We start from the raw sequence: 57,081 nt of genomic DNA, 5'->3' as shown, positions 1-57,081 counted from the left end.
CGCACGGCCGGCCAGGACCTCGCGCAGCAGGTGGCCGACGGCGCGGTGGAAACGATGCTGCAGCAGGCGGCGGAGACGGGGCTGTCGATCATGTGCTTTGTCGCCAATCGCGGCATCGTGCAGATCCACACCGGCCCGGTGCAGAAGCTGGTCCGGACCGGCCCGTGGTTCAACGTGCTGGATCCGGCCTTCAACCTGCACCTGAACACCACGGCGGTGACGTCGAGCTGGGTGGTCAACAAGCCCACGGTCGATGGCTGGGTCACGTCGCTCGAGCTGTACAGCGCGGAGGGCGAGCTGATCGTCCAGTTCTTCGGCGAGCGCAAGCCCGGCAAGCCGGAGTTGCCGGCGTGGCGCGCCCTGCTGGAGTCCTTGTGCCCGACGGCGCTGGCGGCGTAAGCCGTCTTTTCAGGAAGGAGTTTTCATCATGACTTTGCTGCGCCTGGCGCTGCTTTCGCTGCTGTGCGCAGCCGGCATGACCCACGCGGCGCCGCCGGCCCGCGTGGTCGGGCTGGGCGGCGCCATCACCGAGATTGTCTATGCGCTCGACGCCGGCGGCACGCTGGTCGGCGCCGATTCGTCGAGCATCTACCCGCCCGAGGCGCTCAAGCTGCCCAAGGTGGGCTACTACCGCACGTTCTCTGTGGAGGGCGTTGCCAGCCTGAAGCCGAACCTCGTGCTGGCGTCCGACCAGAGCGGCCCGCCGCAGGCCTTCGAGCAACTGCAGCGCCTGGGCAGCAAGGTGGTGGTGCTGCCCTCCGCGCCCACGCTGGCGGCGCTGGACCAGCGCATCCTCGGCGTGGCCGCCGCGCTGGATATGCAGGCCCGGGGCACCGCCATGGTGGAACGCCTCCATGCCGAACTGCGCGAGATCAAGCCGCCGGCGCAGCGTCCGCGCGTGCTGCTGGTGAGCAGCCATACCGGCAAGATGCAGGCCGCCGGCGAGGACACCGCCGCCGACGCGATGCTGGCGCTGGCCGGCGCGACCAACGTGCTGGCCGGCCAGACCGGCTACAAGCCGTTCTCGGCCGAGGCCGCCGCCGCGCTCAAACCCGATGTCATCGTCACCACGACGATGTCCGTCAGTGCCAGCGGCAGCGTGGACAAGTTCCTGGCGCAGCCCGGCCTGAACGCCACGCCGGCCGCGCGACAGAAACGCGTGGTTGTCATGGATGACCTGCTGCTGCTCGGCTTCGGCCCGCGCCTGCCGGACGCGCTGCGCCAGCTGCAGGCCGGCTTTGCGGCCCGCCCGGTGGCCGCCGCACGCTGATGCCGCGTCCGCCGCTTGCCGTATTCACGGTCCTGTGCGCCGTGCTGGTGGTCTCCGCGCTTTGGGCATCCGCCAKCGGCGCGCTGTCGATCCCGCACGCCAAGCTGCTGCCGCTGCTGTGGTCCGGCGCCACCGACGGTGACGATGTGATCTGGCGCAATGTCCTGATCGAAGTGCGCCTCCCGCGCATTGTGCTGGCCGTGACCGTGGGCGCCGCACTGGCGCTCTCGGGCGCGGTGATGCAGGCGCTGTTCCGCAACCCGCTGGCGGAGCCGGGCCTGATCGGCATCTCGCTGGGCGGTGCCGCCGGTGCGGTAGCGGCCATCGTGCTGGGCGCCGAGGGGCTGTTCGGCATCGCGCCGGCAGCGTTCGGCGGCAGCCTGATCGCCACCGCACTGGCCTATCGCCTCGGCTCGCAGCGGCCCGGCGTGGCCAACCTGTTGCTGGCCGGCGTGGCCATCAACGCCATCTGCGCCAGCATCGTCGGCTTCTTTACCTATCAGGCCAGCGATGTGCAGCTGCGCAACCTCACTTTCTGGAACATGGGCAGTCTGGCCGGGGCCACCTGGAGCATGCTGGCCTGGCTGGTACCGCTCGTGGTGGTGATCTGCGCGCTGATGCTGCGCGACTGGCGCGCCATGAACGCGCTGCTGCTGGGCGAGCGGGAAGCGCAGCACCTCGGCTTCGACCTCGCGCGCCTGCGCCGGCGCCTGATCGTGCTGACGGCGCTGCTGGTGGGACCGATCGTCGCCGTGACCGGCACCATCACCTTTGTCGGGCTGGTGGTACCGCATCTGATCCGCCTGCCGCTGGGGGCCGATCACCGCTGGCTGCTGCCGAATACGCTGGCTGGTGGCGCGATTGCCTTGACGCTGGCCGACTGGCTGGCGCGCACGGTGGTGATTCCCGCCGAGCTGCCGATCGGCATCGTCACGAGCCTCGTGGGCGGCCCTTTCCTGTTGTGGATGCTGACGCGCCGGAGCGCCTGACATGCTGACTGCACGCAACCTGCAATGCAGCCGTGGCCGCCGCCGCGTGCTGGACGCCATCGATATCGACCTGCCCGCCGGCGAAGTGCTTGGCGTGCTGGGCGCCAACGGCGCCGGCAAGAGCACGCTGCTCGGCACGCTGGCCGGCGAACTGAAGCCGGAACTGAGCCCGGAGCCGGGCCTGTTGCTCAACGGGCGCGAGATGGCGGCGTGGTCGGTGGCGTCGCTGGCGCGCTGCCGCGCCGTGCTGCCGCAATCGCCGGGGCTCGGCTTCGACCTGCCCGCGCACGAGGTGGTGGCGATGGGTGCCTACCCGTTTCCCGAACTGACGCCGCGTGCGCTCGCGACGCTGATCGACCGCGCCTTGGAGATTGCCGACGTGAGCGCCCTGGCGCCGCGCGCCTACCAGAGCCTGTCCGGCGGCGAGCAGCAGCGCGTACAGTTCGCCCGCACGCTGGTGCAGGTGCTGGCCTGCCGGGCGGCAGAGGAGTACCGCGTGCTGTTTCTCGACGAACCCACTTCCAGCCTGGACCCGCGCCACCAGTTGCTGCTGCTCCAGGCCGTGCGGACGCTGAGCCGCACCGATGGCCTCGCGGTGCTGGTCGTGCTCCACGACGTCAATCTCGCCGCCCGCTGGTGTGACCGCCTGCTGTTGCTGGCCGACGGGCGCACCGTCGCGCTCGGCACGCCAGCGAACGTGCTGTCCCCGGCCCATCTGGCTACGGTCTACGGCATGGACGCCGCCGTCATCGACTCCCCGGTGCATCCGGGTACGCCGATGGTGGTGTTCGGCTGAGCGCTACGCCCAGCCGGGGGCCGCTCAGATCGGCAGGCCCTTCTCGCGCAGCACTGCGTCGAACCGTTCCGGGTCCGCCGTGCCGAGCCGGTTCGTTTCGCGGATCTTGGCCTCACGCTCCAGGTGCAGCCGCGTGCGGCGCAAGACATCGGCGGCATCGGCCGCCGGTACCGCGATGACGCCATCGGCATCCCCGACGATCAGGTCGCCCGGCATGACGGCCATGCCTGCGCACGACACCGGCACGTTGATCTCGCCGGGACCATCCTTGCTCGGGCCGCGATGGGTATGGCCTCTCGCAAAAATCGGCATGCCGTCCTCGGCCCACTCCAGCAGGTCGCGGATCGCCCCGTCGATCACCAGCCCGCCGAGGCGCTTGGCCACGCAGGTGGTGCGCATCAGGCCACCAACGAGGGCCTGCGTGACGTCGGCGCCGCCGTCGATCACGAGCACGTCGCCGGGCTGCACCATCATCAGCGCCTTGTGGATCATGAGGTTGTCACCGGGCCGCACGCGCACGGTCACGGCCGGCCCGCAGAGCACCGTTTCCAGCCGCGCGTGATACTGCCGCAGGCCGTAGGTGCCGACGTTGCGGCTCATGGCATCGCCGATGGCAGCCACGGGCATCTCGCGGAACGCATCGACGATGGCTTTCGCGGGCCCCTCGGCGCGCGGGTTGATGCGATAGCCGGCCGGCCACTGCACCGGTTGGTTGGTATCGGTCATATTCAGGACGCTCCCTTGTCAGCGGTGATTCAGCGCAGTTGTTCGCAGGCCGTGCGCAGACGCGCCAGGCCGGCCTCGAGCCGTTGCATCGACGTGGCGAACGAGATGCGGAAGAACGGCGACACGCCATAGGCGCCGCCCTGCAGCACCGCCAGGTTCTGCGCATCGAGCAGGTACATCACGAAATCCTCGTCCGTCTCGATCCGCTTGCCATCGGGCGTGGTCTTGCCCAGCAAGGCCGCGCACGAGGGAAACACGTAGAACGCGCCTTCGGGCGCATGGCAGGTGATGCCGGGCATGGTGTTCAGCGCGCTCACCACCGCATCCCGGCGCGACTGGAACACGCGGGTGCGTTCGGCGATGAAGTCCTGCGGCCCATTCAGCGCCTCCAGCGCGGCGGCCTGGCTGATCGATGACGGATTCGACGTGCTTTGCGACTGCAGCTTGACCATCGCCTTGACCAGTTCCGCCGGGGCACCGCCGTAGCCAATGCGCCAGCCGGTCATGGCGTAGGCCTTCGAGACGCCGTTGATGGTCAGCGTGCGTTCCTTGAGCGCCGGCTCCACCTGGGCGATGGTCGCGAACTCGCGGCCGTCGTAGAGGATGTGCTCGTAGATGTCATCCGTCATCACCCAGACGTGCGGATGCCGCAGCAGCACCTCGGCCAGGCCCTTCAGTTCCGCATACGAATAAGTGGCGCCGCTCGGGTTGTTCGGCGCATTCAGCACCAACCAGCGCGTGCGCGGCGTGATGGCCGCCTCGAGCTGGGCGGGCGTGAGCTTGAACGCGTTCTGGGGCAGGCAGTTGACGAAGACCGGCTTGCCTTCGGCCAGCAGCACGATGTCCGGATACGAGACCCAGTACGGCGCCGGCACGATGACTTCGTCACCGKCCTGCAGGGTGCACATGAAGGCGTTGAAGATGATCTGCTTGCCACCCGTGCCGACGATCAGCTCGTTGGGCGCGTAGTCGAGCCTATTGTCGCGGCGGAACTTGTCGGCAACGGCCGCGCGCAGCTCCGGCGTGCCGCCGACGTCGGTGTACTTGGTCTGCGACGCCGACATGGCGCGCGTGGCGGCCTCGCAGATGTTCTGCGGGGTGTCGAAGTCAGGCTCGCCGGAGGTCAGTCCGATGATGTCGCGGCCAGCGGCGCGCAACTCCCGGGCGCGCTGGCCCGCCATGGAACTGGGCGACGGCTTGATACGGTTCAGGCGTTCAGCAATGAGGGGCATGATCAGAGCGGTTGTGGGTTGATGGGACCGGGTACGGAACCCGGCCGGGATGGCTTGAGGAACTGGCGGTGCTGCCGCAGGTACGGCACCAGGCCGCCAGCTTCGCGGATGGTCAGGACGACATCGGGCACAGGCTCGCACGCAATCACATGCGCGCCCTCGGCGCCGACGTGCAACGTGGCCTGCGCGCCGGCAAGCCGCAGCGAGAGCGGCGCGCCTTCCGGCACGGCCTCGGTATCGGCGGTATCGGCGGTAATCAGCAGCAGGCCGTTATTCACGGCATTGCGCCAGTACGTGCGGGCAAAACTCTTCGCCACGACCACGCGGATGCCGGCGGCCAGCACCACCGTGACGGCCACCTCCATGGCGGAGCCACAGCCGAAGTTGTGCCCTGCCACGAGGATGTCGCCATCGCGGACGCTTCCCGCGAAGTCGGGATCGAGGTCTTCCAGCAGGAACTGCCGCAACACGTGCGGATCGACACTGTGCTTCTTGCGGCTGGAGGCAATGATGTAGTCGGTGTTGATATCGTCCCCCAGACGACGGGCGCGGCCTTCGATGACAAGGGAACGGGGACTGGCGACGGCGGGCAACGGCGAATTCATGGCGTGACGACGAGGTCTCGGGGGTCCGCCAGATGGCCACTCGCTGCGGCGGTGGCGCAGGCAAGCGGCGAGGCGAGGAAGATGTGCGCATGGCGATTGCCCATGCGCCCCTTGAAATTGCGGTTGGCGGTCGAGATCACGCGTTGGCCGTCCGCTGGAATGCTGCCGCAGGTGCCGCAGCAGCTGCCGCATCCGGGCGGCTGCAACTCGGCGCCCAGGGCGACGAACTCGGCCAGCATGCCGTTGCGCTCCATCTCGGCCCGCACCGGTTCGGACGCCGGCGTGACGATCAGCCGCACGCCCGGCGCCACGCCGCCGCGTGCGTGCAGCACGGACAGCGCCTCGCGGTAGTCCTTCACGCGGCCACCGGTACAGGTGCCGAGGTAGACGATGTCGATCTTGGTATCGCCCGCGTCGGCCAGATCGACCACGTTGTCCACGCGGTGCGGCAACGCCACCTGCGGCGCGACCGCCGAGAGGTCGAAGGTCATCGTATCGACATAGCTGGCATCGGCGTCGGCCGAGACCGGCGTGTAGCGGCCCGGGTCGACGGACGCGTTGGCCGACAGCCAGTCCGCCGTGCATGCATCGAACGGAAACAGCCCGGCCTTGGCGCCCATTTCCACCGACATGTTGGCGAGCACGATCCGGTCGTCCATATCGAGCGTCGCCACGCCGGGGCCGGCGAACTCCAGTGCCAGATAGTTGGCCCCGCCCACGCCGAGCCGCCGGGCCATGGTCAGGGCGACATCTTTCGCCGAAGCGTAGGCCGGCAGCGTGCCCGTCAGCCAGATGCGCAGCGTGCCGGGGACCTTCAGCCAGAGCTGTCCGCACTGGAAGATGCCGGCGAGATCGGACGAGCCAATACCGGAGCCAAACGCGTTGAGCGCGCCATAGCTGACCGCATGCGAATCGGCACCGACCACGAGCTGGCCCGGCAGCACGCGGCCACGTTCCAGCATCAATTGATGGCCGATGCCCTCGCCTACCTCGAACACGCACAGGCCGTGGGTCTGGGCATAACTGCGCGCCCGGTCCTGCAGCCGCAGCGCCTGCTCGCCCGACGGGGCGCCATAGTGGTCCAGCGCGAACACCAGCCGCTCCGGAAAGGCTGGCGGCGGCAAGTCGCCCTCGGGCTGCATGTCGCGGAAGTAGTCGAGCGCCATCGGGATCGACCCGTCGGTGCCCATCGCGCCATGCGGCACGCAGATCGCCAGGTCGTCGGCATAGACCGCTTCGCCTGCGGCGCGCGACAACAACTTCTCGGCAAGGGTCTGGCCACGCGTGGCGGCCGGCTGGAGAGACGTCATAACGATCAGGGCGTGACTCAGTTGAGCTTGATCTGGGCGGTCTTGATGACCTTGCCCCACTTGTCGTGCTCGGCCTGGATCAGGCGCGCGAAGTCCTCGGGCGAGCCGCCGACCGGTTCCACGCCCAGATTCAGGAGCTTCGCCTTGACGTCATCGGACTTCAGGATCGCATCGATCGCACGGTTGAGCTTCAACACGATGGCGCGCGGCGTGGCGGCTGGCGCCACGACCCCACTCCACGACAGCGATTCGTAGCCCTTGACGCCGGCTTCGTCGAGCGTCGGCACATTGGGCAGGCCGGGAAGGCGCTTGCGGCTGGTCACGGCCAGCGCCTTGAGCTTGCCTTGCTGCACGAAGCCGATGGACGACGGCGCGTTGTCGAACAGCATCGTGACATTGCCGCCCAGCAGGTCGGTCAGCGCCTGCGAACTACCCTTGTAGGGCACGTGCAGCATGTTCACGCCGGTCATCGACTTGAACAGTTCGCCCGACAGGTGCGTGGAACTGCCGGGGCCGGACGACGCGAAGCTCAGCGCGCCGGGGCGCGTCTTGGCCAGTTGCACGAGGTCCGCCACGTTGGTAGCCGGCATGCCCGGCGACACCACGAGGATGTTGGCATTCTGCGTGGCATAGCTCACAGGCACGAAGTCCTTGGCCGCGTTGTAGTTGAGCTTGCCGTACAGGTGGTCGTTGATCGACAGGATGCCGGTGGCCCCCATCAGCAGCGTGTAGCCGTCAGCGGGAGACTTGGCCACCAGTTCGGCGCCAATATTGCCGCTGGCGCCGGCGCGGTTGTCCACCACGAACGGCTGCTTGAACTGCTCCTGCAGCTTCTCGGCGAGAATGCGCGCCACCACGTCGGTGGAGCCACCAGCGGCGAACGGCACGACGATGCGGACCGCCTTGTCGGGATAGGTATCTTCCGGGCCGGCAAAGGCGAAGGTGGGCAAACAGGCAAGCAGGACTGCGGCGCGACCAAACAGGTTCTTCATGGGGGGATCCTGGGCAGAGGGTGTGATTTTTTTCGCTTGGCCACGTATGCAGCCCCGTGGTTGCGAACACAGTCTAGAGACGGCCATTACCGTGGACAATCGACTTTTTTGCGCCCACTATTACCAAATTCTGATAAATCGCCCCTTCGCACCCGCCTGATGCGTCACAACGTCACCCTCAAGCAGTTCCGCTGTTTCCTGGCCGTGGCCGAGACCGGTTCGTTCACCGCCGCGGCGTTGCGGCTCCATATCACCCAGTCCGCGCTGACCGCGACCATCCAGCAACTCGAGGAGGTGCTCGGTCTCCGGCTGTTCGACCGCACCACCCGCCGGGTGACGCTGACCGGGCATGCGGAGCGCTTCCGGCCCGAGGCGGAACGGCTGGTCAACGGTATCGACGGCGCCGTCTCGGACCTCGTGGCGCTGGCCCAGGGCGAGCGCGGGCATATCCGCATCGGCGCTGCATCGTCGGTCATCAGCCAGTTCCTGGTGCCGGCGCTGCCGCGCTTTCGCGACGCGTATCCGGGCATCACGGTCTCGCTGCGCAACCCCGCCGCGCAGCAGACCGAGCGGCTGGTGCTTGAGGGGGAGGTCGACTTCGCCATCGACAGCAAATTTCGGGGCGCGGAAGAACTCGACTACACGCCGCTGGTGAGCGACTGCTATGGCGCGGTCTGCCACCGGGACTCGCCGCTCGCCACCCTCGATCGGCCGATCGATTGGACCGACCTGCCCACGGGCGGCTATGTCGGCTTCAGCGCAGACACCGGCATCGGTCACTTCCTGCGCACGCACGCGGCCCACTGGTCCATGCTGCAAGGCGAACACGATGAGGTAGAAAGCACCACCTACCTCTTCGCCATGCTGGCGCGCGGCAACTACTACTCGGTGCTGCCGGCGCTGGCGTATCAGCGCAACGAGTTTCCGGAACTCGTGTTCCGGGAGCTGCACGGCCCGCGCCTGTCGCGCGAGCTTTGCGTGATGACCCGGCCGCTGCGCTCGCTGGCGCCCAGCGCGCAACGGCTGCTGGCCCTGCTGACCGATACGTTGACCGAGATGCCCATGCCGCCGGGCGTGACGCTGCTGGCCAGACGGCAGCCGGCATAGCGCCCGACGACGATATATCGCCAACACTGATCAATCGATCTTTATTTTTCATTGGTCATCATCAATCGGTATTCCTATCATCGTCTGACGACTTCATGACGACGGGAGTGCCTTGTGACGATGTGGGCAATTGGGATTGATATTGGCGGCACCTTTACGGATGTCGTCGCACTGGACTACGGGGCGGGCAGGCTCGTCAGCCTGAAGGTCCTCACCACCCACGGTGACCCGGCGCAGGGCGTGGCCGATGGCGTCAGCCGGCTGATGCACACCCACCACATCGACCCGCAGCGGGTCACGCGCGTGGTCCATGCCACCACGCTGTTCACCAACGCGCTGATTGAACGCCGCGGCAGCACCACCGGCCTGCTGACGACCCGGGGCTTCCGGGACGTGCTGGAGATTGGCCACGAGCGCAAGTACGACCTGTATGACCTGACGATCGAGCCAGCGCCGGCGCTGGTGCCGCGCCGGCTGCGCGCCGAGATTGGCGGGCGCATGGATGCGCAAGGCCATGAGATCGAGGCGCCGGACGCCCAGGAAGTGCGCGCGGTGGTGGGGCAGTTGGTGGAGCAAGGCGTCGATTCGCTCGCCGTGTGCCTGCTGCACGCCTACGGCGCGCCGGCGCACGAGCGGCTGGTGCGCGACTGGATCGAGCGCGATTTCCCCACCCTGCACGTCACGCTGTCATCGGATGTCGCGCCCGTCATCCGCGAATTCGAGCGCAATTCCACCACCGTCGCCAATGCCTATATCAAGCCGCTGGCGACGCGCTACCTGGACGCACTCGAAGGTCGCCTGCAAGCGCTCGGCCTGCACGCCGGCGTGCTGATGATGCTGTCCAACGGCGGTCTGGCCCATATCGGCGAGGCCAAGCGCAATCCGATCGAGCTGCTCGAGTCCGGCCCCGCGGCCGGCGCGATCTCGGCGGCCCACTACAGCCTGCGCGATGCGCAGCCAGACCTGCTGGCCTTCGACATGGGCGGCACCACGGCCAAGCTGTGTTTGGTGGAGGATGGCAAGCCGGCCATCACGTTCGGCTTCGAGGCGGCACGGCGCAAGCGTTTTGCCGAAGGCAGCGGCCTACCGATCCGCATTACCACCATCGACCTGATCGAGATCGGCGCCGGCGGCGGCAGCATCGCCCATCAGGACGCCCTGGGCCTCCTCAAGGTGGGGCCGCAGAGCGCCGGCTCCGAGCCGGGTCCAGCCTGCTATGGGCTGGGCGGCACTGATCCGACCGTGACGGATGCGAATCTCGTGCTCGGCTACCTCAATCCCGATTACTTCGCCGGCGGCACGATGGCCATCAGCGTGGCGCGCGCCGCCGAGGCGCTTGGCCGCGCGGGCGAGCGGCTGGCGCGTGACGTGACCGGCGTGGCCTGGGGCATCCATGACATCGTCGCCGAGAACATGGCGGGCGCCGCACGCGTGCACGTGGCCGAGCGTGGGCGCGATCCGCGCGGCTTCGTGCTGCTGTGCACCGGTGGCGGGGGGCCATTGCATGCGTATTACGTTGCCCAGAAGATTGGTGTGCGGACGATTTTGTGTCCGCCCGCCGCAGGCGTGGCGTCTGCATACGGCCTGCTGGTGTCACCGGCACGCGCCGACCGCTCGCGCACGGTGAGCGTGCGGCCCGCCACGGATTCGCTGGAGCGGCTGGAAACCGCCTTTGCCGAACTGGAATCGCAATCGCGCGAAGCGCTGGCGCCGCTGGACGAGAGCTTCGGCCCGATACGGCTGACGCGCCATGCCGACGGGCGCTTCGCCGGACAGGGCTTCAACCTGTCGGTGCGCCTGCCCGATGGCCCCTACACCGGCAAACAGCCGGCGGAGATCGTGCGCGCCGCCTTGATCGCCGCGTTCGAATCCGGCTATCGCGAGAAATTTGGCCGTACCCCGCCCGATGTCCCCGTGGAACTGGTGACCTTGCGCGTGACGGGCGAGGCGCCGCCGCGACAGGCCTTCGTCGCCGAAACGCTGCCTGAAGGCGTGGCCGTCGCGCCCGGCAGCCGGCGCAAGGTCTATTTCAGGGAGGCCGATGGCTACCTGGACACCCCGGTCTTCGACCGCGCCGCGCTGCCAGCGGGATTCCGCGCGCAGGGGCCGCTGCTGATCGAGGATGCCGGTTCCACGCTGGTCGTGGGACCGAAGGGCCGCGTCACGCAAGGGGCAAGCGGCAATCTCGTCATCGAACTGGAGGAGCACGCAGCATGACCCGCCAACCCATGCCCGGCGCGGCTTCCGCCGCCGACCCCATCTTCCTGGAAGTGTTCTGGACGCGCGTGCGCGCCGTGGTGAACGAGGCCGCCAAGCTTATCGTGCGCACGTCCTTCTCCACCCTCTCCACCGAGGCCAACGACTTCGCGGTGGTCGTCACCGATTCGGCGGGTCGCGCGTTGGCGGAGAACAGCGGCAGCATTCCCTCCTTCATCGGCACCCTGCCACGCACCGTGCGCGCCGCCATCGCGCAGATCGGTGCGGACAATATGCGGCCGGGGGACATCTTCATCACCAATAACCCGTGGATCGGCACGGGGCACCTTAACGACGTGTGCCTGGTCAAGCCGATATTCCACGGCAATCGCCTGGTGGGCTTCGCCGCGACGGCGGGCCACGTGCCCGACATCGGCGGCAAGATCCGTTCGGTGGATGCGCGCGAGCTGTTCGAGGAAGGGTTCCACATCCCGATGATGCCGCTCATGCGCGAGGGGCACGTGGACGACACGCTGCTGCAACTGATTCGCACCAATGTGCGCACGCCGGAGCAGACCGTGGGCGATATCTGGTCGCAGGTCGGCGCGGTGGAACTGATCGCGGCGCGGCTCCATGACATCCTGACCGAGTACGCCTTGCCCGGCATCGACGATCTGGCGCAGGCGCTGTTCGACCGCAGCGAGGCCGCCATGCGCCACGCCATTGCGCAGCTGCCGGAGGGCGAATATCGCTACACGATGCAAACCGACGGCTTTGGCGAGCGCTTCACCTATGCCGTGACGGCGCGCATCGGCAACGGCGAGATCGAGTGCGATTTCGCGGGCACGTCTCCGCAGCAGCCGCGCGGCATCAACTGCGTGCTGGCCTATACGAGCGCGATGACGGCCTATGCGATCAAGTGCCTGCTACTGCCCGACCTGCCGAACAACGACGGGCTGTTCCGTCCGATCCGCGCCGTGGCGCCGGAAGGCTCGCTGCTCAATCCGCGCTCGCCCGCGCCGGTGGGGGGCCGCGCCTGCACCGGCCACTACGTGCCCACCGTCATCTTCGGCGCCATGCAGCAGGTGCTGCCCGAGCGCGTGATGGCCGGCGCCGGCTCGCCGCTGTGGATCGCCAACCTCAGCGGCACCCGCGAGGATGGCCGCCCCTTCGCCACGGTGCTCTTCTATAACGGCGGTCTGGGCGCCACGGCCGGGAAGGACGGCGCATCCGTCATGTCCTGGCCGAGCAATATTTCGCCGACGCCGGTGGAAGTGGCGGAACGCGACGCGCCGCTGTTCTTCCGCTACAAGGCACTGCGCCCGGGCACCGGCGGTGCCGGCCGGCAGCGGGGCGGGCTTGGCGAGGAGGTGTGCTTCGTCAGCCGTCATCCCACGCCCCTGTCGATTGTCTTCCTGACGGAACGGCTGATCGTGCCGGCGCCGGGTTTTGCCGGCGGCGAGGCCGGCGCCTGCGGGGAAGTGCTGATCAACGGGCAAGCGGTGGATGCACGTCAGCCGCAGACGCTGCAGCCCGGCGACGAAGTGATCCTGCGTACCCCGGGCGGCGGCGGCTTCGGCCCGGCCACCGAACGGGACTTCGAGCGCATCGCGTACGATCGGGAACAGGGCTACGCCACCTGAATCGGCACGCATCATGCATGCGGAGGAGACAAGAGCCGGCACCTGAGGGTGCCTTTACCACACAACATCCGGGCGGACCCACGCCGCACCGGTGGAGAGGTAGTCATGCATTGCATCTTCAAGACGCTGTCCCTGCCCGTCGCGCTGTGGTTGCTGGCGCCCCTTGCCCACGCGGCCGATGCCACGCCGGCAGAGGTTGCCGCGTATCCCAACAAGCCAGTACGCATCATCGTGCCGTATCCAGCCGGTGGCTCCACCGACGTGCTCGCGCGCGTGCTCGGCCAGAAGATCGGCGAGGAAATGGGCCAGCCAGTGGTGGTGGAGAATCGCCCCGGCGCCAGCGGCAATATCGGCGCGAGCTATGTCGCCAAGTCGCCGGCGGATGGCTACACGCTGTTCCTCGGCACCTCCACTGCGCTAGCGGCCAACCCCGGCCTGTACAAGACGCTGCCCTACGATCCGCAGAAGGATTTCGCGCCGATCATCCTGGCCACGACGCTCGCCAGCCTGGTCGTCGTCAATCCATCGGTGCCGGTGAAGACCATGCAGGAGCTGAGCGCCTACCTGAAGGCGCATCCCGGCACGAGCTACGCGTCATCCGGCAACGGCACGCCGGCCCACCTCGGTGGCGAGCTATACAAGAAGATGGCGGGCGTGCAGATGAATCATGTGCCCTACAAGGGTGGAGCGCCGGCGCTGACGGATCTCATCGGCGGGCAGACCTCGTTGATGTTCGCGATCCTGCCCGAGGCGATGCCGTTCGTGAAGGAAGGCAAGCTGCGCGCACTGGCCGTGACCACGGCCAAGCCCACCCCCAACGCCCCGCAGATGCCGACGGTGGCCGAAGCCGGCGTGCCGGGCTATGAGCTGGTCGGCTGGTATGCCTTCCTGGCGCCGCGCGCCACGCCGCAGCCCATCGTTTCCAAGTTGAACAAGGCGTTCGACGAGGCGCTGCAGGACAAGGCGGTGCGCGAGCGGCTCACCAGTCTCGGCTTCGACGTTGCCGGCGGCCCGCCGGAGCGCCTGGCCAGCACGATTCGCAGCGAGACGAAGAAGTGGAAGCAGGTCATCGACGAGGCACACATCAACCTCGACTGACGATTGCAACGCCGGAAGGGCTGGGGCGGCGCGGGCGCGGGGCCGGCCGCTTCAGCCCGCCTTCCGGCGCGTGGTGCGGCGCGTGGCGCGACGCGGGGCGGCTTCCTCGCCGATGATCGACACGCCATCGGGCAGCGCCTGCGCACGGATGGTGTCCATGATGATGTCGAGCATGCGTTGCGAACTCGGCGACAACGAGCGCAGCCGCCGCGTGATCAGGCAGATCTCGCGTGACAGCACCGGCGCGGCCAGCTCACGGTAGGCCAGGTCGGTGAAGCCCGCCGCCTTGGCCGCCAGGGCCGGGATGATCGAGAATCGCCCGCCTTCGTTGAGCACCGCGAACAACGACGTCGTGCTCGAAATCTCGTCATGTTCCCCGCCGAACACCGGCCAGTGGCCCGCGTTCTCGTGCAGGAAGGTGCCGATGCCCGTGTCGGCCGTGAAGGCGACGAAATCCTCTGGCGCAAGGTCCGCCCAGCGCAACGGACCGGCGCGCTTGGCTAGCGGATAGTCCGCGCGGCAGACCACGCCGTAGCGGTCTTCCAGCAGCGGCACGTAGGAGAGTTCGTCGATGCCCTTGTGGCGGCTGGTAATGGCGAAGTCGAGTTCCCCATCCATCACCATCTGTTCGACCTGCTCCGCGCCGGCATCGCGCAGCGTGAACGTCACGCCCGGATACTGCTGGCGAAACTTGCCCACGGCCGTGACCAGGAACTGGTAGATCACCGACGCCGCCGCCGCGATGCGGATATGCCCTTTCTGGCTGTCCGCGAACGATTGCAGGTCGGAGATGGCGCTGTCGAAATCCCGCAGGATCCTGTCGGCCTCGGCCTTGAAGCGGACCGCCTCCTGCGTCATGACCACGCGCCGCGTGTTGCGGTCGAACAGCTTGAGCCCGACCGATTCCTCGAACTGCTGGATGGTCGCCGTCAGCGCCGACTGCGTAACAAACAGGCGCGCCGCCGCCGTGGTGAACGATCCGGCGTTGGCCACCTCGACAAACGAGCGTAGGTGACGCAGGGAGATATTGCGGTTCATGGCGCGCGCTGTGCGGCGTGGGGAGGGATGCCTGCAGCATATATTCGAAGCCGTGAATGATCAACGACGACTCATCGCGCGTAGCGAAAAGCCGTGCGCTGCTCACCCAACGCCAGCCCCGCGTCACTAGCCGCGGTCGAAGGCGGTCACCTTGGGTAGCACCTCCGCGAGGTAGTCCACCATCGTGCGCACCGMCGGCAGCAGGCCGATACGGTAGGGAATCAGGGCGGTGATGCGCGCATCGGCGGCAATCCATTGCGGCAAAATCTGCCGCAGCGCGCCGGCCTTCAGCTCCGTCTGGCAGATGTACCCTGGCAGCGCCGCGATGCCGATGTTTGCGCAGGCGGCTTCCTTCAGTGAAATCAGGCTGTTGCTCTGGAACCTCGGATCGATCGGCACCGTAATGGTGCGTTTGTCGGGGCCCTGCAAATGCCATTGCAGCGGTCCCTTGCTGACCATGCCGATGAGCGAATGGGTCATCAGGTCTTCCGGCTCCGCCGGCACGGACATACGCTCAAGGTATTCCGGACCCGCGAACAGGTACCAGGGCGCCTTGGCCAGCGGATGCTGGATCAGGTTGGAGTCCTGCAATTGCCCGGTATGGCCCCGGATCGCCAGGTCGAAGCCCTCCCCCACGATATCCACCAGCCGGTCCGTGGCCGTCTCGACGATCTTGACCTTGGGATTCTCTGACAGGAAGGTAGGCAGCACGTGCCGCAGCGCAAACTGCGCGATCTCGGCGGCGGTGGTCACGCGGATCACGCCGCTGGGTTCGGCCAGCCGCTGGCGCATCGCCTCCTCGGCCACCTCCGCGCTGCGGAGCAGGTTCATCGCGTACTGGTAGAACTCCTGGCCCACCTCGGTCATGGCGAACTGCCGCGAGGTGCGATTGATGAGCCGCACGCCCAGCGACGCTTCCAGCTCCTTGACCCGATGGCTCAGCGTCGACTTCGGCAGGCGCAGCACCTCGCCGGCCGAGGTGAAGCCACCGCGGTCAACGACCTGCACGAAGAAATACACGTCCTTCAGATCGAGCATTGGATGGGGGCGCGCAGTCCGCTGTCGCGATGGCAACGGCTGTCATATCGGTATGGTATCGAGGTCCGATCATACTGCACCGCGCGCGCCCAGTGGCATCCGGGCAAACCTTGGTACTTCCTGCCCCCGCCGTACGACCATCGTTCGGTTTTGCCGAACCTTGCGTACACGATCTGACCGCTGCCCAATCGATATTGAACGCTTAAGCTGTTGCACATGAGCGGCTCCGCGCTGTCTCGTGACCGTCAATACTCAAGTGGAGAGGACAATGTCGATGATCAAGGGATTTCATCATCTGACCGCCGGCGTAAGACACGCGCAGGAGGATGTGGATTTTTACGTCAAGCTGCTGGGGCAAAGCCTCGTCAAGAAGACCGTTCTTCTCGACGGCGAGGACCCGATCTATCACCTCTACTACGGCAACGCCAACGGTGACCCGGGCACGCTGGTGACCTCGTTCCCGTTCCGGCAGAAAGGGGTTGCGGCGCGCCCCGGCTCGGGCCAGGTCCGGGTCATCAACTATTCGGTGCCCACCGGCTCGCTCGACTTCTGGCGCGCCCGCTTCGACGCGATGGGCATTGCCTACGACAGCGCCATCACCGCGCGCTTCGACGAGCGGCGCCAGCGTTTTCATCACCCCTGCGGCATCGAGTTCGATCTGGTCGAGACGGATCTGGACAAGCGCCCGGCGTGCGTGGCCAGCGATATCCCCGAGGCGTTCGCGATCCGCGGCGTGCACAGCATCACGCTGTCCCTGCGCGAGGTGGCCGAATCGATCCGCTTCATGAGCGAGGCGATCGGTTTCCGCCAGGTCGGCCAGACCGGGCCGTACTACCGCTTCGAGACGCACACGGGCGGCCCCGGCATGGTTGTCGAATTCCTGCATGAGCCGGATCGTCACCAGGGCTCCTCGGTCTATGGCGAAGGCACGATCCACCATGTGGCGTTCGCCGTCGACACCATGGACCAGCAGATGGCCCTCAAGGAAAAGTTCATGGCGCTGGGCTACATCGATACCTCGGAGTCGGTGAACCGCAACTACTTCCGCTCCATGTATTTCAAGATGCCGGGCGGTGTGATGTTCGAAGCGGCCACGACCGATATCGGCTTCGCCATCGACGAAGAACCCGGCCACTTCGGCGAGGAATTCCAGTTGCCGCCCTGGCTGGCCGACCGCAAGGACGAGTTGCTCGGGCGACTCGAACCCATTTCCGTTTGACCGACTTCACCCTGTCTGGACCTGACATGCAGAAACCCAAAGTACTGATCGCCTTCTATTCCCGCAACAGCTCGACCGAACTGCTGGCCAAGGCCGTGGCAGCCGGCGCCATCGAGGCCGGCGCGGAAGTCCGCCTGCGCCGCGCGCGCGAGGTGGTCGGCCCCGACGTCATGCGCCAGGCGCCGGGCTGGCTCGAGAACGCCACCGCCATGAACGACCGCTACGAAGCGCCGACCGAGGCCGACGCCGAGTGGGCCGATGCCATCGTCTTCGGCACGCCGACGCGCTTCGGCTCGATCTCGACGGAACTCAAGGCCTATATCGACGGCCTCGGCGGCCTGTGGTTCCAGGGCAAGCTCAACGGCAAGGTCGGCTCGGTGTTCGGCTCGACCTCGTCGCGCCACGGCGGCAATGAATCGACGCTGCTGTCGATCTACACGCCGATGGCCCACCTGGGCCTGATCATCGTGCCGCTGGGCTACGCCGACGCCGTGATGTTCAAGGCCGGCACGCCCTACGGTGCGACCCATGTCTCACACCTCGACGCCGACAAGCCCGACGAGGACCACCTGGCCGTGGCCCGCTTCCAGGGCCGCCGCGTGACCGCCGTGGCACGTTCGCTGCATTGCGAGCAGGAACCCGTGGCCGCTTGAGGTCGTTCCAGGTCGCTTGAGGTAAGAGAAAGGGCGGGGACTTATGGTCCCCGCCCTTCTTTATGCCCCCTCCGTCTGGTTCCTGTTACTGCTTCTACCCCAAACCTAAGCCGCCACGGCCTCGCCGCAGCACGCCACCGTTTCCATGTACCGCGAAGGCGGCATCGCGCCGAGCGTGGCCTGGATCGCCTCCTTGCAGAGCGACGGGCGCCTGGCGAGCAGCTCCACGTAACGCGTGACGTTCGGCAGTTCCTCCCACAGCGACGCCAGCCCGAGGTAGGCCATCCGCACCAGGTTCACGCCCCACAGCACATCGCCCAGCGTGAACGGGCCGCCCTTGAGATAGGTTTCCGACGACGAGGACAGCGTGTTTTCGAGATCCTTCAACAGGCTGGCCACGTGCTGGCGCGCGGCCCGCTGGAACGCCGCGTCGTGGCGGACGGACTTGCCACCGCGCTCCTTGGCGATCTTGGCGCGATAGGCGGCCACCAGCACCGCATCGTCCGCATTGGCGGCGATCATCGCCTCGAGCGCCATGATCTTGTAGTCGTAGACCCGTTCCATGCCAGCCTTGAGCACATCGGGCCGCGCATCCGCATCGGGATGAAAGCCATAGAGCAGCGTGCCGTTCGGGATCCTGTCGACGATATCGACCTGCCGCATCACCGCCGCGCGCGCGACCGCGTCCTCTGGCACCAGTTGCACCGGGTCATGGGACACCGCGTCCAGGTAGCAGCAGATCCGCTTCGAATCGGCGATGACCCGGCCGGCCTCGTAGTCCACCAGCAGCGGCACCACGCACGGATCGAAGCCTTCGGTCTCGACCGAGGTGCGCCCGCTGTAGCCGCTGACGAATGCCCTGTCCACCTCTCGCCCGGCGATCAGGCGCAGCCGGACATAGGGCGGATGGTAGTGCTCGGCGGCGACGACACCCGCCGGCCCCATCGAACCGAGGATCATCATGTCGTTCGAGCGGTACGACAGGCGCTTCTCGGCCAAGACCGTACGCACCTTCTGCGAGCAGAGCGAACTCGCCGCATGAAAGAGCTCGAAACGCGGCGCGGCGTCGTCCCCGACGATGGTGATCCGCGCGGGGTCGGCCACGGCGGCACGGGCATCGGCCGCCTGACTCTTCAATCTCGTATGGTCCATTGCTGTGTTCTCCTTACTTGTGCATGTGCGGGCATGCCGCCGGCGGGTCGCCGATGAAACCGCGCGCCGACCAGAGTTCCGGGAACGGGATCTCCGCCATGGACGGCAGCAGCCAGGCAACGCCCTCCGTGCCGAAGTAGGCCGGGCGGGCGCCGAACGTGCGGCGCGTGGCCATCAGGTGCAGGTGCTTCCAGGCGGAGAAGCCCTCGGCGACATCGGCCAAGGTCTCGCCAAGACGCTGGAGTTCGACATGCTGGTTCGGGTTGGCATACACAACGCGCCAGGCTTTCTCGACATCCTTGCTGGGTGCATAGGCCTGGCTGAAGTCGCGCTTGAGTACCGTGGCCGGCACCGCGAAGCCGTGGCGGTCCAGGTAGCCGAGCACGTCGTCGTAGACGCTCGGCTGGTGCAGCGTCGTGTTGAGCTGGTCCCAGCGCGCGGGTTGCGGTTCGAAATGCTGCAGGTGCTCCGCCTGCTTGATGCCGAGCAGGTAGACCATCTGCCGGTAGGTCCAGCCCTGGAGCGCGGTGTCCTTGCCGAACGTCGCTACCGCGCGGGACAGGATAGCCAGCAGGTCGTTGGGCGTCATCCACGCCAGCGAGCGCCACGTCGCGTTAAGCGGCTCATGATGGGCGACCACGCGTTGCAGGGTCTTGATGGCCTGCGTCAGGTCATTGGCGCGCAACTGCGCCTGGGCGATCCGCAGCTCCTTGATGATCAGCATCCAGTACAACTCGGACACCTGCACCGACGTGATCCACGCATGCTCGCCCGGATGATCGCTGACCGGGTGTTGCAGCGAGTGCAGCACGTCGGTGCGCATCCACGCGCTGTAGGGCGTTTGCCCGGGGGAAGCGCTGGCCGGGGCGGCGCGCTCTGGCTTGACGGTTTCGTCCATCGTCGTCTCCTGGTTGTGGGGGGTCAAATCTCGTGGGCCGTGCCTGCGCGCAGCAGCAACTCCATCTGCTGCGCGATCTGGAGCAGCGCGCCGTCGTCGCCCGGCTTGGCCACGACCTGCAACGCCGCGGGAAGGCCGCAGTCGCCGGTGAGCAATGGAATCKAGATGGCGGGAAACCCGGCGATGTTGAATGGCGCGGTGTAAGTCATCAGCGCCTCGCGGACCGTGCCGGACCACGCGCCGATCTCGACGTTTGCAGCGCCAAGATGGGGGGCGACGCACGGGCAGGTCGGCAGCACGAGGTAGTCGACCGTCGACATTGCCTCGTGCAGCCTGGCCGTGAACCGGCGCCGCGTCTGCTGGGCCGCCGCATAGCCGCGCAGGTCCATCGTCTCCGCACGCCGCAATCGGTCGACGGTTTCCGGGTTGTAGTGCGTGGCGATGCGGTCCCAATCGTTGCGCCGGAAGTGCTCGATGCCGCCTTCGATCAGCACGATGGTCGCGAAGGCATCGAATACGGCATCGAACAGGCCGGACGTGTCGACGTCCACGCAGGCGAAGACCTGCCCCAGTCGGCCGATCGCCCCCTTGAATGCCGTGGCGACTGCCGGGCTCGTCGGCACCGGCGCGATCTCCGGGATCACGCCGAGGCGCGCGGACAGCCACGCATCGCTTTCGGGTACCTCGATATGAAGGGCATCGGCCAGCAACAGCACATCGTCGACCTGCGCCCCGAGCAGGCCGACGTKGTCGCACGTGGGTGCCAGCGGAAACACGCCGCGCGTGGAGAACGTATCGAACGTCGGCTTGTATCCGACCACGCCGCACAGCGCGGCGGGAATGCGCACCGAGCCACCCGTATCGGTGCCCACGCCGGCCATGACGGCCCCATCGGCAATTGCCGCCGCCGCGCCGCCGCTGGAACCGCCCGGGATGCGCGTGCGGTCGAGCGGGTTCAGCGTATCGCCAAACTTTGTACTGGCGGTGGTCACGCCCCACGCGAACTCATGCGTCGTGGTCTTGCCGATGAGGATCGCGCCGCGCTCCGTCAGCGCTTTCACGATGTCGGCATCGGCGGCGGGCAGGTGCCCGAGGTAGGCCGCCGAGCCGTAGCGGGTCTCCAAGCCTTTGGTGTCGATGAGGTCCTTGATCGCGATGGGCAACCCTTCCAGCGGACGCTGCCGATTGTCGGCGTAACGGCGGTCACTCTCTGCCGCCGCCTTGAGCGCGCGGTCCCAGTCGATGGTCGAGAAGGCGTTGATGGATCGCTGGCTCGCTTCCGCCGCGTGGAGCGCCTGCTCCGCCAGCGCGGTTGCGGATATCTGCCGCGTCGCCAGGGCATCGAGCGTCTTGCGCAGGCCGGCCGGTTGCGTGGCCGCGCGGGCCGACTGCAGCAGATCACGGTGGTGATGGTCGGGATGGAGATCAGGATGGACGTCGAGATGGGTCATCACCACATGCTCTCCAGCAGTGCGTCGAGCTTMTGGCCGGCGTGGTCGCCCAGGTCACCGACCTCGGCGGGATAGTTCTGCTTCAGGAGCGCCGCCACCTCGGGCAGCTTCGCGCGGTCGAAATCGAACGCGGCGAGCCGGCTGGGCAGTTGCAGCGCGTCCACGACATCCGCAATGCGGTTGGCCAGTGCCGTGGCAGCGGTGACGTCCCCCTTGCCGGAAGCGAAGATGCCGAACTTGTCGCCATAGGCTTCGGCGCAGGCGCGAATGACGGGCGCCAGCGTGATGCACGAGGTCATGCTGTGCGGCAGCCCGAACGTGCCGCCGAGGATGTGCCCGATGCGATGGCTCAGTCCGTAGATGACCGATGCGGGATAGAAGTAGCACTGCCAGGCGCCAAGCTGGAGTTGCAGCAGGTCTTCGGTCGAGACCAGCCCGCGCGCGATGGCTTCCCGTGTCTCAAGCTGCTGCGGCCACTTCTCCAACACGGCGAGGAAACGCTCGACGCCCCGCGCGGCCAGGATCGCGTGCGGATGATCCACGTCCACCTTGCGCATCCCTTCCACCGCGTGGTCGATGCCCTTGATGGCCGAGCTCAGCAACAGCGCGCGCGGGGTATCGATGACCAGCCGGGGGTCGATGGCAACGATCTTGGGCGCCGTTTCGCGCACGGCGTAGCTGCGCTTGAATTTCTGCGGACCGTCCGTCTCCGTCACACCGAAGTAGTGGGAGAACTCGGAACCGGACAAGGTCGTCGGGAAGGCCGCGATGGGCAGGTAGCGCCCGGTCTGCTTGAAGTGCGCGTAGGAGACCGCCTTCGCTGCGTCGAGCACCGAGCCCCCGCCCAGCGCGACAATCGACTGCGCGTCACGCGTGAGGCACGCTTGCAGGCCGTCGCGCACGGCGAAGTCCGGCACATGCGGTGGCAGGTCGATAAAGGCCCCCACGCCATCCCGGATGCCGGGCTGCAGGACGTTACGATGCAAGGATTCGAGGAACCCGACCGTGAACGTGATCGGGCGGCGGATGCCGCGGTCTCCCAGCGACGCGGCAACGTCCTCCAGGATGTCGTGTCCCCAGACAATTTCTTCTTGCGGCAGGCATTTCAACTGGTTCATCCACTCACTCCAACGTGTGTCGCATGCAATCGATGCATCGATCCCGAGTAAGAAGATAGGMGATCCGGATTCAGCCGTGCGCGCGGCTTTCAGGAACATTGCGTCCATGAATATGGACGCCGGAATGCGTGCCTTGGCGCGCGCCTGCCAACGGTGCATCGCGGCCACGCAGCGGTGCAAGCGGCACGTTTTTCACCTCCGCTCACACAGGTAAACCCTCGGACTTCGGCACCGTCTTCACGCATGACGCGCCGGTGCGGTGCATCGTTCATCGTTMTCGGACGAAGCATGCAAGCATCGCCATCTTTTCACCGTCCACCACGCGGCTATGATTTTTTCACCACGACCCCACCACGGAGAAAGAGCGATGGAAATGGAATTGGAGGCTGAGATGGAGACGGCGATGAACATGGCGATGGACATGGCGATGGACACGGAGATGAGCACGGCGGCCACGCGGTTCACCGAGACACTGATTCGCGGGCGCCGCAGCAAGCGCGCGTTCCTGGACCGGCCGGTGCCGCTGCGGGCGGTCAGGGACATCCTGTCGGTGGCGAAGTACGCGCCGAGTTCAAGCAACACCCAGCCCTGGAAATGCTATGTGCTGACCGGCAGCGCACGCGAGCGAATCACCGATGCCGCGGTCGACGCCTACCGCGCCGGCCCCGACACGCTGGCCCACGAGTATCCGTTCTTCCCCAAGGATCTGCCGGCGCCGTATTCGTCACGCTTCAACATGTTCCGCGGCATGCTCGGTGACGCGCAGGGCGTGGCCAGGAGCGATATCGTCGGGCGGCGGCGCGACGTGGAACGCCAGTTCCGCTTCTTCGACGCGCCGGTCGGCCTGATCTTCACGATGGACCGCTGCCTGGAGTGGGCCAGCTTCCTCTGCTACGGCTGCTTCCTGCAGAACGTCATGCTGGCTGCGCGCGCGGAGGGGCTGGATACCTGCCCGCAACAGATCTGGTCGCTGCAGTCCGATGTGCTCCGCAAGGGCCTCGGCATTCCCGACTGCGAGATGGTGGTGGCCGGCATGTCACTGGGTTATGCGGACAACAGCGTGCCCGAGAACAACATGGCGATTCAGCGGCTGGAACTCGACGCTTTCGTCTCTTTCATCGACAACTGAGGCCCGGCGAGTCACGCCAGGCTGCCGCCCGCTACCATCATCACCAGCACCAGGGCGAGCAGCGCGACATACGTGACAGCGTGGACGCGGTCCGGGATGCGGCCGATCCAGCGTGCCGCCAGCCGGATCCCCACCCAGGAGCCGGCCGCCAGCACGACAAAGGCCAGCAGGTCGACATAGCCGGCGTGACCAGGCCCGAAGGTCGCGCCGTGCTGCCAGGCCAGCGCGACGTAGGTGACGGTGGCCGCAATCGCCATCGGCAATGACAGCGGATTGGCCATCGCCGTCGCCTGCGTCATGGTGGCCCCGCGCCGGCGCATCAGCGGCACGGTCATCACGCTGCCGCCGACGCCCAGGAAAGCGGCAATCGCCCCGATGCCGATGCCGATGGCGGCCGTCGCGCCTGCGGTCATCGGCCGCGCGGTGCCCGGGCCGGCATGCATGAATCCGGGGCGCAGCGTGCTGTCCACGATGGTCACGGCCAGATAGGCGACGAACGCCCACCGCACCCAGTCGCCATTGAGCCAGCTCGCGGCGGCGGCGCCAACGACCGCACCGACGGCGATATAGGCACCCATCGCCCGGATGCGCGGCCAGTCGACATTGCCGGCGCGATGGTGGCGCCACGTCGCCATGGAAGCGCCAAAGATCATCACGCACGACGAGGTGGCCACGGCGATCTGCATGGCCGCCTGCGCCACGGCGCTGCCGGCGGCGTGCGTCATCGTCAGCATCGTATAAAGCAGCGGCACCACGACAAAACCGCCGCCAAACCCGAACAGCACCGTCGTCACGCCGGCCAGGCCGCCGCAGAGCATGAGTACCGCGTACATCGACATCGTTAGCCCTCGTTTCCCATCGAACGGATGATCACGATACGGCGGATGCGGCTGGCAAACTTGCGATGTTTGGACAATAATCTTCGAGATCCTGCCAACGTCTCTCGTGTCCCGATGATCAATGTTCCGCTCGACAGCGTCGATGCCAGCCCGTGTGCCGCGCTGGCCATCGGCACCGACTACACCTTCGGCACGCTGCTCGACACGCACAGCCACCGCCGCGCCCAGTTCCTGTATGGCATGACGGGATTGATGGAGGTGGGCACCGAGGAAGGCGCGTGGGTGGTGCCGCCCTATACGGGTGTGTGGATTCCGGCGCAGAAGCCGCATCGGGTGCGCATGAACGGGGTCAGCACGCGCAGCGTCTACGTGCTGCCGGAGTCGGCGCCGCGTGATAGTCCGGGCTGCGAGGTGCTGGTGGTCAGCCCCTTGCTGCATGCCCTGCTGTTAGCTTCGGCAGACGTGCCCGCGCACTACATGGCGGACAGCCGCGACGGGGCGCTGATGCAGCTCATCCTGTTCGAACTGAATCGCGCGCCAACCTTGCCCCTGTTTGCGCCGATGCCGCGCGACCCGGCGCTCGTCAGGCTCTGCGCGGCACTGCTGGCGCACCCCGATATCGGCGCATCCGCCGAAGACTGGGCGCGGCAGCTCCACTGCAGCCCGCGCACGTTCGCGCGCCTGTTCCAACAGCAAACGGGGATGTCGTTCGGCGCATGGCGCCAGCAGGCGTGCCTGTTGGCCGCGCTGTCGCGCCTGTCGGCCGGCACGCCCGTTACGGAGGTGGCGCTCGATCTCGGCTACGACAGCCCGAGCGCGTTCTCGACGATGTTCCGCAAGGCGCTGGGCGCGCCGCCCTCGTCATTCCTGCAGGCGAAACGCTAGGCAACCCGGTGGGCGGGCACGCCAGCGACATCCATCTCGACCCGAAGAATCTCGCCTGCGGTGGAGTCGGTCACGTAAAGCGTCTTGCGCGCCGGGCCGCCGAACGCCACGTTGGTCAACGAGTGGCCGGGGGTGCCACAAATCACCTCGACAGGTTCCGCCCGGTGATTCAGCACCCAGACGTAGGCGAGCCCCGGGTTGGCTACCAGCAAGCGTCCGGACTGGTCCATCGCGAGCCCGTCGGGTCCGCTGGGACCATAGGACGTGAAGAACTGCCCCGTCTTGGACACACTCCCGTCTGCGAGCAGCGGCATCCGCCACACACAGTTCCCCCGCGTTACGGCCACAAACAGGAAACGTTCGTCCGGAGACAGGACGATGCCATTGGGACTCGGCACGTTGGACAGCAGCAGGTCCAGCCGGCCTTCGCGGGTCAGCCGGTAGACCCGGCCGGTGGGGTCGTGCAGGCCGGTCTGGCCCTGGTCCGTGAAGTACACGTTGCCTTGCGAGTCGAGCGTCAGGTCGTTCACGCCCTTGAAGCTTTCCGTGTTGCGGCGCGCCAGATAAGGCCGGACCTCGCCCGTGCGGGTCTCCACCACCATCAGCCCGCTGCGGTAGTCCGTGACCAGCAGTTGGTCGGGAGCGATGAATTTCATGCCGTTGGGCTCGCCGTCCCACTCGGCGATCACCTCCCACCCTCCCCCGTTGTCGATCCGGAAGATGCGACCGTTGGGAATATCCGTCACGTAGACATTGCCCGCATCGTCGACGACCGGACCTTCGAGGAACGAGTCGATGGCCCGCCCCCCCTGGTTGGCATCGGACCATTCGGTCTGACGACGTTTGCGATAGCGCTCCGGCAGGCTGCTGAACAGCGCTGGCTGGCGGATCGTTGGCGGGGTGAGGAGGAACATGTCGATTACCTGAAGAGGGTTGCGCAGGGTGTCCGCCCGGTCACTGCTTCTCGAAGCCGGTCGCAGTGGCGACCTTACCCCAGAACGCCGTGCGCGCCCCCATCTCCTTGCGGAAGGCCCCGGCGTCCCAATAGCCGGCATCGGCCCCGATGCTCTCGGCGTAGGTGCGCATGTCGGGCGTCGMCATCGCCGTGGCGACTTCCTTCTGCAGGCGAGCGAGGACATCCGCCGGCGTGCCCTTCGGCGCCCAGAGGCCCGTGAAGTTCGTGACGCCATAGCCGCGCACGCCTGCCTCGGCGAACGTGGGCACACCGGGCAATGCCGGCAGGCGCTTGTCGCCGCTCACGGCGAGCACGCGCAGCTTGTTGCCTTGCACTTGGCCGATCACGCCCGAGATGGAGGCCATCTGGAAGTCCACGGTGCCACCCAGCAGCGCCACGGTCGCCTCGCCCGCGCCCTTGAAGGGCACATGCATGAAGTGCGCGCCGGCGGCCAGCCCGAGCGCCTCACTGGCGAAATGGGGCGTCGACCCCGGGCCACCCGAGCCATAGGAGATCTTGCTGTCCGCCCCCTTCGCGGCGGCAACCAGATCGTTCAGCGTCTTGAACTTGCTGTCCGCCTTGACCACCACGCCCATCGGCGCGAATACATAGGCGCAAACCGGCTGCAGGTCTTGGGCGTAGTCGAACGGGAGCTTCTTGAAGATATGGGGCAGCAGCGCGTAGGTCGTGTCGTTGGCCAGCAGCGTGTAGCCATCCGGCGCCGATCGCGCCACCTGGACCGCGCCGATGGTGCCCGTCGCCCCGGCCTTGTTTTCGACGAAGAAGCTCTGGCCGGTCTGCTCGGTCAGGCGCTGCGCCATCTTGCGCGTGACCGCATCAACGGCGCCGCCCGGCGGATAGGGCACGACGATCTTGACGGGCTTGGCCGGCCAGGTCTCGGCGTGCACGCCCATCGAAAGGACGGCGAGCGCCGCCATTACCAGTTGCGGCAGCCATCCGGCGCCGCGTTGTTGCGTGGTCATGTGTGTCTCCAAACTGCTGTGTCTTCTTGATCGCCCCGCTCCAGGCGGGGTCGCCATGCGTGTTGCGCGGATTGGAAGCCGCCAGCTAGCCCTTCGTCAGCGCCGGCTCCCGCTCGCGGTTCAGTACCCCCAGCACGTTCTTGGCCGCGGCCACGCCCATGTTGACGTAGGCCGCACCCGTCACACCGCCGATGTGCGGCGTCAGAATCACGCCCGGTTGCCCGTGGAAAATATGCGGCGTGGTCATCGGCTCGACGGCGAAGCTATCGAGCCCGGCCCCAGCCACTTGCCCCGACTGGACCGCCGCCAGCAGGGCCGGTTCGTCGATCAGCCCGCCGCGTGCGGTGTTGACGACGAGCACGCCCCGCTTGCAGCGCGCGAGCACGTCGGCGTCCAGCATCTTGCGATTGTCGTCCGTCAGCGGGCAATGCAGCGAGATCACGTCGGACTCGGCCCAGATCGCCTCGAGTCCGACCGGCCGCACGTAGTCGGGCAGATTCCTGGCGAACGGGTCGAAGCCGATCACGCGCATATCCATGGCGTGGCACATCCGCGCAAAGCGCAGCCCGATGGTGCCCAGGCCAACCAGTCCCACGGTGCGCCCGCTCAGTTCGACACTCTTGTGCGTGGCCTTGTCCCAGTGGCCGCCGTGCATGCGCGCATCGAGCGGCACGATCGACTTGGCGCAGGCCAGCATCAGCGCCAGCGCATGCTCCGCCACGGCGGCGGCATTGGCACCGACCGCCGCCAGCACCTCCACGCCCCGCGCTGCGGCGGCAACCTTGTCGATGGTATCCGTGCCGCTGCCGTGCTTGGCGATCACCCGCAGTGACGGGGCGGCATCCATGACCTCGGCCGTCACGCTACCGTAGCGGACGATGATGGCAACCGGGTCTTGTTGTTTCGCGAGGGCGACCAGGTCAGCGGGTTGCGGGGTCTTGCCGGCGAAGACGATCGTGTAGTCGTGGAGGATGGCGAGGGCTTCGGGCGCCAGGTCCGCCCCCGTCACGATGATGGMGGGCCGGCTCGTCACAGCGTTTCTCCCTGCTTGAGCACGCCGGCGGTCACCAGCGAGGCCAGCAGCCACGGCGCCGTGGTATTGCCTTCCTTGATCTGTGCGATCCGCTTGGCTTCGGCCGCTTCCTTGTGTTCTGCGGCGGCGAGCAGCGACTCGATCTTGTCCCGCTCGACCACCACCACGCCATCGGCATCGCCGCAGACGTAGTCACCCGGGTACACCGTCACGCCCCCGACGCAGACCGGGTGACCGATGCGGCCGCCGACTTCCTTGGTCGGGCCGTTCGGGTTGGTACCCACGGAGAAGACGGGGAATTGCATTTCCTCCAGTTCGATGCTGTCGCGCACGGCGCCGTCGATGACCACGCCGGCCAGCCCGAGCTGGCGTGCCGCGTTCATCATGATGGTGCCCATCAGCGCGGAAGTCTGGTCGCCCTTGCCATCGATGACGAGGATGTCGCCCGGTTGGGCCAGCGCCAGCGCGGCGTGGATCATCAGGTTGTCGCCGGGGCGAACCTCGACCGTGAAGGCCGGACCAGCGAGCTTCATGCTCGGGCGCAGGGCCTTGATGCGGCCATGCAGCGCGCCACGGCGGCCCGCGACGTCGGCGAGAATCGCCGGCTGGAATTTCGCGGCCTTGGCGACAACGGCGGCCGATACGCGTTCAAACGATTGGTTGATATTGGGCAGGCTCATGGCTTGGCTCCGGTAGGCAAGGGGAAAGGGAGAGGAGGATTAGTCCAGCTTGGTGCCGGAGTCCTTGATGATCGAAGCCCAGCGGGCGATGTCCTGACGGATCTGCGTGCCGAACGCCTCGGGGGAGCCGCCAAGGACCAGCGCACCCTGGTCGTTCAGCTTCTTCGCCAGATCGGGCGACTTGAGCGCCTTGTTGAACTCGGCATTCAGCCGCGTGACGATGTCCTTCGGCGTGGCGGCCGGTGCGGCGAAACCGAACCAGGTCGAGGCCTCGAAGCCGGCGTAGCCGGACTCGGCGATGGTGGGTACCTGGGACAGATCGTCCACGCGCTTCGCCGAGGTGACCGCCAGCGGGCGCAGCTTGCCGCTCTTGATATGGGCCAGCAGGGTCGGCACCGACGAGAGATACAGGTCGACCTGACCGCCGATCAGGTCGTTCACCGCCTGGGCGGCGCCCTTGTACGGCACGTGAATCAGCTTGATGCCGGCCGTCTTCTGCAGCAACTCGCCCGAGAGATGGGCGACGGTGCCATTGCCGGGCGAGGCGATATTGAGCGCGCCCGGCTTTGCCTTGCTGGCCTTGATGACATCGGCCAGGGTCTTGTAGGGCGAGCTGACCGGCGTCACGAGAACGAGCGGCGCGCTGGCCACGAGGCTGATCGGCGTCAGGTCCTTGACCGGGTCATAAGGCAGATGGCTGAACAGTGTGGGGTTGATGGCAAGGTTGCTGGTCTGCCCCAGCACGATGGTGTAGCCGTCGGCGGGGGCCTTCGCTGCGGCGTCCACGCCCAGGTTGCCGCCCGAGCCGGGCTTGTTGTCCACCACGAAGGTCCAGCCCGTCGACATGGCAACCTTGTTGGTCACTTCCCGCGCGATGATGTCGGTGCCCCCGCCTGCCGGGAACGGCACGATGACGCGAATCGGCTTGGAGGGATAGGCGGGTGCGGCGGCCGCCACGTGGGCAGCGCCAAGCAAAGTGACGGCAAGGGTGAACATGCAGCGGCGAATCGCGCTCATGACTGTCTCCGAATCTCGTTGTGTTGTGAGACGGATTGTTGTCGAACGTTTCACGCCATACAATGCCGTTTCGTACCACGCAACGCGTTTCGTGCCATGAACCCAAAAAGTGATGAAATCAGCCCCGCAGGTACTGAGGAGGCCGCGAGCGGCGTCATCGCGGTCACGCGGGCGCTACGCGTGCTGGAGGCCTTCGGAGTCAACGATCCGCAGCTGTCCCTGGCGGAACTGAGCCGCAGGACGGGTATCCACAAGACCACGGTGCTGCGGCTGGCGCGCACGCTGGCGGCGGACAACTATCTGGTGCAGAAGGAAGACGGGAGCTGGCGGCTTGGGCGTGCGGCCGGCTGGCTGGGCGCGTGCTACCAGGCGACCTTCAACGTGCAGGACGTGGTGGAGCCGGTGCTGCGCGAATTGACCATCAAGACCGGGGAAAGCGCGTCGTTCTATGTTCGCGAAGGCAGACAGCGGACCTGTCTGGTGCGTGTGGAAGGTCCGCAGGCGATCCGGCACCATGTCCGGATTGGCGCGGCCCTGCCCCTCGACAGTGGATCGCCCGGCCGGGTGATCCTCGCCTTCTCAGGGGAGCCCGGCGACCTCTATGAAACGATCCGGCGCCGTGGCTTCCATTTGTCGCTTGGGGAGCGCGAAGCGGAGGTATCGAGCGTCTCGGCGCCCGTATTCGGACTGCACTGGCGGCTGCTGGGATCGATGTGTATTTCGGGACCGACGGCGCGTCTGGGGGAAGACCGGCTGCTGGAACTCGCGCAGACGGTCGTCGATGCAGCGAACAAGCTTTCGTACGCCATGGCGGGCAGCCAACGGCCGGCCATGCCCGTCGACAAGCCGGCGACGTGGCACCCGTGATCGCCTAGAACGTCGCGGGCGAATTCACCCAGAGCACCTTCGCCACGACATCGCCGACGTTGCGGTAGCCATGCGGCACCTGGCTCGAGAACGTAAACGCATCGCCCGGGCCGATCAGGTAGATATCGTCGCCCAGCATCAGCTCCAGCTTGCCTTCCAGCACGTAGCCGACTTCCTCGCCCTGATGCTCGATCTGGCCGTCACTGGCTTCGCCGGGCCAGACGATGTGGATGTTGGCCTGCAGCAGGCCGCCGCGCTTGGGCAGCACCACGCGTTCGAGCGCCACGCCACCCACACGGATCACGGGCCGTTCGCCGTGACGGAGGATCGGCGACTGGTGCGCGTCATCCTCGCTGGTGAGCGCGCCGATATTGGTGTCGAGCGCCACGGCCAGCCGGTGGAGCGTGGTGAATGACGGCGTGGCCAGGCCACGCTCGACCTTCGAGATCAGGCTCTCGGAGCAACCGGCCTTGTTAGCCAGTTGCAATAAGGTATAGCCGGCCACCAGCCGCGCGTGGCGCAGCTTGACACCAAGCGTCAGGGTGGCCGACTTGCTGTCGACCGGCTCTTGCGGGATCGGGCTCGCGGTCTTTGCCATGCGGGCTGGTTGGTTGGTATTCAAAGGGGCCGCCACGCGCACCGGGGGTCGGTCACGGCCGGCGGCAGGCCAGTTCGGCGACAGTGTACGCCAGCGCCTGCGCGCCCAGGAACAGGTCCGTGGCATCGGTGTCCTCCGCCGCGTTGTGGCTGATCCCGTCCTTGCTCGGCACGAAGATCATCGCGGTCGGGCAATGATCGGCCACGTACATGGCATCGTGAAAGGCGCCGGACGTGAGCCGCATCGGCGGCGCTCGGCCAGCAAGCTGGCTGGCCCGCCCGCAGGCGCGCTGAATGGACGCCAGCATGGATTCGGGAAAGTACGTCGGGCCACGATGGAAGAAGCGCGTGATCGCTACGTCGGAGGCCGGGGCATGACGCGTGCAGGCCAGCCGCAGCGCGGCCTCGGCGCGATCGAGGGCGGCATCGTCCAGGCAGCGCATGTCCACCGTGAATGTCACCTTGCCCGGGATGGTGTTGACCGAATTCGGCACCACCGCCCATTGGCCAAGCGTCAGGCGCAGTTCCGGCGCGCCCGGTGCCCCCGGTTCGCGTGGGGCCAGCGCGTAGAGGTCCTGCGCGATGGCGACGGCCACTGCCATCGCATCGCGCCGCACGGCCATGGGCGTGGTGCCGGCGTGTGCCATGGTGCCTGCGCACTCCACGCGGAACCATCGCACCGCCTGGATGCCCGTGACGACCCCGAGCGGCACGGCGGCAGCCTCCAGCACGGGGCCCTGCTCGATATGGAGTTCCACGCAGGCGGACATCGGTCGCGCCATCGGCACGCGCTCCACGTCAGGACTGGCGGCCAGCGCCGCGTCCAGTGCATCGCCAAACCGGACGCCGGTCTGGTCGGTGGCATCGCGATAGCCGGCCAGCCGCGCCGGCTCGACGAAGGCGCTGGAGCCCATCGCGCCGGGCCCAAAGCGGCTGCCCTCCTCGTTGGTCCACGACACCACCTCGATGGGTCGCACCGTTTCGATGCCCGCCGCGTTGAGCGCCGCGATCACTTCGAGGCCGGCCAGCACGCCATACGCCCCGTCGTACTTGCCGCCCACCGGCTGGGTATCGGCATGGCTCCCGGTCAGCACGGGAGGCAGATCCTCGCTACCAGCCCGCCGGAAGAACAGGTTTCCGCAATCGTCGATGCTGACCTGGCAGCCCAGCGCGCGCGCCTGATCGACGAGGTGGCGGCGCGACGCGAGGTCGATGGCTGTCAGCGTTTCGCGCGACACGCCGCCGTCGTCACGACCGCCGAACTGCGCCAAGGCGGTGAGCGATGCCGCCAGGCGATTGGCGTCGACATGGTCCTGTGCCCGTTCGGCGAGGGCCTGTACGGTGTTATCCACGATGGCCTCGGCGGGCTGATGCAAGCGATTCAACATGTTCTCCTGGTGTCAGGCCGCCAGAGCCAGCGCCTGAGATAAACGATGTGCCACGGCCAGTACGCGCGCATCGGCGTGGCGTGGCGCGGTCACTGTCACGCCGACAGGCATGCCGCCAGCGCCCGTTCCGGTCGGCACATGGACGCAAGGCGTACCGAGCAGGGTCCACATCCGGCAGAAAATCGGGTCGCCGGTAGCGGCTAGGCCCTCGGGCGCTTCGCCTTCTGCGCTGGGGGCCAGGACCACATCGAATCCTTCCAGCGACACTGCCAGCGACATGCGCGCCTGTTCCGCGAGCGCCAGCGCAGCGCGAAAGCGCTCGCCCGTCACCGCACGCCCCACTTCGAGCTGCCTGGCAAAGGCCGCGCTGAAATCCGCTGCCCGATCGCGCGCTTCCGGTGCGAACGCGGCGACGGCTTCGAAGGCCATGATGTCCATCTGGGCCTCGGTGAGACCATGGCAGGCGACGGGCAACTCGACATCCTGAATCGACGCGCCGAGGCCCTGCAGCGTCCGTACCGCCGTCTCCAGCGCGGCACGCGCATCGGCACCCGCGCGCTCCCAGTGCGGCGTGCGGACGATGCCGACGCGCAACGGGGTCGGTGCCTGGGCACAAGCCTCCGTAATCGAGACATCGCGTGCCAGCGTACCGATAAACAACGCGGCGTCGTCCACGCGCCGGGCCAGCACACCCACCGTATMCAGGCTGGGCGACAACGGTTTGATACCGGCCAGCGGCAACGTCGCGTGGGTGGGCTTGTAGCCAATCACGCCACAGTAGGCGGCAGGCCGAATGATCGACCCTGCGGTCTGCGTGCCGAATGCCAGCGGMACCATGCCAGCCGCCACGGCGGCGGCAGAGCCACTCGACGAGCCACCCGGCGTGCGCGGGGCATTCACGGGCGCGCGTGGATTGCACGTGGGGCCCGGCTGGAATGTCGCGAATTCCGTGGTCACGGTCTTGCCCACCACCACCGCGCCAGCACTTCGCGCCAGTGCAACGGGGGCGGCATCCAGCACAGGTCGATGCGTCGCGTAGATCGGCGATCCGTATGTCGTCGGCAGATCCGCCGTATCCATCAGATCCTTGACGCCGAGCGGTACGCCGTGCAGCGCCGCTGACGCAGTGCCGGCATCCAGACGCCGCGCCTGCGCGATGGCCGCTTCACCGCCAACGTGCTGCCACGCATGGATGACATCGTCCTGCGCCCGGATGCGATCGAGCGCAGCCTGCACGACGGTTTCCGCGCGCAGCTCGCGACGGGCCATGCGCGCCACCAGTTCGCGCACGGGAAGATCGAGATATTGGTCCAAAGCTTCAGTCTCCAGAATCGATCCGCCAGCACTCAGCCAAAGTAGGCGGCGCGCACTTCGTCATTCTCACGCAACGCCTGCGCCGAGCCTTGCGCCACCACGCGCCCCTGCGTCAGCACATAGCCCTGGTGCGCAATCGCCAGCGTCTGGCGCGCGTTCTGCTCGACCAGCAGCACGGTCATGCCCAGCTCGTTGATCTGCTGGATGACCTTGAAGTTCTCCTTCACGTACAGCGGCGACAAGCCAAGCGACGGTTCATCGATGACCAGCAGGCGCGGCTGCGCCATCAATCCGCGCCCGATCGACACCATGGCCTGTTCGCCGCCCGACATGGTGCCGGCCAACTGTGCGGACCGCTCGCGCAGGCGCGGGAATATCTCGTAGACGCGCGCGATGCGCTCCCGCACCTTGGCCGGATCGGCCTCCAGGAAGGCGCCCAGTGCCAGGTTCTCGGCAACGGTCATGCGCGGAAATACCTTGCGCCCTTCCGGTATGCAGGAAATGCCGCGCGCGATGATGTTGTGCGTCTTCTCCGCTGCGATGTCCACGCCATCCCACAGGATGCGGCCTTTGCGCGCGGGCGTCAGGCCCAGGATCGCCCGGATCAGTGTGCTCTTGCCCGCGCCGTTCGCCCCGAGGATGCAGGTGATCTTGCCGGGCGGCACTTCGATGGAGACGTCATGCAGCACGTTGACCTTGTCATAGCCCGTGCTCAGGCCCTCCACGCGCAACGTGTTATCGCTCATGCGGCTTCCTCCCCGAGATAGGCCGTCTGCACGTCGGGATCGGCGGTGATCTCGGCGTACGTGCCTTCGGCGATCTTCTTGCCGTAGTTCAGCACGACGCACCGATCGGTGATGCGCTCGATCACGTTCATTTCGTGCTCGATGAGCACGACGGACAAGTCCTGCAACTTGCTTCGCACCTGGAGGATGTCGTCCATCAGCTCATGGGTTTCGTCATGGGTCATGCCTGCCGAAGGTTCATCCAGCAGCAGCAGCCGTGGCCGGCTCATCAGGGCGCGGCAGACCTCGATCCGGCGACGGTCGATCATCGTGAACGACTCGACTGGCTCGAATAGCCGACTGACCAGCGGAGGGCTGAAGATGCCCAGCAGTTCGCGCACAGATTCCACATAGCGTTCATACTCGGCCCGGAATGCCTTGCGTCGAAACAGGTTGAACACCAGCCCGTGCTGCATGTGCTGGTAGTCGCCGATCACGATATTGTCGAAGACGGTCAGGGGCAGCGACAGGCGGGAGCGCTGGAACGTCCGCGCCACGCCGCTACGATAGATGTCCTGCGGCGTCTTGCCGATGACGTTCTCGCCGTTGTACGTGATGGTGCCCGCGCTGGCCTTGTAGAGGCCCGTGAGCACGTTGAAGAACGTGGTCTTGCCGGAGCCATTCGGCCCCAGCAGGCCCAGCACTTCCCCGCGGCGGATGTCGAGCTGGAGATTGTCCAGCGCAGTCAGGCCGCCGAATCGCATCGTGAGATTGCGTACCTCGATCATCGCGTCGCTCATTTGGCGTCCTGGGTCGGGAAGAACAGACGGATCTTGCGCGGCAATAGCCCGTCCGGACGGAACAGCAGGATGGCGATGACCAGCGCCGCGTAGAACAGGAAGCGGTACTCCTGGATGAACTGCAGCTTCTCCGGGAGCACCAGCACGATGATGGCGGCCGGGATCAGGCCGACGACATTGCCCAGACCACCCAGAATGACGATCGACAGCATCAGCAGCGAGTCGGCGAACGTGAAGTTGTTCGGTGCCACGAACGCCGTGACCATGCCGTAGACGCTGCCCGCCACGCCCGCGAAGAAGTTGCCGAGCATGAATGCGATGACTTTCCAGCGCGCGATATGGAGGCCGAAGGTCGCAGCGGCGGTTTCATCGGTACGCACCACGTCCATGGCCAGCCCCACCCACGAGCGCTCCAGTGCCTTGACCACCGCAAAGGTGCCTGCGCAGATCGCCAGGCTCAGCAGTGCGTAGCTGGCGTAGAACGACACGTCGATGCCGAACAGCGTCAAGCCTTCGTTGAACTGGAAGCCGAACAGCGTCATGCCGGGCACCTGCAGGCCCTGCGGACCGCCCAGCACATCGTTGACTTCGAGAAAGGTCTTGAACAGGATGCCGAACGCGATGGTCACCAGCGCCGCGTAGTGGCCACGCGTCCGCAACACCGGCGCGATCAGCAGCGAGCCGATGACCGCAGCCGCGATGCCGGACAGCACGATCACAAGGATCGACGGGATGGGCGTATGCGCGGCCAGCACCGCCGTGGCGTACGCGCCAATGCCGAAGAACGCCGCGCCGGCGAAGTTGGATACACCGGAGAAACCGAACTGCACCGTCAGGCCCAGGCAGGCAGTGGTATACAACAGCACCGCGCACAGCATCAGCAAGACAAAATGGCTTTCGTGGAACAGCACGATCAGCACGAGCGTGCCCACGACCGACCATAGCCGCGACAGCCCGGGCCGCCGGGCGGCAGCCTGCTCCACGGCCCGCGTGACCTTGAACTTGCCTGCGATGACCGTCGCTGCGACGGCCAGTGCCAGCAACGCGGCCACGGAGAGCTGCGATTCCGCGTGCAGGAACAGATAGAGGTAGGCCACGATGACGATGGCCGCGATGCCCAGCACCACGGCCGGGCTGCGCTGCTTGCCACCGGCGCCAACCACGGCAGGGGGCAGTGGATTCGAGACGTTGTCAGACACGTTCACTGGCTTTCTCCGCAATAAGTCCGGTCGGCTTGAAGGCCATCAGCACGATGACCACGGCGAACGCAAAGACATCCTTGTAGGCGCTCGGGATATCGGGCACCAGCGCCGGCAACGTCGCACTGCCCAGCACCTGGAGCGCCGCGAACAGGAAGCCACCGAGGATGGCGCCGTACAGGTTGCCCAGTCCACCCAGGATGGCGGCTGCGAAGCCGATCACGCCGAGGAGCAGCCCGACGTTGAAGTTGATCTCGTTGTAATAGAGGCCGTTCATCACGCCGGCCAGCGCGGCCATGGCCGAGCCCAGCGCAAACGTGACCAGCACCACCACTTCGAAGTTGATGCCCATCAGGCGCGCCGTCTCGCCGTCCTGTGCCACGGCGCGGATGGCCATGCCAAAACGCGTGCGCGTGATCAACAGATGGACGCCGATGATGATGGCGACACCTGCCGCCAGCAAGATCAGGTTATCGGCGCGAAGCGTCAACGCGCCGAGCGACAGCTCCGTGGTGGGCAGCAGCGCGGGAAACGGCTTCGGGTTCGATCCATCCGGATAGAACAGGCGCACGGCTTCGCGCAGCACCGTACCCAGCATCAAGGTGGCCAGCAGGGTGTTCAGCGGCGGCGCCTTGCGCAAGGGCAGGATCAGGAAGCGGGCGATCACGGCGCCCAGCAAGCCGGTCACGACAATCGCGCACACCACGATGGCCAGCAATTGCAGCCACGGCGAATCCACATGCAGCGCCAACACGCCGGCCGATGCGGCAAGCCCTGCGAAGGCGCCCACCATCAGCACATCGCCGTGAGAAAACTTGATGACGTCCAGCACGCCAAAGAACAGCGTGAAGCCGACCGCCACCATGGCGTAGATCATGCCGAGCATCAGCCCGTTGAAGACGTACTGTCCCAATACACTCATCGGTATCCCCAGAATGGCCTGAATAGACCGTCCAGCAGTGCCAGGCCGGGTCCGCAGACGGCGCGGGCCCGGCTCAGGCGCCACGCTTACAGTCCGGCCAGCTTCTTCTTGCCCTTGGCGTAGGCGCTGTCTTCCCAGATCACCCACTTGCCGTCCTCGACGACGTACTTGGTGATCAGCGGCACCACGTTCTGGCCGTGCTCATCGAAGGTGACCTTGCCGATAATGGTGTCGACGTCCTTCGTACCGTTCAGCACGTCGCGGACCTTCTTGCGATCCGGGCCGACCTTCTCGACGGCATCCATGATCAGGTTGGCAGCGACAAAGGCGAACGGACCATAGGCTTCAGGCGGCTCGCCGTACTTCTGCTGCGTATAGCGCTCCATGAACAACTGGCCGCCGGCCAGCTTCTCGACCGGCGCCCCTTCGATAAAGGCCAGCGAGCCTTCGGACAGGGGCTTGCCCACGCCTTCGATATAGGCATCGGACTTGATGCCTGACGTGCCTTCGAACTGGGCCTTGATGCCCAGCTTCTCCATCTGGGTGCGGATGCGGACGCCGAGCGGCGTCAGGCCACCGAAATAGACCACGTCCGGCTTCAGTTCGCGGATCTTGGTCAGTTCRGTCGTGAAATCCTGCTGGTCGGCGGTCACGCCGAAGGTGCCGACGATGGTGCCGCCGTCCTTCTTCAGGAATTCACTGAAGTATTTGTTGTGACCCTTGCCGTAATCGGTGGTGTCGTGAATGATCGCCCACTTCTTGTAGCCCAGGCCGGTCATGAACTTGGCCGCCACTTCACTTTGGTTGATCATCGTGCCGTTGACGCGATGGATCTCCTTGAAGTTGTTGCCGTACGTGACTTCGGGGAGCACCGCGCCCCAGACGACCGCCGGCATGCCAAAGCGGTTATAGACACCCACGGTGCCCATGGCCACGGCCKAGCAGAAGTGCGTCACGCCGCCGACGATCGACTTGTCCGCGGCGATCTTGGTGGCCACCTGCACGCCCACGTTGGGCCGGCATTCGTCATCCTGGACGACCAGTTCGTAGGTGTATTTGGCCTTGGGATCGGCGTTGCGCAGGCGGACGGCCAGGTCAGCGGAATTGCGCCCGCCCAAGCCGATCGACGACACGCCACCGGTCAGCGGGCCCACAAAGGCGATCTTGACGACGTCCTTTGCCTGCGCCGGCGCGGACATCAGCACCACTCCCGTGGCAGCGGCGGCAATCGCGGCGGCGGCCGCAGTTTTCTTCTTCAGCACTCTGTTCCCCTATATAGACATGTCCAACGGGCGGCAGGCCCGGCGCCTGACCGAACGGGTGCAAGGCGCCGACCATACGCCGGAACACATCGAGGAAAGTCCTCTGCACCAAATTCAAGTCACTTGAATCCTATGCAACAGGCGTGCCATGGGGCAACGGGCAATAACCCGTAGGACTTTTGGGGGGAATGAGGGGGGATATGCCGCGCGGCGGCGCCAGGACAGGGTTAACGCGAGGACATTTCGGTGCATGACCTGCGTTTTCGGTGCATGGGCGGGGGGGCAGCCCGCCACACGTCAATGGATGTCCGCGGAGGCTCGCAACGCCCTTTCCAGGGTCGTCATTATCGACGCTGCGCAAGGCGTTGAAGTACTCGGGGGCGTAAAGCAGGAAGCAGGTGCTGTCTCGCTCATTCTGGTACCACCCCGGCGGCCTGGATGATCTTGCCCCACTTTGCGACTTCCGAGCGCTGAAACGCGGCGAAGGCAGCGGACGGCTTTCCCTCCGGCTCCACGCCGAGCGCGCGCAAGCGCTGTTGCACGGCCGGCGTCGCGACGACAGCCGCGATCTCGGTGGCGAGGCGATCGACAATCGGCTTCGGCGTGCCCGCTGGCGCGAAAATGCCCTGCCATGACTGCATCTCGAAGCCCTTCAGACCCTGCTCCGCCAACGGCCGCACCCCGKGCAGGCTCGGCAGCGGGTGCGCCGACGTCACGCCGATCGCGCGCACGCGCTTGCCGTCGAGCATGGGCTTGGCGGCGGCAACCGTCTCGAACACCATGTCGATCTGGCCGCCTATCAGGTCCGTCATCGCCGCTGCGCCGCCCTTGTAGGAGATCTGCTGCAGGCGCGTACCCGTAATGTTCTGGAATAACTGGCCCGACAACTGCTGCGAGCTGCCCGGTCCCGCCGTGCCGAACGTCAACGCACCAGGCTTGGCCTTCAAGGCCGCGACGATCTGGTCGACCGACTGGTATTGGCTGTCGTTCGACACCACCAGCACGTTGCTGACCGTGCCCACAAGATTCACCGCCACGAAGTCCTTGACCGGGTCATAGCCAAGCTTCTTGTAGAAGAAGGGATTGACCGCGTGCGTGGTAATGGTGCCGCCCATGATGGTGTAACCATCAGGCTCGGCACGGGCCACAAACTGCGTMCCCAGGATGCCCGATACGCCTGGCTTGTTATCGATGACGACTGGCTGTCCCAATCGCTGCGACAGGCCTTCGGCGACGATGCGGGCAGTGGCATCCGACACCCCGCCCGGCGAGAACGGCACCACATACTTGATTGGCTTGCTCGGCCAGGTATCGGCCCACACGCCCGGCGTGGCCATGACCAGCGAGAGCCCTCCCATTGCCAGGGCAACGCGCAGTGCGCAGCGATTCATGAATCTCATGTTTTGTCTCCAGTTCTTGTAGGGAGGCCCCGCCTCAATAGAGCTGCCGCCACCGACGCGCCCGCTCCCGCAAACGCGTGGCAGATGGCGGACCCAGGCCGCCCGTTGCGCCCGTCACCAGCACTACGCTGCCGCCGAAATCGACCGGCCCGCCCCGGCGTGCGCTCATGCTGCCTGGCGCGGCTTGCCGTAGCGGCGCACGCGAATGTCGTCGTGAATGGGGAATGGCGAGCCACTGACTGGCCCGGTGCCGGGCCGAACTAGTAACGCAGCGTCGGCGCCGGCATGTCGGGAGGCTGCGCCGCCTGCCGGAACGCCTGCGTGATCAGCGTGGTGGCGACCGTGGCGAAATAGCGCGCACCAAACTGGCCGTAGCGCTGCTCGTCGTCGGCGCCCAGCGCGATGATGCCCGCGCACTTGCCCTGACCATCGATGGCACGCAGCGCTTGCTCGATCGCCGCTGCCACGGCCGGCGCCTTCCAGTCGTTGCCGAAGCCCATTGCGTGCGACAGGTCGTTGGGGCCAACAAACACTGCGTCGATTCCCTCGACTGCCGCAATTTCCGCGGCGTTGGCCACGCCCTCGGGCGTCTCGATCATGGCGATCAGCGCCACGCCCTCGTTGCTGCGCGTGGTGTGCGGAGCGCCGGGAAAGGCGCCATAGCCGGCCGCGCGACTGCTGAAGGCGCTGCCGCGCCGGCCGATGGCGGGGTAACGGACGCGCTGCACGAGGTCGCGCGCCGCATCGGCGGTCTCGATCATGGGCACCTGGACGCCGCTCGCCCCCATGTCCAGTACCCGCGCCATATCGCCGGGGAAGCAGCGCACAACAGGAATGATCCCGCTGGCACGCGCCGCGCGCAGCATGTGCTCGGTCGTTTCGAAACCGGCCGCGCCATGCTCGTTGTCGATGATGACGAAGGTGAAGCCCGCGTAGGCGCACATCTCCACGATGGCCGGGCTGGGCAAGGCGGTGAAGATGCCGCGGAGGGGCTCGCCGCTGCGCAGCAGCGCCGGGAGGCGGTCGTCGAGGGGGTGTTGGATGATCATGTCTCGCGCAGTTGTTCTGGTCTCGCCCCCTTGATGGGGACTGGGTGAAGACATTCTGCGTACTCGCGAGTTATATTTCCAATATTACTTCCGTATCTKACTTATACAAATCCTGTATATGTACACGCCCCTCGAACTCCGCGTATTGACCTCGTTTCTCGTGCTGGCTGACGAGCTCAATTTCACGCGCGCGGCGCGGCGGCTGAATATGACTCAGCCGCCCCTCAGCCTGCAGATCAAGCAGTTGGAGGCGCAGATCGGCGCCCAGCTGTTCGAGCGCAACAAGCGCAGCGTGCGACTGACGCCGGCAGGCCAGGTCCTGCGGGCGGAGGCGGAAAAGCTGTTCGACATCGAGCACCGCGCGCGGCAAATGGTGACCCAGGCGGATCGCGGGGAGAACGTCGGACACCTCGGCATCGGCCTGACCGCGATCTCCGCCATCGAACTGGTGCCGGACATCCTGCGGCAATTCTCGGCGCATGTGCCCGGCGTCCTGTACTCGCTGCGCGAGACCAGCTCCGAAGCGATGATCCAGTCCCTTCTGGGAAACGAACTCGATGTGGCGATCCTGCGGCCGCCTGTCACCGATTCCCGTCTGCAGGCGCGCCGCCTGATGTCGGAGCCTTATGTCCTGGCCGCCCCCGCGAACCATCCGCTGGCCGGAAAATCCAGCGTCAATGCGCGTGACCTCGATGGCCAAAGCCTTGCCACGCTCGAACGGCGTCACGGCCAGTATGCGCACGACCTGATGATGACCTGGCTGGCGGAGCACAACGTCGTACCGTCGTGCATGCACGACGGGGCGCGTCACCACGCCATGATGGCGATGGTGGCAGCCGGCGTGGCGGTGTCCCTGGTGCCCGCCTCGGCCGCCGCGCAGCCGGTCAAGGGCGTGGTGTATCGACGGATCGCCAATCGGGACGTACCAACCCTTGAACTGTGGATCGCCTTCCACAAGGAAATCGGCAATCCGCTGACCTTGCCGTTCGTCGAACAGGCGGTGGAGATCGCAGCCGGTTACACGGTTGACCAGCGGTGCTTCTCCGGTCAGACATGAGCCGGCATCCCTTCTGTGCCGGACAGTCATGGGGTCGCGCCGCTGCCTTACCAGCGATAACGCACGCCAAGCTTGGCGCCAATCGCATTGCTGTCGCCAAAGTCCTGCAGGCTGGTGCGCGCCAGCAGTTCGCCATAGACCGTGTAGCGATCGTCGTCCCAGTTCAGCGAGGCACCGATGCCCAGGCCAGCCCACAGCGCCTGCTCCTTGCTGACGACGCTGAGGTCGGCGACGCGCGCCGACGTGCCGTGCAGGAAGTCGTAGTACAGGTTGGTGATGCCGTAGACGTGCGAGCGGCTCGTCTTGCCGTTGCCGGCGGTCCACTTGGCCTCGTGATCGAGCGACACGCCCAGGCGCGAGACCAGGCTGTTGCCGTTATCGCGCGACACATTGGTGCCGTACTGGTCCGTGAACGCGTCGAAGCGCACCTGCGACCAGGCGAGCTGCGCCTGCGGCGTGATCGACCAGTTGCCCCCCAGCGCKAGCTGGTGGCCGGCTTCCACGCTGGTGGCTACACCGCTGCCCCGGTTGCCGTTGGCCAGCTTGGTCGACAGCGTCGACGAGCGGATATCGGTGTCGTACCAGGTCACGGTCGCGCGGGCATCGACATACGATCCATTGTTGCCATACCACGTCGCCGTGCCGCCAAAGCCGTAGCCGGTGGCATCGATCGCGCCGTTGCCGAACATCGACGAGACGTTGGAATTGGCGACGCCATAGTGGAAGGTCGGCCCCACCACCAGCGTGCCGGCCTGATTCTCGATGACCGGCGCATCCACGCCACCCTCGAACTTCCACATGCGGACGTTGTAGCTGGCGCTGGTCGTGCTGGTGGACGGATCGATATGGGTGTTCGAACCTTCGACGCGCGCCCACGCCCCACGGCCAATGACCGGCTTGCCCGCATCCTGCTCGGCCTGCACGGCGGCGTTGGGCGACCACGAACGATTGCCCACGCGCTGCTGGAGCGTGCCCAGCTCGTTGAAGCGTTGCAGCACGCTGGAATAGGCTTCGTACAGCGGCACGGTCGGGGCCAGCAGCGGCGTGGCGGCGGCTGACGCCGAGGCGCCGACAKCAGGCGTTTCGGCCAGCGTGGACCGCAGGTACCAGTCACCGTCGGTCGGCGTCGACACGCCGTTCTTGACCAGCCGGTACGCGTACGGGCCGGCCACCACTGCCTGCTGGCCCTGGAATGTGTAGTCGCCAGCGAGCGTGAAGGTGGCATTCGACGCGCCCTGCACGTCGATGACCTTGATCCCCTCGACCGTGGCCGCGCCCCCTCCGCCGATGTTGACCGCCCGGATCTGGCTGCTGCCCGAGGTATCGCCGGTCACCACAAGCCGCCCGGTGGCCGATGCGTCGCCGCCAAACACCGTGTTCACGCGGACCGTGCCGCCGTTGCCGATGTAGTTGCCGGCGATGGTCAGCACGCCCGAGCCGCCGCCCGGCGTMACCGTACCGCTGTTCGTGACATTGMCGAAGATCGTGCCGGTGCCGGACAGCGTACCGGCCGTGGCTACCGTCACCGGGCTGGTGATCGAGCCGTCGATGGCCAGCGTGCCGAGGTTGACGGCGGTGCCGCCCGTGTAGGTGTTGGCGCCGGTCAGCACGGTGGTGCCGCTGCCGTTCTGCGCGAGGCTACCCGCGCCCGACACGATGCCGCCATAGGTGTGGGCATCGGAACGATTGAACGCCAGCGTGGCGCCGCTGTTGACGACCACATTGCCGGCCAGGCTGCCGCTGGTGCCGCCATTGCCGATCTGCAGCGTGCCCTGGTCCACGGTCCACGGCGCGGTKACCGTGCCGGCACCGATCAGCGCCCACGTGCTGGCGCCGGTCTTCACGAAGTTGTCGAAGTAACGGTACTGCGCGGTGTCGCCGATGGTCGAGACATCGAACACGCTGTCGGTGGCGCCGCCGAGGCGGAAGGTGTCATTGGCCACCGTGGCGTTCGCGACGACGTTGCCGACGATGTTGGAGCCGGCCTGCAGTTCGAGCACAGCCCGGCCCGTGCCGCCCGAGGCATATTCGATGGCATTCGCGTAACCGGTCCCGGCGCGGATGGTGCCCGCGTTGACGACCGTCAGCGTTCCGGCGGAGCCAGATACGGCGATAGCCCCCGCGCCAGCCCCCCCTTCGATCAGCCCCGAGTTAGTGACGGTAGGCGTACCCGCCTGGACGCGTATGCCGACGCCACCGGCCCCGCCACCACTCAGGTCGGCGCCCCCRCGAATCGTGCCCGCGTTGACCACGCCGCCCGTGACGGTCGCAGTCAGGTTCACGGCGGTGCCGGCCTGGCCACCCGAGGCATCGCCCCCCGTGATGGTGCCAGTGGCCGAGTTGACCAATCTGGCATTGGTCGAGAGCGATACGCCTCCCGTACCGTTGGCAGAATTCGTTCCGCTGCCGCCTTTGATCGAACCGTTGTTGACGACGGTTGTGTTGGGCAGCACCGAGACGGCGACCCCGCTCTCGCTGCCCGCCACCGTCGTGTTGCCGCCGGTCACGGTGCCGTTGACGATCGCCTGGCCGCCTCCGCTGATCAACATGGCCGTGCCGCCCGCCGTGTCCGGGGCAACCGTATAGGTGCCGTTCAACGTCAGCGGTCCCGTCGCGGATGTCACATAGTTCCCCAGCGCGCCGGTCTTCGTCAGCACGAAACCGTTCGTATCGAGCGTGATTGGTTTGGTAGGCGAGCCGATTGACCAGACGCCACCGGGCATGGTCACGTCAGCGCTCAGGCGGATGGTGGCAGTGGCATCGCCGTCCGCATTGGCGGCCGTAATGGCCGACTGCAGCTCGGCGAGACTGGAGGCAACATATTCGCCGGCCGACGCGCCCGTCGGAAACAGCAGCGCAACAGCCAGGGTGATACAGGACGCTTGCGGCGCGCGCACGCCCGCCCGTCGGATTCCACGACAAAAATTGGACTTCATTGACACCCCGTTCAAATGTATTGTTATTGGCACAAAGTGATGCGGGGCGATCTTAAATCACGACGCAAAATGTATGTAAGCGCTACAGATAACGTCCTGTCGCGACAGCGCGACGCCTGTCTGTTGGACGGTGGCAAGGTATTGCCACCGCCGTCCTGATGGTTTAGAGGACACACTCTAAACGTCATTCTGTTAGTCGGAATGCACGCCGTGCGGCCGAGGAAAGGCCGCACGGCGTGCTCATCTGCAGGACCCTCCGTCAATCCGAACCGTCACATTTCGATCAACACCCTGTCACGAGCGCTCTCCAGAATCACGGGCTTTTCGTGGGTCAACAGGGAAGTAGAAATGCAAAGCAAGACACCGGGCAAGCCATCCGCAATCGATACCGTCAAGCTCGAGGGCATTCCAGACCGCCAGCGCCGCCTGCTGCTCAGGGCGGGCCTTGGCATGTCGTTCGGCACCTCGGCCCTGCTGGCCGCGTGCGGCGGCGGCGGCGATGCCGCGCCCGGCACGCCGGCCACGACGCCCGGCACCACGCCGGGTGGCTCCACGCCGTCCGGCAAGGTCTCGAGCTTCGCGCTCGCCGTGCTGCCCGATACGCAGTTCTATTCGCGCTACGCCACCACTGACGAGAACCTGCAGTTCCAGCGCAAGTACGGCACCACGCCGTTCCTGGCGCAGACCAAGTGGATCACGCAGAACGCCGCCGACCTGCGCATCCCGTTCACGATCCACCTCGGCGATGTGGTGGATCAGCAGGGCAAGCCGCTGCAATGGCAGATCGCCGACGAGGCCATGGAAGTCATGGAAGCGGCCCGCGCGCCGTACTCGATCCTGGCCGGCAACCACGACGTGATCTCGGACGTGGACTACGTCAACGCCGGCAGCCAGGCGTCGAACACCGACGCGCAGCGCAACCTGGCCAACGAGCCGTACCTGAAGACCTTCCCGACCACCCGCGCGCAGCGCCAGGCCACCTTCGGCGGTCGCGATCCGTCGGGCTTCCACGAGTACCACTTCTTCGACGTGGACGGCAACCGCTTCATGGTGCTGTCGATGTCGTGGCGCGCCTCCGACGCCGCCATCACCTGGGCGCGCAACGTGCTCAAGCGCTACCCGAAGGTGCCGGTCATCCTCTCGACCCACCAGTTGCTCAATATCGGCCCGGATGGCGTCAGCCCGCTGGAAGTGCCGTACGGCCTGATGCTGTGGGACAAGCTGATCAAGGACAACGACCAGATCTTCATGACGCTGAACGGCCACTACCATGGCGCTGCGCACCTCACGAAGACCAACGACTTCGGCAACCCCGTCGAGGAAATGGTGGTCGACTACCAGATGGCGTACATGGGCGGCAACGGCTTGATGCGCCTGTACGAATTCGACCTGACCAATAACAAGATCAAGGTCATCTCGTTCTCGCCGTGGGTGCCGCAGAAGCCCACCGAGACGCTGAACGAGTTCGACGTAGCGGTGCTGACCGACAAGAACCAGCAGTTCGAGATCGACTTCGATTTCCGCAAGCGCTTTGCGCGCTTCAACGCCGACTTCGCCATCCCGGCGGCCGGCAACGATCCGATCAACGACCGCGCCAAGGCCGCGATCCTGGCCAACTACACCGAGCCGAGCCTKACCGACAAGAAGGCCGCCGCCGACACCAACGACTACCCGCTGGTGGCTTCCACCGTGGCGCACTGGCGCTTCTTCGGCGGCACCGACGGCGCCGCCGTGCCGGTCGGCCAGGTGATCGACGACCTGACCGGTGCCAATCCGCTCTCGCGTGAAGCGCTGGCCAATGGCGGCGCGGCCCAACTGGGCGACCTGACGTGGTCGAACGATCACCACTTCCTGTCGGCTGCCCCGGGCAGCGTGAAGTTCGCCAATTCACTGAACAGTCCCCAGCGCATGAGCTACTTCGCCACGCAGACCACGGCGGCCCTGAATGCGTTGACGTTCGACAACGGCTACACCGTCGAGGCATTCATCAAGGTGCCGGCGTCGTGGACGGCCGGCAACAACGCGTGGATGAACATCATGGAGCGCGAGGGCCGACGCAGCACGGTCGCCGGCTTTGGCAGCGGCGACGGCGACGAAAGCCCGCTGATCTTCGCCATCTCCAGCCTGCGCGAAGTGCAGTGGGAAGTCACGCCGAGCACGGCCGGCACCAAGAACCCGGCCGCAAACTGGTMTGGCGAGATCATCGCCGAGAAGTGGGTCCACGTCGCCGTGGTCAACGACCCGGCGAAGAATGAGACGGTGATGTACGTGGAAGGCGCCCCGGTGCTGCGCAACGCGTCGAACACGCGCGGCATCGCCGCCGTCAATGCTGCCAGCCGCTTCTTCGTGGGCGGCGGTGTCTACGGCAACGTCCCGTCGAATGGCTTCCTCGGCCAGATCGGCGAAGTGCGCCTCTGCACGGAACCGCTGGCGTCGGACAAGTGGCTGACGGCACGCCGCGCCTGACCTGAGGCGTTGAGGCGCTAGCTAAAAAAGGCCCGTGCCGCCATGCGATGTTGCATGGCGGCACGGGCCTTTCTACATTGCGGTCCTGGCTTACTKCGGCTGGAGATGGATCCGCTTCGCCATCGCGCGGAACTTGCCGGTCTCTGCCTGCAGGAAGCGCTGCGCGTCAGCCACCGAGCTGGGCTTGGCCACCTCCGCACCGGTCGCCTCCAGACCGCTGACGACCTGTGCGTCCTGCAGCGTCTCGACGAGCGCCTGGTGCAGCCGCGCGACCACGGCCTCCGGCGTGCCCTGCTTGACCATGATGCCGGCCCAGGTCGCCTGGTCGAAGTCCTTGAGTTGCGTCCCTTCGCCGAAGGCCGGGATGGCGGGATCGACCTTGCTGCGGCTGTTTCCGGCCCAGCCGACCAGCTTCAACCGCCCCTGATCGGACAAGCCACGGAAGCTGGCCGCGTACGGCAGGATGGCGAAGTCGACGTTCTTCCCGGCCAGGTCCTGCATCAGCGGCGCCATGCCCTTGTAGGGGATGTGGCTCACKCCGATATGGGTCCGGGTCGCCATGTCCTCGGTCACCAGGTGATACATCGACCCGGGACCGACGCTGCCGTACGTCAGCGGCTTGGCCGGATTGGCCTTGGCCAGCGCGATGAGATCGTCGACGCTGCGGACCGGCAGGTCGGGCCGCGCCACCATCACGAGCCGGTTGACGGTGACCGGCGTCAATAAGCGGAAATCCTCGGTACGCAGCTTCACCGCCGCATTGGACAGCGGCGACAGGATGACCTCGTTCGGCGAGCCCAGGAAGATCATGTAGCCGTCCGCCGGCGCGTTCAGCACCTTCTGCGCCGCCATGGCGCCACTGACGCCGCCGAGATTCTCCACCAGCACCGGCTGGCCCAGCGCCTTCGACAGCCGAGTATTCATGCTGCGGGCAATGGCATCGGAGAGCCCGCCGGCCGGGTACGGCACCATCAGCACGACTGGCTTGGAGGGATACGCGTCCGCCGCGCCCGCGCCCGGCGTGGCGAGCAGGCCAACCGTAGCGACAGCGGCAAACGTGCAACGGGCAAGCATTCTGCGAATCGAGTTCATGGCAGTCAGGCAGTGGGGTGGAAGAATTCGGTGGCGAGCGCCACCCAGAATGCCGCGCCCGTATCCAGGCAGCGGTCGTTGAAATCGTACGAGGGGTTGTGCACGCTGCAGGGGCCGGTCGGCACGCCGCCCGCGTGGCCATTGTCGCCATTGCCGATCATCAGGTAGCAGCCGGGGCGCTCGGCCAGCATGTAGGCGAAGTCCTCGCTGGCGCACAGCGGCGTCGCGTCGTCATCGACGCAATCGGCCCCGTACAGCTTGCGGGCGACCCGCACGGCGAGCGCTGTCTCCGGCGCGGTGTTGACCAGTACCGGATAGCCGCGCTCATAGACGATGGCATGCCGCAGACCGAACGCGCGCGCCTGGCCCTCGACCACTTCGTGGATGCGCCGTTCCAGCAGCGCCCGCACCTCGGGCTGCAGCGCCCGGATGCTCAGTTCCAGTTCGGCCGACTCCGGGATGATGTTGTAGGTGGTTCCCGCCTCGAGGCGCCCTACGGTGATGACGGCGGCAGCCTGCGGATCGACATTGCGGGCGACGATGCTCTGCAGCGCCATCACGGTCGAAGCCGCGGCAATCGTGGGATCGACAGCCAGTTGGGGCATCGCCCCATGCCCCCCGACCCCGTGGAAGGTGATCACGGCGCGGTCGGACGACGCCATGAACGCGCCCTCCTTGACATAGAAGCGCCCCACCGGGCGCCCCGGATAGTTGTGCATGGCGAACACGGCATCGCACGGAAAGCGCGCGAACAGGGCCTCGTCCATCATCCGCCGCGCCCCGCCGGCGCCGCCCAGTTCCTCGGCCRGCTGGAAGATCAGGTGCAGGGTGCCATCCCAATCCACGCCCTCTCGCTGCATCGCCGCCAGACGCTGGGCCGCGCCTAGCAGCATCGCCGTGTGGCCATCGTGGCCGCAGCCATGCATCTTGCCGGGGATCTGGCTGGCCCATGGCAGCCCCGTGACCTCCTGGATGGGCAGCGCGTCCATCTCCGCGCGCAGGCCGAGCTGGCGGCTGCCCTTGCCGAAGCGAAGCCGCCCGACGAGCCCGGTGCCAGCGATGCCCGTGGTGACGTCGTAGCCCCATTCCTCCAGCTTGCCGGCCACGAAGGCGCTGGTCCGGAATTCCTCGAAGCCGAGTTCCGGGTGACTGTGGAAGCGCCGCCGCCAGGCCGTCATGTTGTCCACATCGGGGTCACTGCAGTTCGCGTCGGTCATGGGGGGTCGGATCGGTTCTGGTCCGCTCCATCATATGGCTCCCGGAGAAAACCAATTGGCGATATATTTTCCATGGTGAACACCTTTGGTGTTCATCATCGCCACCCTCCCCTGGAACCCTTGTCATGCGCCAGCACCAGCTCCGAGCCCTCGTCCAGGTCGCCGAAAACGGCACCATCCGTGCCGCTGCCCGGAGCCTGCATCTCAGCCAGAGCGCCCTGACCAAGGCGCTGCGCGAACTCGAGGACGATGTCGGGACGGAGCTGCTCGTGCGCAGCCACAAGGGGGTGGAGTTCACGGCGGCCGGGCGCGTGCTGCTCACCAACGCCCGCCTGGCGCTGGCGTCGCTGGAGCGGGCCCGGGACGAGATCCGGGCGTTGCAGGGCGGTGCCGGCGCGCACGTGGCGGCGGCGGTCACCCCGCTTCTGGCGCTGGATGTGCTGCCCCGCGTCTGGGAGGCCTTCACCGCCCGGCAGCCCGATGCGCGGCTGTCATTGAGCGAAGGATTTCTTGCCGACCTGATTCCACGGCTGATCGAAGGCCGGCTGGACTTCGCCATCGCCATCGCGGATCCGGACGAGCTGCCGCCCGAACTGGCCTTCGAACCGCTGTTCGAGGTCAGCGCCGTCCCGGCCGGCAGAGTCGGCCATCCGCTCGCCGGTGCGACGGGCTGGCAGGCGCTGGAGCATGCCCGGTGGACCTTGAACTTGTCCCCGGGCAGCCAGAGCGAGACGTTGCTGGAATGGTTGCGGACGAGCGACCTCCCCGTCCCGCGCCAGATCACGGCGTGCACATCGCCCACGCTGATGACGGAACTGATGCGCCGCACCGATGCCATCGGCTACTGCCCCACGCAACTGCTGGCCGATCCGATGTATGGCAACGGGCTGCAGGCGTTCGCGGCGCTATCTCCGCTGCCGCCCCCGATGCAGACCGGCCTCATCCGCCTGCGCGCGATGCCGCTGGGGACGTCCGCGCGCATGCTGGCCGAACTGTTTGTCAGCCACCTGGCGCCATAGCATCCTGCGAACACGCAAAGTCCCCGGCTTTCGGAAAACGCCCCTGCGCCGCCCAGCCGTAGAGTGGCTCCAGTCAATGTCCGACAGGAGCCGCCCATGTTTTCCACACGTCGTCCTTCATCGTTGCACTTCCCGCTGGCCGCCATGCTGCTGGCCAGCACGCTGCTTGCCTCTGCCTGCGCCGAGTACGCGCCGCCGGGCAGCGTCTACAGCGCCGGACAGACCTCGCTGCCCGAGACCGTGACGATGGCCACGGTCGAGCGCGTGCGGTTGGTGCAGATCGACGACAGCAGCCAGGGATCGAGCCTGGTAGGCGAACTGGGCGGCGGCCTGCTGGGCGCCGTGGCCGGCAGCGCCATCGGGCACGGCCATGGTTCGCTGCTCGCAGGTGTGGCCGGCGGCCTTGCCGGCGGGTTGGCCGGGCACGAGATCGAGTCGGGCGTGGAGCGCCACCCCGGATATGAAATCACGGTCCGGCTGCCCGACGGCCGGCTGCAGGCGATCACCCAGTCGGCATCCGAAGGCAGCTTCTACCCGGGCCAGCGCGTGCAACTGCTGTGGTCGGAAGATGGCAAGGTGCGGGTGACGGCCTGAGCGGCCGGGGGAACGCGGCGCGATGGCCGCGCCGCTGTCAGATCTTGACGGCCGCGAAGAGAATCAGCGCGGCGATCGGCGAGGACACCAGCGAGATCACGGCGCTCTGCTTGAGCGTGGCCTTCAGCATCACGACGAAGCCGAACGAGAACGCGATGAACGTCACCACCCAGGTCACGAGCGAGGCGGGGCCGGACAGCGATCCGCCCGTCAGCTTGGCCATGGCCGCCGCCGCGATGGCGTTGAACAGTAGCGCTACAAACACGGCCTTCAGGGCCTCGACCACGGTCGGGTCTTCGCCCGTCACCATCCTGGCGACGACCTTGACCACGAAGCCGATCACCACGGTAATCACCACCACGGCGAGGGTGACCTTGACCGGCAACAGCATGGCCATGAACAGAAATGCGGCAACCAGAAGCAGGATGGCGACCATAGTCGGCAGATAGAGTGTGAGGGCGGCGAGCACGGTATCACGCAGGCAGCGCTATCGCACGCGTGTCGAAGTGGGGTGTGCGGGACCGATACACCCGACTAGGGGAGGGATGCGGGCTTACGGGTCGCAGGGGCGAGTCAGTGGCTCGCCACCGCCACCGTCACCCGGCGGATTGTCTCTTATTGATGAGGCAGCGGACGGCGCKGATGGGCCAGGAAGAACCGGAGCATTTCCGTACTGGCGTCTGGCCCCTTGGGATCGGTGTACGAACCGCCTGTGCCTCCGCCTGACCATGCATGTCCGGCGTCATGGAGCAGCCAGTATTCGGCATCGACGCCCGACGGCGTGGTGATCAGGCTGCGCGTGTAGCGGCGGCCGGCGCGACTGGCGTCGCGCTCGATCCGCTTCTGGGCACTGCCCTGTTCGTAGGGCTCGATCAGCCGGTCGCCGTTGGCGCGGTGCACAGTGTGGTCGGCATCGCCGTGGAAGACAATCAAGGGGCGCCGTGGCGTGGCGTGCGGCGACGCGCCCCGCCTGGAAGCGCCCAGGCCCTTTCCGCCTTTCATCGCCGCGAGCGCCGATGGCAGGTCATGGGCGCAGCCCGCCGGAAGTCCCGAGTGGACGCCGGCCGCGGCAAACAGTTCGGGATAGCGTTCGACCATCACGGCGGCCATCGCCCCGCCCGCTKACAGGCCCGCAATGTATACGCGATCGGGATCGACGCCGTGGCGCGCAATGACCTCCTGCGTCATGCCCGCGAGGATCGACGGCTCACCACGCCCCGCTTGCTGGTCGCCCGGGCGGAACCAGTTCCAGCATTTCGAGGCATTGGCATCGGCCGGCTGAATCGGATACAGGACCATGAAGCCGAGCTTGTCCGCAAGCGCATTCATGCGCGTACCCGCTGCGAAATCATCGGCATCCTGGGTACAACCATGCAGCATGACGACCAGCGGCATCGGGCCGTGCACCTCGCCTGTCGGCTTGTAAAGTTTGTAGGCGCGCTTGCCAGCTTCATTGGCGAATCGTCGCTGACTGAAGTCTCCCGCCTTTGCCACGGCTTCGGCGCGTGGGGCTGGAGCTGGAGCTGGAGCTGGAGCCGGAGCCGGAGCCGGCTCGGCGGTGCGATGCTCCAGCAGGTGCTGGACCACCTGTGCCGGCATCGGCGGCGATTCCGGCGCGGGTGCATCCGCCGAATGTTGGCGAAGCGCCCGTTGGATAACGGCGGTTGCCTCGAGCGGGCCTGCGGTCTGAAGAAGCTGCATGGCCTCATGCATCGAGGCGAGAAACGCGTCGTTCATTTTCACGTTGATTTCCCATCTGGCCCGAAGAACCGGGCGCGGCGACATTGCCGCAAGCTACCGTATGCGTCCTGCCAGCGCGGCCTTGACCGCGGGCGGTGCATGAAACGCGCCGAGTACAACAACCGATTCGATCGTCGCCGATGCCAGCGCTGGGCTCACATCGGCAGCAATACTTGCCAGACCAAGAACATGGATGGCCAGTTTCTCATTGGCTGCCAACGCCGCCTCGAGATCCTGCTTCGAGAAATGCTGCAGACCGAGCACCAGCGCGCGGCGCGTCACCGTCTCATGAATGGCCTGCTGGTGCACGGCCAGTTGATTGCGGATGGCGGTCCGGATCAGATCCGTGCGGTTCGAATAGAAGCCCTCTTCCACCAGCAGATCGATCTGCCCGAGGTCCACCGGCCCAAGGTTGATCGTGATTTTTTCGGTCTCGCCGCCCTTGGGGCGAAGTGCGCCGCCCTGTGCCGCAAGGTCCATTTTTCGTTCCATGTCGCCCGCTAAGTGGTTAGGTCTGCAACCATCCTAGCACCATCCCACTGGATGGTACCAGGAGTTTTTTCGCCTTCCTGCTGGCTGCCATTGACGCCCATCCCATCTACCGGGGCCACCACACACCGCGCATCTACGGATTGAGGAGCTACATCTCCGTACCGGTGGTACTGCCCGAAGGAACCTATTTCGGGAACCTCTGCGCGATCGACGCGAGACCGGCATCGGTTTCGAACTCGCGCACCCTGGCAATGTTTGAGAGCTTCGCGAGCCTGATTGCCGCGCAACTTGCCACCGAACTGGCAACGCGGGGCGTCCATGCCGCGCTGTTGCATGAGCGCGAGATCGCAAACCTGAGAGAACCTATTGGCGCCCTGCAGGGCAGGACGCTGCCGCTGGACTGGGACTTGTCTTGTATATCTGCCATGAGATTGTGAAGGCGCACGGTGGCACCCTCCGGGCGCAATCCGACCTTGAAGTGGGAACGCGCTTCGAAGCCTCCCTTCCAGTACGGTAACGGCCCGCATGCGCGCTAGTGCTACTGTGATCTTTTTGTCCCGTCTCGAAATTAATGGGACGTCAATCACCGACAAATCCAAAAGGGACGATCTGTCTCACAGTAACTGGGCACATGGAGAGTGGTGGTAATGCGGGTCGCAGGCCTGCTTGGCGACGTCCTAAGACGTGTGCGTCGGCATGTTCAGAATCGCCCTACAGGTTGGAAGTGGATTGGTCGATGGGGCCGACGGCAAACGTAACTGTTAGCTACGATAAAGATCGCGGCGCGTCGAGGTCCCTTTCCGGCCAGAAGCGGTCATTGCATATAGATTCGTGAGCGTCCGTTGTACAGTCACGAAGCGACGGCGACTAGGGTTGCGGTCGCTCATATACATGCTTCGACCTGAACGTGAATGAGCACCTCCGATGAACCGGCTCACTATGGAGCGTGCCACCGAAGAATCGCCTTTCGGCGAACAACTAATTCCATAAGCCGCCCAGCCCCGCGTCCGCGGCATGCCATCCGGCGGTCTCCGGGCTAATGCTTTCCTTCGCCAACTCAAGGAAAGAAACAACCGCCTCTGCCTGTTGTGCAGCAAAGCTCATTCGGTACTCCTTCCAGTCAGGACGAGGCTCATATCTGGGATTATCCGGAAGCAGAGCGTCCAGTGCCAAGTACAAATAATCACTGTCCTGCAAAACTCCTACCAAGAGCGAAGGCAGATAGTATTTGAAGAAGCTGCTACTTGTAGCGCGACGGATTGCAGAAGGACTGATGCTGCGGATCCAGTGGTCAAGGGAGATTTCCGTCCACATGTGTCCATTGAACTTCTGAACATCCTCGTCCACCTCGTAGTTTGCGATGCCGTCATCCCGGCTATGTCCGGCCGGGATTGGAATGATAGGGAATGCTGCACGAATAATTGACTTCACCTGTGCAGATCGCCGTGCGTATTCGTTAGAGTCCATTGCAGATATCCACCTGTTGTACGACTTTTGCCCATTCCCGCTGATGAATTTTGTCTCCGCCACGGAAACAAACGTTCATCATTTTCCGTCTCGCGTTTGCGCAAACTTGTAAAGCATCACGCTTTGATGCAAGTAAGATCGGGCTGTCACCTGCTTTGCAATACTGCTGTCCAGTCTTGCAGGCTTGGTCCACATTGGTTTTTAGCTTGGTATACTTATCGTCATCACAATCCCCCGGAGGAGTGCTCTTGTCGAAAGAAGAAGCGACTGCTTCAAGCACCTCTCCACATGCCTTTTGAATCCTCACCAGGAACTGCATAACGTACATACCCGGGGCCGCCTTTTCCGGTGTAAGAGTTGGGTCAAGATCTATTGCGGCACTCGAACCCGGGAGAGTAGGACTGCTTTGACCGGGACGAAGTGGGGGCGCATACGAGTTCGGCAGCGACGGCACAGTTTGGGCCTGTGCCGAGCTGATGATGCCCAAGAGCCAGCCCTTTAGCCAACGCAGCACTGCATTCCATCCCGATGCCAGCCGGCTGGAAACGGAAGCCAGCGAGGAAGGAGTCGCTGCCCCATTTACCGAGAAGGGGCTAACCAAGCTCGATTCGTTGATGGCTTCCGGAAGCGTGATGTTGTCCAGGATCTGGATCAGCCGGTGGGCGGCATCATAGGTATAGCGTGTCACCAAATCGTTCGGCCCGATGATCCCGACGAGCTGACCAATCGAATCGTACTCGTACCGTGTATGGATGCCATCAATATCGACGTCGGTCATGCGCCCGCGTGCGTCGTAAGTGTACTTGATGCGAGATCCGCTGGTATCTACCGCCTCCAGCAACCTGCCCACTGTATCGTATTGCACGGCCGTGCCAGTCTGCCCAGCGATGTTCGTCACCGAAGCCAAGTTGCCCTGGGCGTCGTAAGTGAAGGTCCATTGGCCTGTGACCGCTTCCCCAAGCTTATCGACGGCCGTCGCCACCAGGCCGTTTGCGTCATAGGTCCAAGTCGTCCTCGTCAAGTCGCCGGACGGCTGGGCATTGAACCCTTGATTGCCGGTGGCGTCGTTGGTCGGATACCAGCCATACTCAAGCACCTGCCCCTTCGCGTCATAGCTGAAGTAGTCTACGCGCCCCGGTGTCGCCACCTTTAGCGGCAGATTCCACGTCGGATGCCACTCGGTGGTCGTGGTCTTCGCGTCGGCCGTGCCGTAGCCCTCGATGCGTTGCATTTCCCGGCCCTGCGTGTCGTAGCTATAGGTGGTATCGCTGCCGTTGCGGTCGACCGTGCGGCCGACGTTGTTGCCGGCGTCGTATTGGATCGTGTTGAACGGACCGCCGATGGGACTCGACCCGGACGCGCCGGACGGCTGCCGCAGCTTACCCGAAAGTTGGTACGTGAAACTTCGCGTCAGTCCATTGCCGTC

The 57,081-nt window shown here is 66.1% G+C and carries 53 protein-coding genes and 1 pseudogene (1 of these 54 only partly in view); 19 read left to right on the top strand and 35 right to left on the bottom strand.

Features of this window, described 5'->3' with window-relative positions; genetic code table 11:
- The 4 genes in view from AC1EJR_RS20380 to AC1EJR_RS20365 are tightly spaced (at most 28 nt apart) and all read left to right on the top strand, a layout consistent with a single transcriptional unit that may run on beyond the window.
- Nucleotides 1–399 carry the 3' portion of a hemin-degrading factor gene (locus AC1EJR_RS20380; RefSeq protein WP_477113232.1) on the top strand. It extends 648 nt beyond the left edge of the window, so only the last 399 of its 1,047 coding nucleotides appear in the window; its start codon lies beyond the left edge, outside the window; the stop codon is at nt 397–399.
- 28 nt (nt 400–427) lie between these two features.
- Nucleotides 428–1,270 (top strand): heme/hemin ABC transporter substrate-binding protein, encoded by an 843-nt coding sequence (locus AC1EJR_RS20375; RefSeq protein ID WP_092295260.1) that lies wholly within the window; start codon nt 428–430, stop codon nt 1,268–1,270.
- The gene (locus AC1EJR_RS20370; protein ID WP_477147476.1) at nt 1,270–2,259 is read left to right on the top strand and encodes a FecCD family ABC transporter permease; all 990 of its coding nucleotides are present in this window, start codon (nt 1,270–1,272) and stop codon (nt 2,257–2,259) included. The genes AC1EJR_RS20375 and AC1EJR_RS20370 overlap by 1 nt, the downstream gene beginning before the upstream one ends.
- Before the next feature lies 1 nt (nt 2,260).
- Nucleotides 2,261–3,055, top strand: a complete 795-nt coding sequence (locus AC1EJR_RS20365; protein WP_092295266.1) for a heme ABC transporter ATP-binding protein — start codon at nt 2,261–2,263, stop codon at nt 3,053–3,055.
- Between the two features lie 24 nt (nt 3,056–3,079).
- On the opposite strand, the gene AC1EJR_RS20360 is transcribed toward AC1EJR_RS20365, so the two are convergent.
- From AC1EJR_RS20360 to AC1EJR_RS20340, 5 genes are read right to left on the bottom strand one after another with little or no spacing between them, the layout of a single operon-like run.
- On the bottom strand, nt 3,080–3,781 hold the full coding sequence (locus AC1EJR_RS20360; RefSeq protein WP_441592481.1) for an RraA family protein: 702 nt from the start codon (nt 3,779–3,781) through the stop codon (nt 3,080–3,082).
- 29 nt (nt 3,782–3,810) lie between these two features.
- Entirely contained in the window at nt 3,811–5,013 is a 1,203-nt protein-coding gene (locus AC1EJR_RS20355; RefSeq protein ID WP_477147475.1) for a pyridoxal phosphate-dependent aminotransferase, read from the bottom strand.
- A gap of 2 nt (nt 5,014–5,015) precedes the next feature.
- Nucleotides 5,016–5,618: a LeuD/DmdB family oxidoreductase small subunit gene (locus AC1EJR_RS20350; protein ID WP_441592477.1), complete on the bottom strand. Its 603-nt coding sequence runs from the start codon at nt 5,616–5,618 to the stop codon at nt 5,016–5,018.
- A complete protein-coding gene (locus tag AC1EJR_RS20345; RefSeq protein ID WP_477113230.1) occupies nt 5,615–6,928 on the bottom strand; it encodes a 3-isopropylmalate dehydratase large subunit in 1,314 nt (437 codons plus the stop codon). The genes AC1EJR_RS20350 and AC1EJR_RS20345 overlap by 4 nt, the downstream gene beginning before the upstream one ends.
- Nucleotides 6,929–6,945: 17 nt before the next feature.
- Nucleotides 6,946–7,920, bottom strand: a complete 975-nt coding sequence (locus AC1EJR_RS20340; protein ID WP_092295281.1) for a Bug family tripartite tricarboxylate transporter substrate binding protein — start codon at nt 7,918–7,920, stop codon at nt 6,946–6,948.
- Nucleotides 7,921–8,079: 159 nt separating this feature from the next.
- Between AC1EJR_RS20340 and AC1EJR_RS20335 the strand changes: the two genes are divergently transcribed.
- From AC1EJR_RS20335 to AC1EJR_RS20320, 4 genes are all read left to right on the top strand, one after another.
- Nucleotides 8,080–9,027, top strand: coding sequence for a LysR family transcriptional regulator (locus AC1EJR_RS20335; RefSeq protein WP_092295284.1), 948 nt, complete (start codon nt 8,080–8,082; stop codon nt 9,025–9,027).
- 120 nt (nt 9,028–9,147) lie between these two features.
- Nucleotides 9,148–11,244 (top strand): hydantoinase/oxoprolinase family protein, encoded by a 2,097-nt coding sequence (locus AC1EJR_RS20330; protein WP_092295287.1) that lies wholly within the window; start codon nt 9,148–9,150, stop codon nt 11,242–11,244.
- Entirely contained in the window at nt 11,241–12,866 is a 1,626-nt protein-coding gene (locus tag AC1EJR_RS20325; RefSeq protein ID WP_092295289.1) for a hydantoinase B/oxoprolinase family protein, read from the top strand. Before AC1EJR_RS20330 ends, AC1EJR_RS20325 begins: the two co-directional genes overlap by 4 nt.
- 105 nt (nt 12,867–12,971) lie before the next feature.
- Complete coding sequence (locus tag AC1EJR_RS20320; protein ID WP_177219932.1) at nt 12,972–13,964, top strand: Bug family tripartite tricarboxylate transporter substrate binding protein; 993 nt, start codon at nt 12,972–12,974, stop codon at nt 13,962–13,964.
- Between the two features lie 51 nt (nt 13,965–14,015).
- On the opposite strand, the gene AC1EJR_RS20315 is transcribed toward AC1EJR_RS20320, so the two are convergent.
- Together AC1EJR_RS20315 and AC1EJR_RS20310 are read right to left on the bottom strand one after the other, a co-directional pair.
- Nucleotides 14,016–15,002, bottom strand: a complete 987-nt coding sequence (locus AC1EJR_RS20315) for a LysR family transcriptional regulator (RefSeq protein ID WP_092295292.1) — start codon at nt 15,000–15,002, stop codon at nt 14,016–14,018.
- A gap of 126 nt (nt 15,003–15,128) precedes the next feature.
- The gene (locus tag AC1EJR_RS20310; protein ID WP_477147474.1) at nt 15,129–16,040 is read right to left on the bottom strand and encodes a LysR substrate-binding domain-containing protein; all 912 of its coding nucleotides are present in this window, start codon (nt 16,038–16,040) and stop codon (nt 15,129–15,131) included.
- A 268-nt stretch (nt 16,041–16,308) separates the two neighbouring features.
- On the opposite strand from AC1EJR_RS20310, the gene AC1EJR_RS20305 reads away from it, so the two are divergent.
- Both AC1EJR_RS20305 and wrbA read left to right on the top strand, forming a co-directional pair.
- The gene (locus tag AC1EJR_RS20305) at nt 16,309–17,259 is read left to right on the top strand and encodes a ring-cleaving dioxygenase (protein WP_092295298.1); all 951 of its coding nucleotides are present in this window, start codon (nt 16,309–16,311) and stop codon (nt 17,257–17,259) included.
- 26 nt (nt 17,260–17,285) lie between these two features.
- A complete protein-coding gene (wrbA, locus tag AC1EJR_RS20300) occupies nt 17,286–17,912 on the top strand; it encodes an NAD(P)H:quinone oxidoreductase (RefSeq protein ID WP_092295301.1) in 627 nt (208 codons plus the stop codon).
- A 105-nt stretch (nt 17,913–18,017) separates the two neighbouring features.
- On the opposite strand, the gene AC1EJR_RS20295 is transcribed toward wrbA, so the two are convergent.
- From AC1EJR_RS20295 to AC1EJR_RS20280, 4 genes are read right to left on the bottom strand one after another with little or no spacing between them, the layout of a single operon-like run.
- Nucleotides 18,018–19,064 (bottom strand): glutathione S-transferase family protein, encoded by a 1,047-nt coding sequence (locus AC1EJR_RS20295; RefSeq protein ID WP_441592467.1) that lies wholly within the window; start codon nt 19,062–19,064, stop codon nt 18,018–18,020.
- 13 nt (nt 19,065–19,077) lie between these two features.
- Nucleotides 19,078–19,962, bottom strand: coding sequence for a tryptophan 2,3-dioxygenase (locus AC1EJR_RS20290; protein WP_092295306.1), 885 nt, complete (start codon nt 19,960–19,962; stop codon nt 19,078–19,080).
- Nucleotides 19,963–19,985: 23 nt separating this feature from the next.
- Nucleotides 19,986–21,413, bottom strand: a complete 1,428-nt coding sequence (locus tag AC1EJR_RS20285) for an amidase (RefSeq protein ID WP_477147473.1) — start codon at nt 21,411–21,413, stop codon at nt 19,986–19,988.
- A complete protein-coding gene (locus AC1EJR_RS20280) occupies nt 21,413–22,531 on the bottom strand; it encodes an iron-containing alcohol dehydrogenase (RefSeq protein WP_477147472.1) in 1,119 nt (372 codons plus the stop codon). The genes AC1EJR_RS20285 and AC1EJR_RS20280 overlap by 1 nt, the downstream gene beginning before the upstream one ends.
- Nucleotides 22,532–22,970: 439 nt before the next feature.
- Here AC1EJR_RS20280 and AC1EJR_RS20275 point away from each other — a divergent pair, with 439 nt between their 5' ends.
- Nucleotides 22,971–23,660 carry a nitroreductase gene (locus AC1EJR_RS20275; protein ID WP_369823446.1) on the top strand — a complete coding sequence of 230 codons (690 nt, stop codon included), beginning with the start codon at nt 22,971–22,973 and terminating at the stop codon, nt 23,658–23,660.
- A gap of 11 nt (nt 23,661–23,671) precedes the next feature.
- On the opposite strand, the gene AC1EJR_RS20270 is transcribed toward AC1EJR_RS20275, so the two are convergent.
- Nucleotides 23,672–24,493 carry a sulfite exporter TauE/SafE family protein gene (locus AC1EJR_RS20270; RefSeq protein WP_092296145.1) on the bottom strand — a complete coding sequence of 274 codons (822 nt, stop codon included), beginning with the start codon at nt 24,491–24,493 and terminating at the stop codon, nt 23,672–23,674.
- A 120-nt stretch (nt 24,494–24,613) separates the two neighbouring features.
- Here AC1EJR_RS20270 and AC1EJR_RS20265 point away from each other — a divergent pair, with 120 nt between their 5' ends.
- Nucleotides 24,614–25,384, top strand: a complete 771-nt coding sequence (locus AC1EJR_RS20265; protein ID WP_477113227.1) for a helix-turn-helix domain-containing protein — start codon at nt 24,614–24,616, stop codon at nt 25,382–25,384.
- On the opposite strand, the gene AC1EJR_RS20260 is transcribed toward AC1EJR_RS20265, so the two are convergent.
- From AC1EJR_RS20260 to AC1EJR_RS20240, 5 genes are all read right to left on the bottom strand, one after another.
- Entirely contained in the window at nt 25,381–26,298 is a 918-nt protein-coding gene (locus tag AC1EJR_RS20260) for an SMP-30/gluconolactonase/LRE family protein (RefSeq protein WP_477113226.1), read from the bottom strand. The genes AC1EJR_RS20265 and AC1EJR_RS20260 overlap by 4 nt on opposite strands.
- Before the next feature lie 40 nt (nt 26,299–26,338).
- Nucleotides 26,339–27,322 (bottom strand): Bug family tripartite tricarboxylate transporter substrate binding protein, encoded by a 984-nt coding sequence (locus tag AC1EJR_RS20255; RefSeq protein ID WP_477147471.1) that lies wholly within the window; start codon nt 27,320–27,322, stop codon nt 26,339–26,341.
- Between the two features lie 85 nt (nt 27,323–27,407).
- Nucleotides 27,408–28,355, bottom strand: coding sequence for an NAD(P)-dependent oxidoreductase (locus AC1EJR_RS20250; protein WP_477147470.1), 948 nt, complete (start codon nt 28,353–28,355; stop codon nt 27,408–27,410).
- Nucleotides 28,352–29,035 carry an RraA family protein gene (locus AC1EJR_RS20245; RefSeq protein WP_092295320.1) on the bottom strand — a complete coding sequence of 228 codons (684 nt, stop codon included), beginning with the start codon at nt 29,033–29,035 and terminating at the stop codon, nt 28,352–28,354. Before AC1EJR_RS20245 ends, AC1EJR_RS20250 begins: the two co-directional genes overlap by 4 nt.
- A 39-nt stretch (nt 29,036–29,074) precedes the next feature.
- Nucleotides 29,075–30,052 (bottom strand): Bug family tripartite tricarboxylate transporter substrate binding protein, encoded by a 978-nt coding sequence (locus AC1EJR_RS20240; protein ID WP_477113224.1) that lies wholly within the window; start codon nt 30,050–30,052, stop codon nt 29,075–29,077.
- 96 nt (nt 30,053–30,148) lie between these two features.
- On the opposite strand from AC1EJR_RS20240, the gene AC1EJR_RS20235 reads away from it, so the two are divergent.
- Nucleotides 30,149–30,919: an IclR family transcriptional regulator gene (locus tag AC1EJR_RS20235; protein WP_092295326.1), complete on the top strand. Its 771-nt coding sequence runs from the start codon at nt 30,149–30,151 to the stop codon at nt 30,917–30,919.
- 4 nt (nt 30,920–30,923) lie between these two features.
- Here AC1EJR_RS20235 and AC1EJR_RS20230 read toward each other — a convergent pair whose 3' ends face one another.
- From AC1EJR_RS20230 to AC1EJR_RS20185, 10 genes are all read right to left on the bottom strand, one after another.
- Nucleotides 30,924–31,517 carry a helix-turn-helix domain-containing protein gene (locus AC1EJR_RS20230; protein WP_092295329.1) on the bottom strand — a complete coding sequence of 198 codons (594 nt, stop codon included), beginning with the start codon at nt 31,515–31,517 and terminating at the stop codon, nt 30,924–30,926.
- A 52-nt stretch (nt 31,518–31,569) separates the two neighbouring features.
- A complete protein-coding gene (locus tag AC1EJR_RS20225) occupies nt 31,570–32,904 on the bottom strand; it encodes a M20 family metallo-hydrolase (RefSeq protein WP_441592452.1) in 1,335 nt (444 codons plus the stop codon).
- Nucleotides 32,905–32,916: 12 nt separating this feature from the next.
- Nucleotides 32,917–34,218, bottom strand: coding sequence for an amidase (locus tag AC1EJR_RS20220; RefSeq protein ID WP_477147469.1), 1,302 nt, complete (start codon nt 34,216–34,218; stop codon nt 32,917–32,919).
- A gap of 32 nt (nt 34,219–34,250) precedes the next feature.
- Nucleotides 34,251–34,964, bottom strand: coding sequence for an ABC transporter ATP-binding protein (locus tag AC1EJR_RS20215; protein WP_454757613.1), 714 nt, complete (start codon nt 34,962–34,964; stop codon nt 34,251–34,253).
- Nucleotides 34,961–35,743, bottom strand: a complete 783-nt coding sequence (locus tag AC1EJR_RS20210; protein WP_092295341.1) for an ABC transporter ATP-binding protein — start codon at nt 35,741–35,743, stop codon at nt 34,961–34,963. The genes AC1EJR_RS20215 and AC1EJR_RS20210 overlap by 4 nt, the downstream gene beginning before the upstream one ends.
- Entirely contained in the window at nt 35,740–36,948 is a 1,209-nt protein-coding gene (locus AC1EJR_RS20205) for a branched-chain amino acid ABC transporter permease (RefSeq protein WP_177219933.1), read from the bottom strand. Before AC1EJR_RS20205 ends, AC1EJR_RS20210 begins: the two co-directional genes overlap by 4 nt.
- A complete protein-coding gene (locus AC1EJR_RS20200) occupies nt 36,935–37,864 on the bottom strand; it encodes a branched-chain amino acid ABC transporter permease (RefSeq protein ID WP_092295344.1) in 930 nt (309 codons plus the stop codon). The genes AC1EJR_RS20205 and AC1EJR_RS20200 overlap by 14 nt, the downstream gene beginning before the upstream one ends.
- A gap of 86 nt (nt 37,865–37,950) precedes the next feature.
- Complete coding sequence (locus tag AC1EJR_RS20195; protein ID WP_477147468.1) at nt 37,951–39,126, bottom strand: branched-chain amino acid ABC transporter substrate-binding protein; 1,176 nt, start codon at nt 39,124–39,126, stop codon at nt 37,951–37,953.
- Nucleotides 39,127–39,536: 410 nt separating this feature from the next.
- On the bottom strand, nt 39,537–40,517 hold the full coding sequence (locus AC1EJR_RS20190) for a Bug family tripartite tricarboxylate transporter substrate binding protein (protein ID WP_477147467.1): 981 nt from the start codon (nt 40,515–40,517) through the stop codon (nt 39,537–39,539).
- Between the two features lie 269 nt (nt 40,518–40,786).
- Nucleotides 40,787–41,575, bottom strand: a complete 789-nt coding sequence (locus AC1EJR_RS20185) for an HpcH/HpaI aldolase family protein (protein ID WP_092295350.1) — start codon at nt 41,573–41,575, stop codon at nt 40,787–40,789.
- Between the two features lie 118 nt (nt 41,576–41,693).
- On the opposite strand from AC1EJR_RS20185, the gene AC1EJR_RS20180 reads away from it, so the two are divergent.
- Nucleotides 41,694–42,632 (top strand): LysR family transcriptional regulator, encoded by a 939-nt coding sequence (locus tag AC1EJR_RS20180; RefSeq protein WP_441592446.1) that lies wholly within the window; start codon nt 41,694–41,696, stop codon nt 42,630–42,632.
- 47 nt (nt 42,633–42,679) lie between these two features.
- Here AC1EJR_RS20180 and AC1EJR_RS20175 read toward each other — a convergent pair whose 3' ends face one another.
- Complete coding sequence (locus AC1EJR_RS20175) at nt 42,680–45,529, bottom strand: autotransporter family protein (protein WP_477147466.1); 2,850 nt, start codon at nt 45,527–45,529, stop codon at nt 42,680–42,682.
- Between the two features lie 387 nt (nt 45,530–45,916).
- Between AC1EJR_RS20175 and AC1EJR_RS20170 the strand changes: the two genes are divergently transcribed.
- A complete protein-coding gene (locus AC1EJR_RS20170) occupies nt 45,917–48,034 on the top strand; it encodes a LamG-like jellyroll fold domain-containing protein (RefSeq protein ID WP_477147465.1) in 2,118 nt (705 codons plus the stop codon).
- Nucleotides 48,035–48,124: 90 nt separating this feature from the next.
- Here AC1EJR_RS20170 and AC1EJR_RS20165 read toward each other — a convergent pair whose 3' ends face one another.
- Both AC1EJR_RS20165 and AC1EJR_RS20160 read right to left on the bottom strand, forming a co-directional pair.
- Nucleotides 48,125–49,108, bottom strand: a complete 984-nt coding sequence (locus AC1EJR_RS20165) for a Bug family tripartite tricarboxylate transporter substrate binding protein (RefSeq protein ID WP_477147464.1) — start codon at nt 49,106–49,108, stop codon at nt 48,125–48,127.
- Nucleotides 49,109–49,131: 23 nt separating this feature from the next.
- The gene (locus tag AC1EJR_RS20160) at nt 49,132–50,343 is read right to left on the bottom strand and encodes a M20 aminoacylase family protein (RefSeq protein ID WP_477147463.1); all 1,212 of its coding nucleotides are present in this window, start codon (nt 50,341–50,343) and stop codon (nt 49,132–49,134) included.
- Nucleotides 50,344–50,468: 125 nt separating this feature from the next.
- Here AC1EJR_RS20160 and AC1EJR_RS20155 point away from each other — a divergent pair, with 125 nt between their 5' ends.
- Together AC1EJR_RS20155 and AC1EJR_RS20150 are read left to right on the top strand one after the other, a co-directional pair.
- Complete coding sequence (locus tag AC1EJR_RS20155; RefSeq protein WP_477113221.1) at nt 50,469–51,362, top strand: LysR substrate-binding domain-containing protein; 894 nt, start codon at nt 50,469–50,471, stop codon at nt 51,360–51,362.
- 96 nt (nt 51,363–51,458) lie between these two features.
- Entirely contained in the window at nt 51,459–51,956 is a 498-nt protein-coding gene (locus AC1EJR_RS20150) for an outer membrane lipoprotein (RefSeq protein ID WP_092295365.1), read from the top strand.
- Nucleotides 51,957–51,993: 37 nt separating this feature from the next.
- On the opposite strand, the gene AC1EJR_RS20145 is transcribed toward AC1EJR_RS20150, so the two are convergent.
- From AC1EJR_RS20145 to AC1EJR_RS20135, 3 genes are all read right to left on the bottom strand, one after another.
- Nucleotides 51,994–52,353 carry a hypothetical protein gene (locus AC1EJR_RS20145; RefSeq protein ID WP_143093904.1) on the bottom strand — a complete coding sequence of 120 codons (360 nt, stop codon included), beginning with the start codon at nt 52,351–52,353 and terminating at the stop codon, nt 51,994–51,996.
- Between the two features lie 218 nt (nt 52,354–52,571).
- Entirely contained in the window at nt 52,572–53,699 is a 1,128-nt protein-coding gene (locus tag AC1EJR_RS20140) for an extracellular catalytic domain type 1 short-chain-length polyhydroxyalkanoate depolymerase (protein ID WP_477147462.1), read from the bottom strand.
- Nucleotides 53,700–53,750: 51 nt separating this feature from the next.
- Nucleotides 53,751–54,176, bottom strand: coding sequence for a CopG family transcriptional regulator (locus tag AC1EJR_RS20135; protein ID WP_441592431.1), 426 nt, complete (start codon nt 54,174–54,176; stop codon nt 53,751–53,753).
- A 53-nt stretch (nt 54,177–54,229) separates the two neighbouring features.
- Between AC1EJR_RS20135 and AC1EJR_RS20130 the strand changes: the two genes are divergently transcribed.
- Together AC1EJR_RS20130 and AC1EJR_RS20125 are read left to right on the top strand one after the other, a co-directional pair.
- Nucleotides 54,230–54,625, top strand: a complete 396-nt coding sequence (locus AC1EJR_RS20130) for a GAF domain-containing protein (RefSeq protein ID WP_477113286.1) — start codon at nt 54,230–54,232, stop codon at nt 54,623–54,625.
- On the top strand, nt 54,601–54,705 hold the full coding sequence (locus AC1EJR_RS20125) for a hypothetical protein (RefSeq protein WP_477113219.1): 105 nt from the start codon (nt 54,601–54,603) through the stop codon (nt 54,703–54,705). Before AC1EJR_RS20130 ends, AC1EJR_RS20125 begins: the two co-directional genes overlap by 25 nt.
- A 461-nt stretch (nt 54,706–55,166) precedes the next feature.
- On the opposite strand, the gene AC1EJR_RS20120 is transcribed toward AC1EJR_RS20125, so the two are convergent.
- Nucleotides 55,167–55,655, bottom strand: coding sequence for a hypothetical protein (locus tag AC1EJR_RS20120; protein WP_477113218.1), 489 nt, complete (start codon nt 55,653–55,655; stop codon nt 55,167–55,169).
- A pseudogene (locus tag AC1EJR_RS20115) lies at nt 55,645–57,081 on the bottom strand (hypothetical protein); the annotation flags it as partial. The gene AC1EJR_RS20120 and the pseudogene AC1EJR_RS20115, both read right to left, overlap by 11 nt.

Source organism: Cupriavidus sp. 05T42 (genome assembly GCF_056396345.1).
Note: the sequence above shows the minus strand (reverse complement) of the source record. Positions and strands in the feature narration are given on the sequence as shown.

Excerpts from the sequence above, each read along its gene's own strand:
- AC1EJR_RS20290 (WP_092295306.1), bottom strand. The coding sequence starts at position 19,962 with ATGGACGAAACCGTCAAGCCAGAGCGCGCCGCCCCGGCCAGCGCTTCC.
- AC1EJR_RS20315 (WP_092295292.1), bottom strand. The coding sequence starts at position 15,002 with ATGAACCGCAATATCTCCCTGCGTCACCTACGCTCGTTTGTCGAGGTG.
- AC1EJR_RS20235 (WP_092295326.1), top strand. The coding sequence starts at position 30,149 with ATGAACCCAAAAAGTGATGAAATCAGCCCCGCAGGTACTGAGGAGGCC.
- AC1EJR_RS20260 (WP_477113226.1), bottom strand. The coding sequence starts at position 26,298 with ATGTTCCTCCTCACCCCGCCAACGATCCGCCAGCCAGCGCTGTTCAGC.
- AC1EJR_RS20185 (WP_092295350.1), bottom strand. The coding sequence starts at position 41,575 with ATGATCATCCAACACCCCCTCGACGACCGCCTCCCGGCGCTGCTGCGC.
- AC1EJR_RS20345 (WP_477113230.1), bottom strand. The coding sequence starts at position 6,928 with ATGACGTCTCTCCAGCCGGCCGCCACGCGTGGCCAGACCCTTGCCGAG.
- AC1EJR_RS20270 (WP_092296145.1), bottom strand. The coding sequence starts at position 24,493 with ATGTACGCGGTACTCATGCTCTGCGGCGGCCTGGCCGGCGTGACGACG.
- AC1EJR_RS20365 (WP_092295266.1), top strand. The coding sequence starts at position 2,261 with ATGCTGACTGCACGCAACCTGCAATGCAGCCGTGGCCGCCGCCGCGTG.
- AC1EJR_RS20225 (WP_441592452.1), bottom strand. The coding sequence starts at position 32,904 with ATGTTGAATCGCTTGCATCAGCCCGCCGAGGCCATCGTGGATAACACC.
- AC1EJR_RS20325 (WP_092295289.1), top strand. The coding sequence starts at position 11,241 with ATGACCCGCCAACCCATGCCCGGCGCGGCTTCCGCCGCCGACCCCATC.
- AC1EJR_RS20340 (WP_092295281.1), bottom strand. The coding sequence starts at position 7,920 with ATGAAGAACCTGTTTGGTCGCGCCGCAGTCCTGCTTGCCTGTTTGCCC.
- AC1EJR_RS20145 (WP_143093904.1), bottom strand. The coding sequence starts at position 52,353 with ATGGCCATGCTGTTGCCGGTCAAGGTCACCCTCGCCGTGGTGGTGATT.
- AC1EJR_RS20240 (WP_477113224.1), bottom strand. The coding sequence starts at position 30,052 with ATGAGCGCGATTCGCCGCTGCATGTTCACCCTTGCCGTCACTTTGCTT.
- AC1EJR_RS20245 (WP_092295320.1), bottom strand. The coding sequence starts at position 29,035 with ATGAGCCTGCCCAATATCAACCAATCGTTTGAACGCGTATCGGCCGCC.
- AC1EJR_RS20150 (WP_092295365.1), top strand. The coding sequence starts at position 51,459 with ATGTTTTCCACACGTCGTCCTTCATCGTTGCACTTCCCGCTGGCCGCC.
- AC1EJR_RS20350 (WP_441592477.1), bottom strand. The coding sequence starts at position 5,618 with ATGAATTCGCCGTTGCCCGCCGTCGCCAGTCCCCGTTCCCTTGTCATC.
- AC1EJR_RS20305 (WP_092295298.1), top strand. The coding sequence starts at position 16,309 with ATGTCGATGATCAAGGGATTTCATCATCTGACCGCCGGCGTAAGACAC.
- AC1EJR_RS20330 (WP_092295287.1), top strand. The coding sequence starts at position 9,148 with ATGTGGGCAATTGGGATTGATATTGGCGGCACCTTTACGGATGTCGTC.
- AC1EJR_RS20375 (WP_092295260.1), top strand. The coding sequence starts at position 428 with ATGACTTTGCTGCGCCTGGCGCTGCTTTCGCTGCTGTGCGCAGCCGGC.
- AC1EJR_RS20360 (WP_441592481.1), bottom strand. The coding sequence starts at position 3,781 with ATGACCGATACCAACCAACCGGTGCAGTGGCCGGCCGGCTATCGCATC.
- AC1EJR_RS20320 (WP_177219932.1), top strand. The coding sequence starts at position 12,972 with ATGCATTGCATCTTCAAGACGCTGTCCCTGCCCGTCGCGCTGTGGTTG.
- AC1EJR_RS20200 (WP_092295344.1), bottom strand. The coding sequence starts at position 37,864 with ATGAGTGTATTGGGACAGTACGTCTTCAACGGGCTGATGCTCGGCATG.
- AC1EJR_RS20335 (WP_092295284.1), top strand. The coding sequence starts at position 8,080 with ATGCGTCACAACGTCACCCTCAAGCAGTTCCGCTGTTTCCTGGCCGTG.
- AC1EJR_RS20135 (WP_441592431.1), bottom strand. The coding sequence starts at position 54,176 with ATGGACCTTGCGGCACAGGGCGGCGCACTTCGCCCCAAGGGCGGCGAG.
- AC1EJR_RS20155 (WP_477113221.1), top strand. The coding sequence starts at position 50,469 with ATGCGCCAGCACCAGCTCCGAGCCCTCGTCCAGGTCGCCGAAAACGGC.
- AC1EJR_RS20180 (WP_441592446.1), top strand. The coding sequence starts at position 41,694 with ATGTACACGCCCCTCGAACTCCGCGTATTGACCTCGTTTCTCGTGCTG.
- wrbA (WP_092295301.1), top strand. The coding sequence starts at position 17,286 with ATGCAGAAACCCAAAGTACTGATCGCCTTCTATTCCCGCAACAGCTCG.
- AC1EJR_RS20275 (WP_369823446.1), top strand. The coding sequence starts at position 22,971 with ATGAGCACGGCGGCCACGCGGTTCACCGAGACACTGATTCGCGGGCGC.
- AC1EJR_RS20120 (WP_477113218.1), bottom strand. The coding sequence starts at position 55,655 with ATGGACTCTAACGAATACGCACGGCGATCTGCACAGGTGAAGTCAATT.
- AC1EJR_RS20295 (WP_441592467.1), bottom strand. The coding sequence starts at position 19,064 with ATGGACCATACGAGATTGAAGAGTCAGGCGGCCGATGCCCGTGCCGCC.
- AC1EJR_RS20265 (WP_477113227.1), top strand. The coding sequence starts at position 24,614 with ATGATCAATGTTCCGCTCGACAGCGTCGATGCCAGCCCGTGTGCCGCG.
- AC1EJR_RS20210 (WP_092295341.1), bottom strand. The coding sequence starts at position 35,743 with ATGAGCGACGCGATGATCGAGGTACGCAATCTCACGATGCGATTCGGC.
- AC1EJR_RS20230 (WP_092295329.1), bottom strand. The coding sequence starts at position 31,517 with ATGGCAAAGACCGCGAGCCCGATCCCGCAAGAGCCGGTCGACAGCAAG.
- AC1EJR_RS20215 (WP_454757613.1), bottom strand. The coding sequence starts at position 34,964 with ATGAGCGATAACACGTTGCGCGTGGAGGGCCTGAGCACGGGCTATGAC.